Raw genomic sequence first — 54,967 nt, 5'->3', positions numbered from 1 at the left:
AGAGCAAGGTCCTGGAGTCGCTGTACGGGCTGGGGACCGACATGACGGTCACCAAGGCCGCCTCGCCGCCCGGGGAGGGGACCACCGTGCGGCGGCCGAGGTTCCAGTTCGACGCCCGGGAGGGCGGCGGCGAGCAGAGCCAGGACATCGTGATGGTCCAGGGGTTCGAGACGCTCGCCGCGTCGACCGTCGGCAAGGTCGCCGCGCAGGACGGTGTCGCCGAGGCCGTCGGCGGGCTGAACGCCCGGGTGATGAAGGTCGACGGGACGTTCGAGCGCGGCCAGGTGCAGCCCGCGGAGCCCGCGCGGCCCGGCGAGGGCGGCCAGGGCGGGGGCGGCGGGACGGTGCGCGGCGGCGGCGCGGACTTCGGCGTCGACTCGTACACCGTGTACGGGACCGACGTCGCCCATCAGGGGCTGGGGCCGCTGACCTCCTCGAAGATCACCGCCGGGCGTACGTTCACGGCCCGGGAGACCACCGCCAAGGTGGCCGTCGTCGACAGTGCCCACGCCAAGGAACAGGGCCTGACGGTCGGCGAGAAGCTCACCGTCTCCGGCACGGCGTACCGCGTCATCGGCATCGCGACCGCCGACAGCGGCGACGCCGCCGCCGACGTCTACCTGCCGCTCGCCGAGGCGCAGACCCTCGCCGACGCCAAGGGCAAGGTGACCACGGTCTATGTGCGGGCTACCGACTCGCAGCGGATCGACGAGGTCAAGGGCGCCGTCCAGAAGAACGTGCCGGGGACGAACGTCACCACCTCCGCCGACCTCGCTAAGACCGTCTCCGGCTCCCTGTCGACCGCCTCCGGCCTGGCGTCGGGCGTCGGGAAGTGGCTGTCGGTCGTCGTGCTGGGCGCGGCGTTCCTGGTGGCGGGGCTGCTGACGTCGTCCGCGGTGAGCCGGCGGGTGCGGGAGTTCGGCACGCTCAAGGCGCTGGGGTGGAAGAGCGGGCGCGTCACCCGGCAGGTGGCCGGTGAGGCGCTGGTGCACGGGCTGATCGGCGGGGCGCTGGGGATCGGCGTGGGCCTGGCCGGGGCGTGGGCCGTGACGGCGTTCGGCCCGACGCTCACCGCCGAACTGGGCGGCGGGGGCGGGCGGGTCGCCGGTCCGGGCGGTGGCGGCGGGCCGGTGCGGGAGGCGGCGGGCCGCGCGCTGGACGTCTCGCTCACCGCGCCCGTCTCGCTCACCACCATCGCGCTCGCCGTGGGCCTCGCCGTCGCGGGCGGCCTGGTCGCCGGCGGGTTCGGCGGCTGGCGCGCGGCGCGGCTGCGCCCGGCGGACGCACTGCGCCGCGTCGCGTAATCCTTCTTCGTACGACTGGAGTTGACAGCAGATGTACCAGCTCAGTGGCGTGACCAAGCGCTACCGGCGCGGCAAGGACACCGTGCGGGCCCTGGACGGTGTGGACCTGATCATCGAGGACGGCGGGCGGCTGGTCATCCAGGGCCCGACCGGTGGCGGCAAGTCGACGCTCCTCCAGATGCTCGGCGGCCTGGACCGGCCGTCGGAGGGGAGCGTGCTCCTGGACGGCACCAACCTGGCCACGCTGCCGGAGGCGCGGCTCACGCGCGTACGGGCGGAGAAGATCGGGTTCGTGTTCCAGGGGTTCAACCTGGTGCCGACGCTCACCGCCCAGGAGAACGTCGAGACCGCCCTCGTACCGCTGGGGCTGCGGGCGGCGGAGCGGCGCGAGCGGGCGGGTGAGGCGCTGGTGTCGGTGGGCCTGGGGGAGCGGCGGGGCCATCTGCCCGGCGAGTTGTCGGGCGGGCAGCAGCAGCGGGTGGCGATCGCGCGGGCGCTGGTGAAGCGGCCGGCGGTGCTGCTCGCCGACGAGCCGACGGGCAACCTGGACGAGTCCACGCGCGACGAGATCATGGACCTGCTGGAAGGGCTGTGGGAGGAGAACGGGCTGACGTTCGTCATGGTCACCCACGACACCTCCCTGGCCCGGCGGGCTCCCCGGCTCGCGGTGATACGCAAGGGCCGGGTGACGATCAAGGAGCAGGCGCCGCGGTGAGGGTGGCCTCGTCGAGACCGAACAGGTACGTGGCGGCGAAACCGGCCGCGTACCCGGTCAGCAGCCCGCCCGCGTAGACGGCGACGGTGGTGACGGCGAGGCCCTGCTCCCCGTCGAGCAGCGGGAACAGGGCCCAGCCGGAGGGGCCGATCGCCGTCGAGCCGACCGTGACGCCGAGCATGTGGAACAGCCCGACGAACCCGCCGCCGAACGCCCCGCCCACGCACGCGGTGACGAACGGCCGGCCGAGCGGCAGCGACACGCCGTAGATCAGCGGCTCGCCCACGCCGAGCAGCCCGGCGGGCAGCGCGGACTTGATGGTGCGCCGGAGGCCGGTGTGGTGGCGGAGGCGTACGTACACGGCGGCGGCCGCGCCGACCTGGCCCGCTCCGGCCATGGCGAGGATGGGCAGCAGGACGGTGTGGCCCTGCTGCTCGATCAGGGTGGTGTGGATCGGGATCAGGGCCTGGTGCAGGCCCAGCATGACGAGCGGCAGGAAGAGCCCGCCCAGGACGAACCCGGCGACGGCTCCGGCGTGTACGAGGAGCCAGTCGGCGGCCGTGCCGATGGCGCCGGACACCTCGCCGGCGGCGTACATCAGGCCGTAGACGGTGACCAGGCCGGCGACGAGCACGGTCACGGTGGGCGTGAGCAGGACGTCGAGGGCCTCGGGGACGTGGCGGCGGCACCACTTCTCCACGTGGACGGCGAGCACGGCGGCGGCCAGGGCGCCGAGGACGCCGCCCTGGCCGGGGGAGAGCTGCTGGCCGAACGCCTCGACCTTGGCGACGCCCGCGTACACGACGATCGCGGCGACCGCGCCGCCGAGGATCGGCGTACCGCCGAACTCCTTGGCCGTGTTGAGGCCGACGAACACGGCGATCAGCGCCATGAAGCCGGACGCGATGGCGGTGAGGGCGGGGGTGAGGGCGGGGAGCCAGTGGAGGTTGACCAGCAGTCCGTTGAGTCCCGCGATGACGCCGCAGCCGATGAGGGCGGGGATGAGGGGGACGAAGATGTTCGCGAGGCGGCGCAGGAGCAGCTTGCCGGGGGTGGCGTTCCGCTCCTTGCGGGCCGCCTTGATGGCTTCGCCCCGCGCGCTGAGGTCGTGCGGGCTCAGGTCCCCCGGGCTCAGGTCGCTCGGGTCTCCGGTACCCGGCTCTCCGGCGCTCGTCAGGAGGGCCTCGAACGCGGGCGTGACGCGGGCGACGGTGCCGGGGCCGAGGACGATCTGGTACGTCGTGTCGTCCTCGACGACCCCGAGGACGGCGGGGTGCGCCCGCAGCGCCTCGTCCTGGACGAGGGCGCGGTCGCGCAGGCCGAGGCGGAGGCGGGTCATGCAGTGGGCGACGGAGGTGACGTTCGCCGCGCCGCCGACCAGGGGGAGGAGGGCGGTGGCGGTCTCGTGGTGCGCGTCGGGTGCGGGTGCGGTCATGGCGCGGATGGTGCCAGGGGGCGGGCGCCGTGCGGGGGCCGCGCGCCGGTGGGCGGGCCGTGCCCCGTCTATTGGTCCAGTGCCGCCCGCAGATGGCCGTTCGTCTTCGCCAGGAGAGCCGTGGCCGTGTCGGGGTCCACGTCCGCCAGCAGGGTGAGGATCGCCGGCTTCACCTCGCCGTCCGTGGCGGTGAGGGCGGCCCCGACGGCGGCGTCGGAGGCGCCCGTGGCGAGGGCGACGATCCGGTGGGAGCGGGCGCGGAGCTTGTCGTTGGAGGCGCGGACGTCGACCATGAGGTTCCCGTACGTCTTGCCCAGCCGGATCATGGTGATCGTCGAGATCATGTTGAGGACCAGCTTCTGGGCGGTGCCGGCCTTGAGCCGGGTGGAGCCGGTGATCAGCTCGGGGCCGACGACGACCTCGATGCCGTGCTCGGCGGCGGCCGCGAGGGCGCTGCCCGCGTTGCAGGCCAGGCCGATCGTCAGGGCGCCCCGCGCGCGGGCGTGTTCGACCGCGCCGAGGGCGTAGGGGGTACGGCCGGAGGCGGAGACGCCGACGACGGTGTCGTCGGGCGTGAGGGACAGGGCGTCCAGGTCGGCGGCCGCCATGTCCCGGGAGTCCTCGGCGCCCTCGACCGCCTCCAGCAGCGCCGTGGGGCCGCCCGCGATGAGGCCGACGACCTGGCCGGGGGTGGTGTTGAAGGTGGGCGGGCACTCGCTGGCGTCCAGGACGCCGAGCCGCCCGGCCGTGCCCGCGCCCGCGTAGACGAGGCGCCCGCCGCGTGCCATCCGGTCGGCGGTGGCGTCGATCGCGGCGGCGATCCGGGGAAGCTGGCCGGCCACGGCGACGGGGACGGACTGGTCCTCGGCGTTCATGAGGCGGGCGATCTCGGCGGTGGGGAGGCGGTCGATGTCCGCGAGCTCGGGGCGGAACGCTTCCGTGGTCAGGGCGGACAGTTCGGAGGGGTTCATGCGGGCGTGCTCTTTCGGCCGGTCAGCGGGTGCGGGGTGAGTGTCGGTGCGCGAGGGCCTCGTACGACGCGGAGAGCGCGGGGGCGGCCGTCTCGTACGTGCGCTGGGTGACACCGGTGAACAGGCAGTCGACGACGAGGAGTTGGCTGGTGCGGGAGGACATGGCGGCGGGCCGCAGGTCGCTCTCGCGGGCCGTGGAGGTGGTCAGTATGTGGTCGGCGTACTGCGAGACGGGGCCGTCGGGGCGGCCGGTGATGGCGACGGTGGTCGCACCGTGGTCGAAGGCCACGCGGAGGGGTTCTATGACGTCGCCGGTGGAGCCCGAGTGGGTGATGGCGATGGCGACGTCGCCGGAGCGGAGCTGCACGGCGTTGGTGACGGCGAGGTGCGGGTCGCTGTGGGCGTGGGCGATCAGCCCGATGCGCAGCAGCTTCTGGGCGAGGTCCTGGGCGACGAGTCCGGAGGCGCCGACGCCGTAGATGTCGGTGCGGCGGGCGGTGGCCAGCGCGGTGACGGCGGCGCCGAGCTGGACGGTGTCGAGTCCGGCGGCGGTGTCGGCGAGGGTCTGCTGCTCGTCGTGGGCGAGCTTGGCGACGACGTCCGCGAGCGGGTCGTCGACCGCGATGTCGGCGGTGACGGAGGGCGCCCGGCCGGACTGCTGCTGGGCGGCGAGCCCGGCGAGGGCGAGCCGCAGGTCGCGATAGCCGGGGTAGCCGAGCAGGCGGGCGGTGCGGACGACGGTCGCCTCGCTGGTGCCGGTCAGTTCGGCGAGACCGGTGACCGTGAGGGCGGCGCAGCCGGCGGGGTCGGCGGCGACGGCTTCCGCGACGCGCTGCATGGAGCGGGTCATGGAGGGGGCGAGGGTGCGCACCTTGGCGGCGAGGGCGGCGGGCGCGGGGGCGGCCGTGGCGGGTGCGGGAGAGTTGGCGGGGTTGGCGGGGGCGGCTTCCCCGCCGGGTCTGCCGGTGCTGTTGCCGCCGCCGGTGCTGAAAATTTCCTTCACGTCATTGGTCACACCTGAAAGGTATTTTCAGCCCCAGGGGTCGTCAACCCCTCCCGGACCTGGGGCGACAATGGCTCCATGGACTCCGTCGACCCCCTCGAGCAGGCCCTGCACGCCGCCCGTGCCCTGGTTCTCGCCGACCTCATGGCGCGGAACGTCGCGGAGGCCGAGGTGGTCTCGCTCGTGGAGGACGCGGTGACGCACCGCCGCTGGTGGGTCGAGCAGTGGCCGGAAGGCATCGAGTACGTCGCCGGGCTCGTCGCGCAGGACGTCCAGGACGCGCTGCTGGAGCGGTACGGCCGCTGGCCGCTGTGCCCGGTGTGCCCCTCCGGCGACCCGCACGCGCTGGACGTGGAGCCGGAGCTCGGCCCCGACCCGCACTGGGTGTGCGGCAAGGCGGGCGTGGTCGTGGCGCGGGTCGGCGGCCTTACGTGACGGTCTACATCGACCCGCCCAACTGGCCGGGCCACGGCCGCATGTGGTCCCACATGGTGAGCGACACGTCCTACGACGAGCTCCACGCCTTCGCCGCCCTGATCGGTGCCCCGCCCCGCGCCTTCGACGGCGACCACTACGACGTTCCCTCCGAGCGGTACGCGGACGCGGTGGCGGCCGGTGCGGTGGAGGTCGGCTCCAAGGAACTGGTCCGCCGGCTCACCGAGGCGGGCCTCCGGCGCCCGAAGCGGCGCCCGGCCGGCTGAGGCGGGTTCCCGGCCGGAGGCGGGGGGCGGCCGGAAGCACGGGACGGCCGGAAGCACGTGACGGCCCGAAGCGGGGGACGGCCCGAAGCGGGGGTAACGGCCGTTGTTCGCGGCTCCGGGCGGGAGTTGCCTGGAGGGCATGACCGGACCGCTCGATGCCACTCCCGCACGCGGGGGGCGCGCTGCCGTCCTCGCCGTCGCGCTCGCCACCTTCACCGTCGTCACCTCCGAGATGCTGCCCGTCGGTCTGCTCACGCCCATCGGCGGCACGCTCGCCGTCACCGAGGGCACCGCCGGGCTGACGCTGGCCGTCACCGGGCTGGTGGCCGCCCTGGCGGCGCCGCTGGTCGCGCCGGGCCTGCGGGGGCTGGACAGGCGGCGGGCGCTGGTCGGCCTGATGGGCGTCCTCGCGGTGGGGAACCTGCTGTGCGCGGGGGCGGCCGGCTTCGCGGTGATGGCCGCCGGACGGGTGCTGGTCGGGATCGGCATGGGCGGGGTGTGGACCGTGGCGGCCGGACTGGCCGTGCGGTTCGTGGCGCCCGTCGCGGTGCCCGGTGCGACGGCGACGATCTTCAGCGGCATCGCGGTGGCGTCGCTGCTCGGGGTCCCGGCCGGGGCGTGGCTGGGCGAACTGGCGGGCTGGCGGGCCGCGTTCGCCGCCGGGGCGGTGCTGGCCGCGCTGGTGGCGGTGGTGCTCGGCGCGCTGCTGCCGCCGCTGCCGGCCGAGCGGGCGGTGCGCCCGGGCGGGGTGCTGCGGCTGTGGGGCAACCCCGCGCTGCGCTCCGCGCTGCTCGTCGTGGCCTTCCTGGTGACCGGGCACTTCGCCGCGTACACCTACGTCCGGCCCGTGCTGGAGCAGGTGCCGGGCGCCGGCCCGGGGCCGGTCGGCGCGCTGCTGCTGGCGTACGGCGTGGCCGGGGTGGCCGGGAACTTCGTGGCGGGCCGGGCGGCGGGGCGGTCGGCCCGCGCCACCCTGCTGGTACTGAGCGCGGTGCTGGCGGCGGCGGTGCTGCTGCTGCCGTCGCTGGGCGCCGCGCTGCTGGTGGTGTGGGGGCTGGCGTACGGGGGCGTGTCCGTCACCGCCCAGTCGTGGGTGATGGCCGCCGCGCCCGGGGAGCGGGAGGCGGGCTCCTCGCTCTACGCGGGCGTCTTCAACGGGGCCATCGCGCTGGGCGCCCTGCTGGGCGGGCGCGCGGCGGACAACTGGGGGGTGCGGGGCGCGCTGTGGCTGGGCGGCGGGCTCGCGGCGGTGGCCGTGGTGGCCGGGCTGCGGGGGCGGGGGTGAGTCAGACGTGGGAGGGCTCGTGGTCCGCAGGGGCGGCGGACCGGCTCACCACCCGGGACGGCGAGCGGTGCAGACGCAGGGCCACGGCGGCGGCCACCAGGCCGAGCACCGTCATGGCCGCGCCGGCCCAGGCCGTGGAGGGGAAGCCGAGGCCCGCGTCGATGACCGTGCCACCGAGCCACGGCCCGCCGGTGTTGCCCAGGTTGAACGCGGCCGTCGTCGTGGCGCCCGCCAGGGTGGGGGCCGCACCGGCGACGTTGAACATGCGGGCGTTCAGGGCCGGGGCGGTGTAGAAGGCGGAGACGCCGAGCAGGAAGGAGAGGATCACCGTGGCGACCGGGCTGTGGGCCAGGAGCGCGAGGGCCACCAGGAACACCGTCGACGCCGTGATGCCGCTCAGCAGCACCCCGAACAGGTGCGCGTCCGCGACCCGGCCGCCGATCGTGGTCCCGATCAGCGCGCCGATGCCGAAGAGGGCCAGCACGGTCGGCACCCAGTTGGCGTCGAGGCCCGAGACGTCGGTGAGCAGCGGCGCCAGGTACGAGAAGGCACAGAAGACGCCGCCCGCCGCGAGCGCGGTGACCGCGACGGCGAGCCAGACCTGCCGGTCGCGGTAGATCGTCAGCTCCCGCCGCAGCCGGGGCTTCTCGTCCGGCAGCGGAATGCGGGGTATCAGGGTCACCACGCCCACCAGGGCGATCGCCGACGCGGCGCCGACCGCCCAGAAGGCGGAGCGCCAGCCCAGGTGCTCGCCGAGGAACGCGCCGGCCGGGACGCCGAGGACGTTCGCGATCGACAGCCCGCCGATCATGACGGCCATCGCCCGGGCCCGGGCGCCGACCGGCACCATGGCGATGGCGACGGCCGCCCCGACCGCCCAGAACCCGGCGCACGCGAGGGCGCTGACCACACGGGAGGCGAAGAGGATTCCGTACGACGGTGCCAGCGCGCCCGCGAGCTGGCCGAGGCCGAACGTGCTGATCAGCACGGTGAGTGTCGTCTTGCGCGGCAGCCGCAGGGTGGCGACCGCGAGGAGCGGGGCGCCGATGACCATGCCGACCGCGAAGGCGGATATCAGCAGTCCGGCCCGCGGGATGGAGACGTTCATGTCGTCGGCGATCGGCGGGAGCAGACCGGACAGCATGAATTCGCTCGTACCGAGCGCGAAGACGGACAGGCCGAGGATGTAGACGGCCAGGGGCATGCGGGTGCGATCACGTTCGGCGGTTCGGGGCATGCCAGGGGTCAACGCCGGGTTGATCGCTTACATTCCCGGGCCGCCGCCTGTGGTGAGCAGCTTCAGTTCCACGGTCAGGTTCTGGCGGGCCCGCTCCTCCCACGCGCGGGCGCCGTGCGGGGTGCGGAACAGGCACGGCAGGCCCAGGAGCTGCCGCAGCACCGCCGCGCGGCCCTCCCGGAACGCGTCGTCCGGGACGAACCCGTACTCCTCCCGTACGGCTGCCGCGTAGGCGGCGTACGCGTCGGGCGCGGCGGCCAGGATCGCCAGGTCCGCGTCGCACAGCACCTCGCCGTTGCGGTCGCCGTCGGCCGGGTCGTGGGTGACGGTGAGGCGGACCAGGCGGGCGACCTCCGCGGTACGGGCCCCGTCGATGCCCAGCTCCGGCAGGGCGCGCTCGGCGAGCCGGGCGCTGCGCTCCTCGTTGGTGGAGCGCTCGGGGAGGTAGACGGCGTCGTGGAACCAGGCGGCGAGGCGTACGGCGGCGGGGTCGTCGGCGTGGCCGGCGAGCTCGTCGACGCGGTCCAGGACGGCGACGAGGTGGTCGGTGGTGTGGTAGCGGCGCTGCGGTTCGGCCCAGCGGGCGAGGAGCTCGTGGGCGTACCGGTCGGGCGCGATCACGCAGTCGTCCGTGTCGAGGGCCTGGATCACGGTCGTCGCCCAGCGGCGGCGGAGGTCGGCGTGCGCGGGGTGGGACGGGAGGGGCGCCATGGAGTCATTGTGCCGGGCGCGTCTCTCACCGTCGCCACCCCGTCGCCACCCCGTCGGCGGGCGGGCGCGGGCGCCCCTCGCGGGTCGCCATGCTCGGTCGGCGGCGGGCGCCCTCGCGGTCGCCGCGCTGCCGCCGGGCCGGTGGTGGGGGCGCCCCTCGCCGTCGGTTACGCGGGGGCGTCGATCGCCGTGCGCCAGGCGCGGACCGCCGTGGGGGACACCGGGGCGGTCCAGCCGGCGGGGCGGGCTGCGCCTCCGATGTGGAAGGCGGTGACGCCGCCCGCGAGGAGCCGGGGGACGTGGTCCAGCCTCAGGCCGCCGCCGACCAGGAGCCGCGGTTCGTAGCCCGGCTCGCCGCGCCGGGCGGCGGCGGCCTCGTCCAGCAGGGTGGGCAGGCCCTCGTCCACGCCGGCCGCCGACCCGGCCGTCAGGTAGGTGTCCAGGCCGGGCAGGTCGGCGAGCTGCTTGCGTGCCGCGTCGCGGTCGGCCGCCCGGTCGAGCGCCCGGTGGAACGTCCAGCGGCAGCCCTCCAGCTCGGCGACCAGCCGCTCGACGGCCACCAGGTCCACGTGGCCCTCCGCGTCGAGGAAGCCGAGGACGAACTCGTCGGCGCCCTCCTCGCGCAGCTCCCGCGCCGTCCGCACCAGAGCGTCGACGTCGCCCGCCGCGAAGCCGTCCGCCAGGCGCAGCATCACGCGCAGCGGGATGTCCACGGCGGCGCGGACGCGGCCGTAGGTCTCGCGGGACGGGGTCAGCCCGTCCGCGGCCATGTCCGTGACCAGTTCCAGGCGGTCCGCTCCTCCGGCCTGCGCGGCGATCGCGTCCTCCGCGTCGAGGGCGATCACCTCCAGCACTGCACGGTTGCTCACTGACGGCTCCATTCGCTACAGGTCTAGTCCATTGGCCAGCCTAGTGCGCGTGCACGGTGAAGGCAGCCGTACGCACCTTCCCCTCGTGCCGGAAGTCCAGGAACAGCCGGTACGCGCCCGCGCTCGGCGCCGTCGCGGTGAACGACACCTCCGGCCCGGCCGGGCCCTCGTGCGGGTGGACGTGCAGGTGGGCGAGGTCGCCGGCGCGCAGCGCCACGAGGTGGCCGTACGCCCCGAGGTACGGCTCCAGGTCGGTGACCGGCCTGCCGTTCCGGCTGATACGGACCGTCAGCGCGCCCGCCCGCCCCGGTTCGGGTGTCCCGGCGAGCTCGACGCGGTAGCCGTCCACCTCCGCGACCCGGCTCGGCGCGGGCAGGGCGGCCGGGCGGTACGCCCCCGCCACGGCGAGGTCCGCCCCGAGCGTCAGGGCCTGCCCGCCCGCGGGCGTGAAGCCGGCGAACGCCCGGTAGTCACCGGCCGCTGGCAGCTCGACCGGCGTGGACCAGGTGCCGTCGGTCCCCCGCACGGGGTGCAGGTGCCGGTACACGGTCAGGTCGCGCGAGGCGAGGACGAGGTGCAGCTCCTTGCCGTGCTCCCGCTCGTACGCCGTGACGGCGCGGCCGTGCGCGTCCGTGACGGTGAACCGCAGCAGGCCGGGCCGTCCCGCCGTGAGGGCCGACGGCCGGAGGGCGAGGGTGTGGCCGCCCGCGGAGACCTGGAGCCCCCCGGGCACGGTGGAGGCGCCGGGGGCGGCCGGTGCGGCCCGGTCGCGGTGGTCGCCGTGGGCCGGGGCCGGGCGCTCCTGCGCCGCGACGACGGGGCCGACGCCCCGGCCCACCCCGTACGCCGTGCCGAAGGTAGCCGCGAGGGCGGCGGCGAAAGCGGTGATCTTCAGGCCGGTGTTCATGCCGGTGTTCATGGCGGCTCCCTGGCAAGGCGTGTCCGATGTGCGTTCACCATACCCCCGGGGGGTATCAAGTCAAGAGGGGTGATCGCTTGCCTCGCGATACCCCTGGGGGGTATACATGACCCCATCGGAAGGGCATACCCTGTCGGGGTATCAATCGGCGAGGAGCAGTACGCATGAGCACCCCCACGACGACGACACCCGGCCCCACCGCCGAGGTCGAGCTCGCCATCGGCGGCATGACCTGCGCCTCGTGCGCGGCCCGGATCGAGAAGAAGCTCAACCGCATGGACGGCGTCACCGCGACCGTCAACTACGCCACCGAGAAGGCGAAGGTGGCGTACGCCGGCGGCGTGGCCGTGGCCGACCTCATCGCCACCGTCGAAGCGACCGGCTACACGGCCCGGGAGCCGGAGCCCCCCGCCCCCGAGGCCCCCGACGAGGAGGAGCGGACCGACGAGCTGCGGCCGCTGCGGCAGCGCCTGATCACCGCCGTCGTCCTCTCCGTACCCGTTGTCGCCATGGCCATGGTCCCGGCGCTCCAGATCGAGTACTGGCAGTGGCTCTCCCTCACCCTCGCCGCGCCGGTCGTCACCTACGCCGCCTGGCCCTTCCACCGCGCCGCCTGGACCAACGCGCGGCACGGCGCCGCGACGATGGACACGCTCATCTCGATCGGCACGTCGGCCGCGTTCCTGTGGTCGCTGTGGGCGCTGTTCTTCGGCTCGGCCGGCGAGCCCGGCATGACCCACCCCTTCGAGCTGACCATCGCCCGCAGCGACGGCGCCGGGAACATCTACCTGGAGGCCGCCGCCGGCGTCACCGCGTTCATCCTCGCCGGGCGCTACTTCGAGGCCCGCTCCAAGCGCAAGGCGGGCGCGGCCCTGAGGGCCCTGCTGGAACTGGGCGCGAAGGACGTCACCGTCCTGCGCGACGGCCGGGAGACCTCCGTCCCCGTGGCGGACCTGCGTGCCGGCGACCGCTTCCTGGTCCGGCCGGGCGAGAAGATCGCCACCGACGGCACGGTCGTCGAAGGCTCGTCCGCCGTGGACGCCTCCATGCTCACGGGCGAGTCCGTGCCGGTCGAGGTGGGCGTCGGCGACCCCGTCACGGGTGCCACCCTCAACGCCGGCGGCCGGCTGGTCGTCGAGGCCACCCGTGTCGGCGCCGACACCCAACTGGCCCGGATGGCCAGGCTCGTGGAGGACGCGCAGAACGGCAAGGCCGCCGCGCAGCGCCTGGCCGACCGGATCTCCGCCGTCTTCGTCCCCGTCGTCATCGGCCTGGCCCTCGCCACGCTCGGCTTCTGGCTCGGCAACGGTTCCGGCCTCACCGCCGCGTTCACCGCCGCCGTCGCCGTACTGATCATCGCCTGCCCGTGCGCCCTGGGCCTCGCCACCCCGACCGCCCTCATGGTCGGCACCGGACGCGGGGCGCAGCTCGGCATCCTCATCAAGGGCCCCGAGGTCCTGGAGAACACCCGCAGGGCCGACACCATCGTCCTCGACAAGACCGGCACCGTCACCACCGGCAGGATGACCCTGCTCGGCGTCCACACCGCCGACGGCACCGACGAGGCCGAGGTGCTGCGCCTGGCGGGCGCCCTGGAGCACGCCTCCGAGCACCCCATCGCCCGGGCGGTCGCCACCGGCGCCATGGAGAAGCTCGGCGCCCTGCCCACCCCCGAGGACTTCGCCAACGTCACGGGCCTCGGCGTCCAGGGCGTCGTCGAGGGCCACGCGGTACTGGTCGGCCGCGAGAAGCTGCTGGCCGACTGGGCCATCGCGCTGCCGGCCGGTCTGGAGCGCGCCAAGCACGAGGCGGAGGCGGCGGGCCGCACCGCCATCACCGTCGCCTGGGACGGCGAGGCCCGCGCGGTCCTGGAGGTCGCCGACGCGGTCAAGGACACCAGCGCCGAGGCGATCCGGCGCCTGCGTGCCCTGGGCCTCACGCCGATCCTGCTGACCGGCGACAACCGCGCCGTCGCCGACGCCGTCGCCGCCGAGGTCGGCATCGACCAGGTGTTCGCGGAGGTCATGCCCGAGGACAAGGTCGACGTCGTCAAGCGCCTCCAGGCCGAGGGCCGCTCGGTCGCCATGGTCGGCGACGGCGTCAACGACGCCGCCGCGCTCGCCCAGGCCGACCTCGGCCTGGCCATGGGCACCGGCACGGACGCCGCCATCGAGGCGGGCGACCTGACGCTCGTACGCGGTGACCTGCGGGCCGCCGCCGACGCCATCCGCCTCTCGCGCCGCACCCTGGCCACCATCAAGGGCAACCTCTTCTGGGCCTTCGCCTACAACGTCGCCGCCCTGCCGCTCGCCGCGGCCGGTCTGCTCAACCCGATGATCGCGGGCGCCGCGATGGCGTTCTCGTCGGTCTTCGTGGTCGGCAACAGCCTGCGCCTGCGCGGCTTCAAGCCGGCGGCGTAGGCGGCCCGGCGGCTGGCGAATCATTGCCAGCCGTGACGACGGCGGATTCCGCGCCGGTCGGACGACGCATAAGGCAAGAGGGGGCGGCACTGCACGCGAAATCGCCCGGCCCACCCTCTTGCCTTGCCGTTCTTCCTTTTCGGGGTGGACATGTTCGATGTGGCGATCGTGGGTGCCCGGTGCGCAGGAGCCACCACAGCCATGCTGCTGGCACGGCACGGATATCGCGTACTCATGCTGGAACGGGCCGAATTCCCTCGTGACACATTGTCCACGTTGCTCATTCATCTGCGTGGCATGGAATTGCTGGCGCGGTGGGGCCTGCTGAAGGACGTCCTGGCCACCGGCTGCCCGCCGCTGACGGAGCTGTCGTTCTCGGCTCCCGGGATACGGGTGGAAGGGTCCGTCCCGGCCGAAGGGGACGCGCGGATGGTCTGCGCACCGCGGCGGTACGCACTGGACGAGGTTCTGGCCCGGGCCGCGGTCCGGGCCGGTGCAGAATTCCGCCCGGGCGTCTCCGTCACCGGGCTCCACCGGGAGGACGGCGCGGTCGCCGGCGTGACCTGCCGGGCAGCCGGCGGGCGCATGACCGTCGAGCGGGCCCGCCTGGTCATCGGCGCGGACGGGCGCCATTCGACGGTGGCGCGCCTGGTCGGAGCCCCCTACACGCGGTGGGACGGCAGACTCACGCGGGCCTGGTACACGTACTGGAGCGGCGTGGAGGGCGCGTCGCTGAGGCTGTTCCTCGGCGCGGGCCTCGGCGGGGCCGCGATTCCGACGCACGACGGACTGACGCTGATCAACGTGCAGTTGCCCGTCGGCCACCCGACCGGGGAGCGCGCGGAGCGGGACCGGCTGTACCTGGACCTGCTCGCACGGGCTTCACCGGAGCTCCGCGACGCGGTGGCCGCCGGTGCGCGGCGGGAGGACCGCCTCTACTGCTGCGGGGACCTGCCCAACTTCTTCCGCAGACCGTACGGAGAGGGCTGGGCGCTGGTCGGTGACGCCGTGCTCCACAAGGACCCCATGGGCGCGCAGGGGATCGCCGACTCCTTCGAGCAGGCGGCACTTCTCGGCACGTGCCTCGGTGACGCCCTGGGGGACCGGGAGCGGTCGGCGGCGGCGCTGGGGCGGTACGCCGCCGCGCTGGAGAGCCGGTTCGCCGCCCCCTACGAGGAGAACCTGCTGCACGCACGGCTGGCCGAGTCCGAGCAGGTCATGGCCGGACTTCGGGCGGTGCAGGACGATCCTCGGTTCCGGGAGGCGTTTTTGCGCACGCTTTCGGGGGCCACCGAAAAGCAGAATGAGGTCCCCCGAATGGCGTAACCACGCCACGCCGTATTCAGGTGCTGGGCGGGGGGAATCGTCTGTCCGGCGGATGCGCGTCCCGGGCTCCGAGGCCCGGCGTGCACAACCTTCCACGAAGGAGGCATGGCGATGGAAGACATCAAGGACATGTTCGAGGAAATGGCCGTCCCGGAGCCCGAGGTCGCTCTCGCATGTCACTGCACCTGCAGTCACCCGGCGGTGCCGGACGGGGAAGAGAAGACCGACTAGTCGATCGACAGGTGCCCCGCCCCCCGGGGGCGGGGCACGTGCCACTCGCCGTCCCACCCTGCCGAAGGTGAGCCGCCATGAACGCCCAGTCGAGCCAGACGTCGTCCGGCTCCGCCGCTCCTCCCCTCGCCCCCAGGCCCGACGTCCGCCTCCTCGCGCGATCGGGCCTGTTGTACGTCTGTGCCAGCACCGGCACTCTGCGGCTGCGCGGGACCTCCCCGGGCCAAATCGTCGGTGCGGGCGGCCCCGTGGACCTGGAAGCCCTGCCTGAAGGGGCCGTGACGGGGCTGCGGCGGCGCGGGTTGCTCTCCGAGCGCGGCCCTACGCCGGCCCATCCGCTGTACGGAGTGGCCGACGGCACCGTGCTGCTCGCCGGGCACGGCCCTGTGCGGGATGCCGTCCGTGCGCTGCTCGTGGCCGCAGGGGTGCAGGCGCAGGACGGCACGGTCTGCGGCGCCACCGCCGCGCATGCCGCACTGGTGCCGCTGTCGTCCGACGAGGCCGAGCTCGCGGGCTGGGCCCACTGGTCGAGCGAGACCGGCAGCCCGGTGGTGGTGTATCTCAGCACCCCCGCCCGGCTGTTGCTCGCCAGGCTGGAGCCCCCGGCCACCGCGTGCCCCGTGTGCCTGGTGCGGCGCCTTCGCGCCAACCACACCTGGCAGGCGATCGCCGACCTGCCGCTGGACGTCCTCCTCGGCGCGGCGGACAGCGACACCTGGCCCACCACGGCCGTCGCCGCCGGCACGCTCGCCCACGAAGTCCTCAGGGCCCTGTCCGGCCCCTCCGCTCAGGACCCCCCGTGCCTGGTGGAGCTGGACCACGCGTCGCTGGAGCGTACGCGGCACCGGCTGCTGCACACGCCCCACTGCCCCGGCTGCCCCGCCGGTGTCCGCCCCGCGCCCCGCGGCGACGCACGCCCCGAAGCCGCGCCCGAGCGCGACAGCGGCACCGACTGGGAGCGCATGCGCCATGCCGTCGACCCGCTGACCGGGCTGGTGGCCGGGATGCTCGTGCGTGAGGCCGACCGGGCGGGCGCCACCACGAGCGCGTACACGACCGGAATGCCGACGACGACCTGGTTCTCTCCCGTCAAGGCCGAACCGCAGGGCGCCGCGAACAAGTGGGACCCCGACACCGCCCGGGTGTGCGCCCTGGGGGAGACCATGGAGCGCTACGCCGCCGGGGTCTACGACCCGGCGCGGCTGGTGCGCTCCACCCTAGCCGCGCTCGGTGGGGATGCCGTCGACCCCCGGACTCTGCCCCTCGGTTCGGCCGCGGAGTACGCGCGCCTGCCCCGCTACGGCCCGTTCGAACCGGACGCCGAGATCGACTGGGTCCGGGGCGTCTCGCTGACGACCGGGCGCCCGCGCTACGTACCCGCCTGCGCCGTCTATCTGCCCTACCGCTTCCCACGCGGCCACAAGCCCTGGTACGACGCCATCTCCAACGGCCTGGCCGCCGGACGCGACGCCGCCCACGCCGCCCTGGGCGCACTGCTGGAACTGGTGGAACGGGACGCGGCCGTCATCTTCTGGTCCAACCGGCTCACCCTCCCCACTCTGGACCTGTCCCTCCTTCCCGACGGCCCGGCCCGCGAGATGGCCGGGCGGCTGACCGCCACCGGCGCCCGCGTCCTGTGCAAAGACCTCACCACCGACCTGGGCATTCCCGTGGTCGGGGTGCAGGTGATCACGGGCACCACTGCCCGGCCGGTCGTCACCCACGCGGCCCGCGCCGCCCTCGACCCGCACGAAGCCGTTCAGGGCGCCCTGGAAGAGGCGTGTCTGTGCCTGGACTCGGTCGAGACGATGCTCCAGACGGAGGGCGTTCCCGAATGGGACCAGGACCTGCGTACCGTCATGGACTTCGGCCGCTACTACTGCGCCCCCGAACGCCTGGACCATCTGCGGTTCATGGAGGACGGCCCCCTGCGCCCACTGCCCACGCCCAGGGCCGGCGGACGGCCCGCACATGCCGACCTCACCGAAGCCGTCGAGCGGTTGACCGCCGCCGGCCACGAGGCCATCACCGTCGACATCACCCCCATCGACGTGCACGAATGCGGGGTGTCGGTCGTGCGGACGATCGTGCCGGGCCTGTGCCCCATCACGCTGCGCCGGGACTTCCACCGGCGCGGCGGCCCCCGTGTCTTCCAGGCGCCCGTCGCGATGGGGGCGCGCACCACCCCGCTCTCGGAGGAGGAGCTCAACACCATGCCGCACCCCTTTCTCTGAGGAGCCCGCCCATGAGCGATCGCCGGTACTACCGCCGCAATCCGGATCTGATCCCCGAATGGGGAGCCGACTCCGGCATGGTCCTGCGCGACTGCCGCCAGTGGCGGGTCTTCAGCGCCCGGCCGAGCCTCCTCGCCCTCCTCGCCCTCCTCGACCGGCCCCGCACGGCCGAGGACCTGCACGGCCTCTGGGACGAGTCACCCGGCCCCGGCCCCGTGGCCGCGCTGCTGGAGAAGCTGGCCGACGCCGGCATCGTCCGGCACTGCCCGCCCGACGACAAGGACGAGGCCGCCGACGGGTGGAGCCCGTACGAACTGGCCGTCCACCGGCAGGCGGGCAGCGCCGGCCTCACCGGGCGGGACCTCGGCGCCTCACCGCCCGCTCGCCTCCGTCACGGCGAGGCCACCGCCACCATTCCGCTGCCGGGAGCCGGTGGCGCGGACAGCCGCCCCCTGGCCACCGTGCTCGCCGAGCGCCGCACCATCCGCGGTTACGCCCCACACCCCGTACCCCTCAGCAGCCTGGCCGCGTTCCTCGAACGCGCCGCCCGGGTCCGCGGCCACCTGCCGCCGCTCGCGTACCAGCAGACCCAGCGACCCACCCCGTCGGGCGGCGCACGCCACAGCCTGGAGATCCACGTCCTGGCCCGGGACGTGGACGGCCTCGAACCGGGCGCCTACCACTACGACCCCTTCGGCCACGTACTCGACCGACTGGCGCCCTGGGACGACGGCCTGACCGCGCTTCAGCAACGGTTCGTCGTCGCGCCCACCGGGATGGACGCGCCGCCGCCCATCAGCCTCTACCTCACCTCGTGCGCGGAGCGCACCGCCTGGAAGTACTCCCGCCTGGTGCTCGCACTGATCTACCGCGACACCGGATGCCTCCTGCAGACGCTGTGCCTGACCGCCACCGACCTTGGGCTGGCCGCCTGCCCGGTGGGGGCCGTCGACGCCTCACTGAGCGCCCCGTTCCTCGCCCCGTACCGCGACCGTCTGATGCACGTCGGGGGACTGGCGCTCGGGTTGCCCGGCGCGGACCCGCCGCCCGCCGTGATCCCGCTCATGCCGGACCCATGAGGTCAGGTCAACTGGCGCGGCAGCGGCGCCGCGTGCACGACCGTCAGGCCCGACACCGCCCTCGTCAGGGCCACGTACAGCCGCCGCAGGCCGGTGCGCTCGTCGGGTTCGCCGTCCACGACGGCCGCCGGCTCGTCCAGCACCACGTAGTCGTACTCCAGGCCCTTCGCCAGCGAGGCGGGCACCAGGGTCAGGCGGGAGGCGGCCGTCGTCTCCTCGCCCGGCGACAGCCAGGGCAGGCCCGCCTCCCGCAGCGCCTCCTCCAGGACGGCGATGCGCGCGTCCGCCGCGATCAGGCCGATCGAGCCCTCGTGCCGCAGCGAGGCGCGGCACGCCGCCACCACCGACGCGGCCAGCTCCTTCGCCGGGCACGCCACGATCTCCAGCGAGCCCGGCGACTCCCGCACCGAGCGCACCTCCGCCAGCCCCGGCGACATGTGCGGCAGCAGCCGGGACGCGTACGCGATCACCTCGCGCGGCACGCGGAAACCGGCCGTCAGCTCCTCCACCACCGCGTCCGGCTTGCCCAGGTGCGCCAGCGCCTCCGCCCAGCTCGCCGTCGCCCACGGGGTGGTGCCCTGCGCCAGGTCGCCCAGCACGGTCGCCGAACCCGTCGAGCAGCGCCGCCCCACCGCCCGGTACTGCATGGGCGACAGGTCCTGCGCCTCGTCCAGGACCACATGGCCCAGCGACGGCGTGCGCTCCACCAGGTCGGCCGCCTCGTCGATCAGCACCGCGTCCGCCGCCGACCACTTCGCCGACCTCACCGAGCGCGGCGGCCTGGTCCACAGGATCGCCTTCCGCTCGTCCTCGTCGAGCAGCCCCCGCGCGTGCTCCGCCAGGAAGTCCGCGTCCGACAGCAGCCGCAGCACCAGCTTCGCCGGGTCGACGGCCGGCCACACCGCCCTGACCACCGCCTTGACCGCCGCGTTGCGGGCCACCGCGTCCTGCACCCGGTCGTCCGGCGCCTCACCCGCCTGCTCCATGCGGACCAGCACCGCGTGCGCGATCCGCTGCGGCAGGGCCTCGCGCGCCGCGCCGTACCGGATGTCCCGGTCGAGCAACTCGGCGACGATCTCCTCGAGTTCGTACGCGGGCACCCGCCAGCGCCGCGACCCGCGCACCACCATCAGCGGCTCCGTCGGCGGCGTCACGTGGGACCGCACCGCCCGCCGCAGCACCTCGGCCATCCGGGCGTCGCCCTTGACCACGGCCGCCGCCGCGTCGTCGGTGCCCCGCACCTCGACGTGCGCGACCAGGTCGTCGACCGTCGCCTGCTTCACCTCCAGCTCGCCCAGCGCGGGCAGCACCTGCTCGATGTAGTGGAGGAAGGACCGGTTCGGCCCGATGACCAGCGTCCCGGTGCGGGCCAGCCGCTCCCGGTGCGCGTACAGGAGGTACGCCACCCGGTGCAGGCCCACCGCCGTCTTGCCGGTGCCCGGGCCGCCCTGCACGCACACCGAGCCGGACAGGCCGCTGCGGACGATCTCGTCCTGCTCGGGCTGGATCGTCGCCACGATGTCCCGCATCGGGCCGACACGGGGCCGTTCGATCTCCGCCTGGAGCAGCCTGGACGCCTTCTCCGCCTCCGCCGGGTCGGACAGGTGCTCGTCCTCGTACGCCGTGAGCTCGCCGCCCGTGTACCCGAACCGGCGCCGCAGGGCGACGTCCTGGGGGTCCTTCTTCGACGCCCGGTAGAACGGCTGCGAGACGGGGGCGCGCCAGTCGACGACCATGGGGTCGCCGTCCGCGTCGTGGACGTGGCGCCGCCCGATGTAGAAGCTCTGCCCCTCCTGCGTGGTGTGCAGGTAATCCAGCCGCCCGAAGAACAGCGGCGTGTGGGAGAGGTCGGCGAGCGCCTTGATGCGCTCCTCGATCTGCGACGACAGCACGGCCGCGTTGACCCAGTTCGCGGTGACGTCGCGGATGTCGAGGGCCTGGACGTCCTCGCGCATGGCGCGCAGCGCGGCGCGCGAGGCGGCGAGGTGGGCGCGCTCGGACGAGAGCGGATCGGGCACGGCGAAGCCTCCGTGGGTCGTACGGGAGTGACGGCGGGGCCGACCGGTTACCGACCGGAGGGCGGCGCTCCACGACGGGAGGCGGGCAAGGCGGGCGATTCTAGCCAGGGCGTCTCCGGCAGGGCCACCGAATATCCGACCCGTAGGGGACGCCGTATGCCTGGAGTCGTACGCGGACGGCACCGGGGTTCGGTCTGCGGACCGATGTACCGCCCACATACGCCGATCCATCATGGAGACATGACCACAGCCACCCTCCACAACCCCTCGGGCGCCACCGCCCTCGGGACGACCCGGCACCCCGCCCACCGCCTCGGCAACGCCCTCAGGGCGATCAAGGTGTTCGCCGAAGCGGCGTTCGGCGTGGCCGTCCTCGGCGAGTACGGGGAGGAAGCCGGCGTCAGGCGCCGCTGAGGTCCGGGTCGGCGTCCCTGGACGAGAGCAGCTCGTCCGCGTCGACGATCCGGTACGCGTACCCCTGCTCGGCCAGGAACCGCTGGCGGTGCGCCGCGAAGTCCTGGTCGATCGTGTCCCGGGCGACCACCGAGTAGAAGTGCGCCTGGTGCCCGTCCGCCTTCGGGCGCAGGACCCGGCCGAGGCGCTGGGCCTCCTCCTGCCGCGAGCCGAAGGTGCCGGACACCTGGATGGCGACCGTCGCCTCGGGCAGGTCGATGGAGAAGTTCGCCACCTTGGAGACGACGAGGACGCTGATCTCCCCGTTGCGGAAGGCGTCGAAGAGCTTCTCCCGCTGCGCGTTGGGCGTCTCACCCTTGATCACCGGCGCGTCCAGGTGCTCGCCCAGCTCGTCGAGCTGGTCGATGTACTGCCCGATCACCAGGATCTGCTGGCCGGCGAACTTCCGTACCAGGGCCTCGGCGACCTTCTGCTTGGTCGCGGTCGTCGCGCAGAAGCGGTACTTCTCCTCGGTCTCGGCGGTCGCGTACGCGAGCCGCTCGGACTCGGTCAGATTGACGCGCACCTCGACGCAGTCGGCGGGCGCGATGTAGCCCTGCGCCTCGATCTCCTTCCACGGCGCGTCGCACCGCTTCGGCCCGATCAGCGAGAAGACGTCCGACTCGCGGCCGTCCTCGCGCACCAGCGTCGCGGTCAGGCCCAGGCGCCGCCGGGCCTGGAGGTCGGCGGTGAACTTGAACACGGGCGCCGGCAGCAGGTGCACCTCGTCGTAGACGATCAGCCCCCAGTCGCGGGAGTCGAACAGCTCCAGGTGCGGATAGACGCCCTTCCGCTTGGTCGTCAGCACCTGGTACGTGGCGATGGTGACCGGGCGGATCTCCTTCTTCGTCCCGCTGTACTCGCCGATCTCGTCCTCGGTGAGGGACGTCCGCTTCACCAGCTCGTGCTTCCACTGGCGGGCCGAGACGGTGTTGGTGACCAGGATCAGCGTGGTCGCCTTGGCCTGCGCCATGGCCCCGGCCCCGACGAGCGTCTTGCCCGCGCCGCAGGGCAGCACGACGACGCCCGAACCGCCGTGCCAGAAGCCCTCGACGGCCTGCTTCTGGTACGGGCGCAGCGCCCAGCCGTCCTCGGCCAGGTCGATCCGGTGGGCCTCGCCGTCGACGTACCCGGCGAGGTCCTCGGCCGGCCAGCCCAGCTTGAGCAGCGTCTGCTTGATCTGGCCGCGCTCGGAGGGGTGCACGACGACCGTGTCGGGGTCCACGCGGGCCCCGACGAGCGGCTGCACCTTCTTGGAGCGGAGGACCTCCTCCAGGACGGGCCGGTCGGTGGTCGTCAGGACCAGCCCGTGCGCGGGGTGCTTGCTGAGCGTGAGCCGCCCGTAGCGGGCCATCGTCTCGGCGACGTCCACCAGCAGCGCGTGCGGCACCGGGTAGCGGGAGAACTCGACGAGCGCGTCGACCACCTGCTCGGCGTCGTGCCCGGCCGCCCGGGCGTTCCACAGGCCCAGCGGGGTCACCCGGTAGGTGTGGATGTGCTCGGGCGCGCGCTCCAGCTCCGCGAAGGGAGCGATGGCGCGCCGGCAGGCGTCGGCCTGCTCGTGGTCGACTTCGAGCAGGAGTGTCTTGTCGCTCTGGACGATCAGCGGTCCGTTCACGCCTCACCCTTTCCTGGCGGCCTGGGACTGTGGCCAAACATCCAGTGTCGCGCATCGGCGGAGTAAGTAGCCGGGCCGCGGCGAATGAGTAGCAGCACAGTGGGGCCGGGAGGGGGCGGAGCGGTGGAGTGGGGGCATGCGGAACAGCACCACGCGGCGCAGCGGCACGCGGCAGAGCGGCACCCGGAACAGCGCCCTGCGGGGCGGCGCCCTGCGGAACGGCGGCAAGCGGAACCGGCCGGACCCGTTCCCGCCGCACCTGCTGCCTGCCCGTCCGCCGGTGCCGTCGCCGCCCTCCCCGTACGACGAGCGCTGGTGGGTGCCGCCGCTCGTCGCGACGGCGCTGGGGCTGGTCCTGCTGGTGGTCTGCTCCGCCCCGCTGCGCGAGGCGGGGGTGCCGCCGGTGTGGCTGGCCGGATACCTCGCGCCGCTCGCGATTCTCGCCCGGAGCTGGTTCGCCGACCGGCGGCACAGCGGGCGGGGGAGGCGCGTCGCCATGGGCGCGGCGGCCTGCCTGCTGATCCTGCTCTACGAGCGACTGCTGACGGCGGTGACGTGGGCCGTGGCGATCGTGATGGTGCTCACCGGCCACGTCCGTGCGTGACCGGTGAGGTCAGGAGCGGCCGACCCGCTCAGATCAGGGGGCTGGTGAACATCGGGCCCTCGACCTGGATGTCGGTCAGCGGCCCGCTGACCGGGCCGATCGGCGGCAGCACGGAGGCCGCGGCCGGGGTGGCGAGAGCGGTGAACAGCAGGGTGGCGCCGGTCAGCAGCAGGGCGATACGTCGGCTCATCTCGGTTCCTCTCGCGTGCGGCGGGGCGGGACGGGCCCGCACCGTCCGTGGCGGTGCGGGCCCCGTCACGGACGGTGCGGGCGGTCAGAAGGCGATGGCGCTCGCGAGGTCGATGCCGACGGCGGCCGCTTGTGTGGTGAGGGCGGACAGGACCGCGGCGGTGGTGAGGAGGACGGTGGCGACTCGGCGCATGGGACGACCTTTCGTGTGGTGCCGTTCGGGACGCCTCGTGGCTGCCCGCGCCACGCCGGGGGAATGCGGAAGGTCCCCCGGGGGTGGGGTTGTGGTCACTCACCGGCGGGAAATCCGCCGCCCGTACGCATGATCGGCCCCGGAACGGGTCAGGTCGGGTCGTCCGCCAGTTCCGCGACGCCCGTGATGCGGTGCAGCGGGTAGGTGCGGACCTCGTCCGCCGTGTGGTCGTACGCCGTGACGAAGCCGCCCTCCACCCGGACCGGCGCGATGACGCGCTGGCTGGCGGTGCCCTCGGCGTTGACGTAGCCGATCCACAGGACCGAGCCGGTCATGGCTGCGGCCTGGACGGTGGCGAGGGTCTCGGCGGCGGAGGTGCGGGGCGGCGCGCCGTCGGGCGCGCCCCCGGCCGGCTCCTCCTTGCGGACGACCGTGGAGGCCAGGTCCCCGGCGCGGATCGCCTTCACGGCGGCGCCCAGCAGGGTGGCGTCCGGCTCGGGCGGGCCCTCCGGCACCGGCGCGGGCGCCGTGCGCGCCGGGGTGCGGTAGGCGTGCGCCCTGGTGATCAGTACGTCCCCCTCCGCCGACTCGGCCGCCGGGGCGAAGCCCATGGACCGCAGGCCCTCCAGCAGCGCGGCCGGGTCCGCCTGGGCGGCCAGCACGGTGGGCGCGAGGCGGCGCAGCCGCAGGGCGGCCGACCGCTTGTCGGCGAGGATCTCGCCCAGCACGGAGTCGTCGTCGCAGCGTACGTAGGCGGAGGCGGCGCCCACCCGGAGGTGGCCGTGCTTCCGGGCGACGTCGTCGATGAGGTACGCGAGCGGCTGCGGAACGGGCGTGCGGGAGTGGGCCGCCAGGAAGGCGTGCAGGTCCGCCGCCGCCTGCCCGGCGTCCAGGGCGCGGCGCACCGAGGCGGGCGTGAAGCGGTACACGGTGGCGCCGCCCTTGGACTCGACGTCCGCCAGCACGGCCAGCGTGTCGGCGAGCGGCCGCTGGAGGGGGCCGGGGGCGACGGCCGTGAGGTCCGCCTGGAGCAGCACGTGGTCGACCGGCTCGGGCAGCAGCGGCGCGAGGAGCGCGGCGGCGCCCCCGTGGGCGGCGACGGCGGCGTGGGCCGGGCGGCGCCCGTTGAACGCGTCGGCGTCCGGGACGGCGCCGGGGGCGTGGGCCGGCTCCGGGCGGGGCGCGCCGTGCCCCGCCGCGCCGTGCAGGTCCGCGCCGTGCGGGTCCGTGCCGTGCGGGGCGGCGCCGTGCGGGTCGTGACCGTGCCGGTCCTGCCCGTGCGCGGTGCGGACGTGCGCGGTGTGCCCGTCCGCCGGGACCGGGTGGTCGGTGCCGGGCGCGGGCGCGCCGGGCAGCAGCGCCCGGCCGTGGGCCGCCAGGGCGCCGCGCCCCGTCACGCCCAGCAGCTCCGCCTCCGTCAGCGTCCAGCTCGCCAGCCTGGCCCGCAGGTCGGCGCCCTGCTCCTTCGCGGTGCCCCGCAGCGGGCGCTCCCAGCGCAGCCGCGCCAGCAGCGTCTCCGGGTCCGGGGCCGCCCCGGCCGGGAGCCCCGCCAGCAGCGCCAGCACCCGGTGACGCACCTCCGGCGCGGCGCCCCGGTCCAGGCCGGGCCCGAGCACGGCGAGGGTGCGCCCCTTGGTGTCCTGGGTGCCGGCCAGGCCCGGCGTCCTGGTCCCCGCCAGCCACGTCCCGGCCAGCACCGCCCACCGCTCGGCGGCCGGCAGGCCGATCCACTCGTCGTACGCGGGCGTCGGCGCGTACCGCTCGTCCGCCTCCCCGTCCGACGCGATCAGCCCCGCCCCGTACGCCAGCTCCAGCCAGAACGCCGCGACCTGCTCGGGCACCTCCAGCGCCACGGCCGTCCGCTTCAGGTCGCGCACGGACAGCCCGCCCGCGCGCAGCACCGCCGGGCCGCCCTCGTTCCACTCCTTGGCCAGCTCCTCCACGGTCGCGAGCGCGGTGTACGCCTGGCCCGCCGCCGTACTGTCCACAACCTGTGGACGGTACTCGTGGGCTGCCACCACGGCGGGCGGCACCGGCTCGGGCGCCCGGTGCGCACGCCCGGCGCGCAGGTGCAGCGCCACCTCGCGCGGCAGCACCACCGTGCGCGCCGTCGCCGGGAGCAGCAGGCCCCGGTCGCGCAGCCAGCGCACCGGCGGCGCCGGGTCGGGCGTCACCTCCCCGTACGGCGGCCCCCACACCAGCCGGTCCAGCACCCCCAGCGCCTCCACGGGCGCCGTGTCCAGCAGCGCGCCCATCCGGTCACGGTCGGTGAACAGGTCCGTCAGCGCGGCCACCGCCGACACCGGATCGTGTGTCGTGGCCAGCCCGGCCGCCGCGATGATCTCCTGGAGCCGGGTGGGCGACATGCCCGCCGTCGCCTCCGCGACCGTGGGGCCGAGCCCGGTGGGGGAGGGGTGCTGCGGCGAGGGGGCCAGCAGTTCGCGGGCGGTCCGCACGAGCCGCAGCCGGTCGTCGTCGCCCCACACCAGGGCCTGCTCGCGCAGGGCGCCGACCGCCCGGGGCAGCGCCGCCTCGACGTCCGCGTCGCCCTCGTCACCGGCCATCAGCCCGAGCAGCACCGGATACGGGGCCGGGTCCGGCGCCACCGCGAGCGCCTCGGCGGTCTGGAGCGCGAACCGGTCGAGCCGCTCCAGGGCGCGGACGACGGAGGCGCGGGTCCCGGCGCGGGTCGCGAGCTGGGTGAGGTCGCTCGGCACGGGAACCAGCAGGTCGGGGCGGGCGCGCAGCAGTGCGGCCAGGCCCTCGTCGCCGCGGGCCCGCAGGGCCTCCGCGAGGGTGCGCGGAGCCGCCGTACCGCCATTGCCTTCGGTTCCTGCGGCCACGTGCGCCTCCCGATCGAGCTCACCGGTCCCCATCCGGACCACGTTAGCCCCTGCGCAGGCGCTAACGTCGTGACGGTGGGGATCGAGAGCGACCAGCTTGTCTTCGACTATCTGAGCCGGGTCGGTGACCTGGCCCAGCAACGGCACCTGTCCTCGCAGACGCGGATGCGGCTCGTGTCGTCGCTGCGCAGCGAGATCGACAGCCGGCGCGGCAAGGACGACAGCCCGGCGGCGGTACGCGGCATTCTCAGCGCCCTCGGCACGCCCGACGAGGTGGTCGGCGCGGCGGCGGGCGACGGCGGGACGCGTGAGGGCCCCTCCGGCCCCGCGGCCCCGGCGCCCCCGGCGGCTCCCGCGCATCCCGCCGTACCGGTGCAGCGCACGCCGCGCACGCGGTTCCGCCGCCGCCCGGAGCCCCGGGAGGAGGAGGGCGCCCCCGACGTCCTGGCGGCGCAGAGCCCGCACCTGGCCGGGATGGACGACCTGGGCGCGGCGGACGGCCGGCCCGAGTGGTGGCGCGTCGAGGACGACGCCCTGCCGCCCGGCTTCCGTGGCGGGGTGGAGATTCCCGACATGCTGAAACCGCCGCCGAAGCCGGGGGAGGCGGAGCGGGAGGGCGCCGGTGCCCAGACCGCCGAGCCCCCGGCGGAGGTTCCGGCCGCGCCCCCGTCCGCGGCACCGGCCCGCCGCCGGCCGGCCCTGCCCGCACTCCGGCTCGGACACCCGATGCTGGTGGCCGCCGCCGTGCTGCTCGTCGTCGGCGTCGTGCTCGGCGCGTGGCTCCCGCTGCTCGGCGGCTGGCTCCTCGCGTACGCCTCGCGCCGCCTGAGCCGCACGGAGGCGAAGCTCGCGGTGTTCGGCCTGCCGGGCGCCGTCGCGGCGGGCGCCGCGGTGTGGCTGTGGGGCCGCCTCGACGGCCGCTGGGGCGACCCGATCCCTCCGGGCGGCGACGCCCTGGCCACCGCCCTCGGCGCCACCTGGCCCTGGACGCTGCGCACGGCCGCCCTGGCCTCGGCCCTCTACCTCCTGTGGCGCGCCCGCCGCGCCTGACGCCCGGCTCCGTCGGCAACAATGCCCCCATGGTCCCCACGGTGACGGTCGGCTTCGACCTCGACATGACCCTGATCGACTCGCGCCCCGGCATCCACGCCACCTATCGGGCGCTCTCCGCCGAGACGGGTGTCCGGATCGATGCCGACCTGGCCGTCACGCGCCTGGGACCACCCCTCGAACAGGAGCTCGCGCACTGGTTCCCGGCCGACCGGATCGCGGAGGCCGCCGACCGCTACCGCGCGATATACCCGGCGTACGCCATCGAACCGACGCTCGCGATGCCGGGGGCGAAGGGTGCGATTCAAGCCGTTCGCGCGGCGGGCGGCCGGGCGGTCGTCGTCACCGCCAAACACGAGCCGAACGCCAAGCTCCACCTCGACCACCTGGGGATCGAACCGGACGCGGTGATCGGCTGGCTGTGGGCCGAGGCGAAGGCGGTGGCGCTGCGCGAACAGGGCGCGAGCGTGTACGTCGGCGACCACACCGGCGACGTGCGCGGCGCCCGCGCGGCCGGCGCACTCGCCGTGTCCCTCCCGACCGGGCCGTGCGGCGCGGACGAACTGCGGGCGGCCGGCGCGGACGTGGTCCTGCCCGACCTGACGGCCTTTCCGGCCTGGTGGGACGCCTACAGTGCGGGCTTGGCCGCCGACCTGGCCTGACGGCGCTGGGCGGCGATCGACCGCAGCACCCCGGCGCCGGCGATCAGGAAACCGACGCCCATCAGCATGCACACCGCGTACGCGACCGGCGGGAACGGATCGGTGCCGAGGAACAGCGGCGCCACGGTGATCAGGGTCGCCACCGCGCCGACGATGAAGACGATCCCACCCGCCCGGACGAGACCGTCACCGGGGGCGCTGCCGCCCGCAGGGGTTTCACTATGCATTCGGCCAGGGTAGTTCCCTGGCCGGAGGAACAGACCGGCGACGTCTTGTCACCGGCCCCTGGACCATTAGCCTTGGTCATGGCGGGCTGCCCGAGCGGCCCGCTGTAGTGCTATCCAGAGCCAGTTTTTTTATCGAGTACGAGGACGAGGACAGACGTGCCTACCGGCAAGGTCAAGTGGTTCAACAGCGAGAAGGGCTTCGGCTTTCTCTCCCGCGACGACGGCGGCGACGTCTTCGTGCACTCGTCGGTGCTCCCTGCCGGGGTCGACGCCCTCAAGCCCGGCCAGCGCGTCGAGTTCGGCGTGGTCGCGGGCCAGCGCGGTGACCAGGCGCTTTCGGTGACGGTCCTCGACCCGACGCCGTCGGTCGCGGCGGCACAGCGGCGCAAGCCGGACGAACTGGCATCGATCGTCCAGGACCTGACGACGCTGCTGGAGAACATCACCCCCATGCTGGAGCGCGGCCGCTACCCCGACAAGGCCCACGGCAAGAAGATCGCGGGCCTGCTGCGCGCGGTGGCGGACCAGCTCGACGTCTAGCCCCACCGACTACGGGAACGACAGCGCGTCCGGGCCGAGGGGCGGCACCAGCCCCTCGGCCGCCGCGCGGGTGAGGAGCGCCCGCACCGCGGCGTAGCCGTCCTCGCCGAGGTCGGCGGTGAAGTCGTTGACGTACAGCCCGATGTGCCGGTCGGCCACGGCCGGGTCCATCTCCTGGGCGTGGGCGCGTACGTAGGCGCGCGACGCCCCGGGGTCGTCCCAGGCCATCCGGACCGACGCGCGCGCCGACTCGGCGAGCAGCTTCAGCGTGTCCGCGCCCAGCGACCGCCTGGCGATGATCGCGCCCAGCGGGATCGGCAGGCCCGTGGTGGCCTCCCAGTGCTCGCCCAAGTCGGCGAGCCGGTGCAGTCCGTACTGCCCGTAGGTGAAGCGCGCCTCGTGGATGACCAGGCCCGCGTCGACCTTCCCGTCCCGCACCGCCGGCATGATCTCGTGGAACGGCATCACCACGACCTCGCCCACCCCGCCGGGGACGACGTCCGCCGCCCACAGCCGGAACAGCAGGTAGGCGGTGGAGCGCTCGCTCGGCACGGCGACCGTGCGCCCCGCAAGTCCCCCGAGCAGGGAGATACCCCCATGGCCCGGCTCCCGGGTGAGCACCAGCGGGCCGCAGCCCCGGCCCAGGGCGCCGCCGCAGGGCAGCAGGGCGTAGTCGTCCAGCACCCAGGGCAGGGCGGCGTACGACACCTTCAGCACGTCCAGCTCGCCGCGCTCGGCCATCCCGTTGGTGACGTCGATGTCCGCGAACGTCACGTCGAGCGGGGGCGCGCCGGGGACGAGGCCGTGCGCCCAGGCGTGGAAGACGAACGTGTCGTTCGGGCACGGGGAGTACGCGATCCTCACAGGTCCTCCAGGAAGACGGTGGCGCCGAGCAGCCCGCAGGCGTGCCGCAGCGAGTCCAGGGCCTGGCCGATGCGCCAGGCGGCGCGGTCGCGCGGGCCGACGGTGTTGGAGACGGCGCGGATCTCGACGACGGGGACGCCGTGGGCGGTGGCCGCCTCGGCGACGCCGAACCCCTCCATGGCCTCCGCGCCGGCCCGGGGGTGACGGGCGATCAGCTCGGCGGTGCGGGCGGCGGTTCCGGTGACCGTGGACACGGTCAGGACCGGCGCGACGACGTGCGGCCGGCCGCCCTCGTGCAGGGCCCGGGCGATCCGGGCGGGCAGGCCGGGCGGCGGCAGGTGGACGGAACGGCCGAAGCCCAGCTCCTCGACGGCGACGTAACCGTCGGGCGTGTCGGCCCCCAGGTCGGCCGCGACGACGGCGTCGGACACGACGACCGCCCCGAGGGGCGCGTGCGGCGGGAAGCCGCCGCCGATGCCGGCCGAGACGACGAGGTCGTACGCGTACGGGGCGGCCGCGAGGGCGCCGGTGGCCGCGACGGCCGCCGCGGCGGGGCCCACGCCCCCGGCGACCACGTCCACGACGGGGCCGCCCGGCGCGGCCAGGCACGTCACGGTGTGGCCCGACGGCAGGACGCGCGGGGCGGCCGCCTCGTAGCCGTGGAGGCCCGTGACGACGGAGTCCGACTCCGCCGCCACCGCCGTCACGACCAGGACGCGGAGCGTCAGGATTCCTTCTTCAGCTCGAAGTGCCAGATGCCGGTCAGCTTCTTGCCGCTCGTCTCGACGATGCTGATCTGCGCCGTGTTGGACGTCTCACCGGTCTGGCTGGAGAGGAACGCGCTGGCCGGGATCGACCGGTACGTCTTCTTGTAGGGCTCCTGCTCGGCCTGCTGGCCACCGATGAACAGCGTCCAGCCGTTCTCGGCGATCTCCGGGTCGACGCCGAAGCGGACGCGGTCGTCGGCCGAGACCGTGATGGTCTTCTCCGCCTTCTTGTTCAGGCACGACTGGATCTGCGACTCCTTGATCGCCTTCCCGTCGTTGTAGCAGGTCGCTTCGGCGTTGACCGAGTCGGACCCGACCGTCACGGTCGCGAGCGGCGTCGGCTTGTCGCAGGCGGAGAGTACGAGGAGTCCGGCGGAGACGGCACCCAGAGCGACGCCGGCCCGGCGGGCCTTACCGGAAAAGAACGCAACGGTCATGGCTCGAAGGCTATACGCCGCCCCGCATCACGCCACGCGGGGGTGCGGCGTGCCGCGGCGCGCCGCCGACAGCAGCCCCCGGACCGTGACCGCCACACCCAGTGCCAGGATCGCCGCCGCGACCGACATGCCGAGGGGCCCGTTCAGCGGCAGGGCGATGCCGATCGCCCCGCCGACCACCCACGACATCTGGAGCAGCGTCTCGGAGCGGGCGAACGCGGACGTCCGCACCACCTCCGGTACGTCCCGCTGGATCATCGCGTCCAGCGACAGCTTCGACAGCGCCTGCGACAGCCCCGCCACCGCGCCCAGCGCCGCCACGGCCACCCCGCTGAAGAACACCGCCGCCACGATCGCCGCCGACATCGCGAGCGTCACCATCGCGGCCACGATCAGCTCCGGCGCCCGGGAGCGCAGCAGTGCGCCGAGCGCCGTACCGCAGGCGTTGCCCACGCCCGCCGCCACGCCGACGATGCCGAGCGACACCGCCGCGCTCTGTCCCGACAGCGGGTGCTCGCGCAGCAGGAAGGCGAGGAAGAAGATCAGGAATCCGGAGAGCACCCGGTGCGCGGCGTTCGCCTGGAGGCCGTGCAGGACGGAGGGGCCGACCGTGCGGAGGCTGGGCTTGCGCTCCCCGTGGGTCAGCATGTGGGCCTTGCGCTCGCCCTTCGCCGAGTCGACCTTGTGGGGCATCGACAGCGCCAGGAACGTTCCTCCGGTGAACAGCACGCACGCCCCGTACAGCGGCCACTGCGGCCCGATCTGCTGCAGCCCCACCCCGACGGGCGCGGCGATGCCCGTCGCCAGCAGACCGGCGAGGGTCACCCGCGAGTTCGCCTTCACCAGCGAGAAGCCGTGCGGCAGGAGTCTCGGGACGACGGCACTGCGCACCACGCCGTACGCCTTGGACGCGACGAGGACGCCGAGCGCCGCCGGATACAGCTCCAGATCGCCGGTGACGACCGCGCCCGACAGGGCGATCGCGAGCACCACCCGGGCGGCCATCGCGCCCGCCATCGCCGCGCGCCGGCCGTGCGGCAGCCGGTCCAGCAGCGGGCCGATCACCGGGGCGAGGAGCGTGAACGGGGCCATCGTCACGGCCAGGTACAGCGCCACCCGGCCACGGGCCTCGTCGGTCGGGACGGAGAAGAAGACGGTGGAGGCGAGCGCGACGGTGATCATGACGTCCCCGGCGCCGTTCACGGCGTGCAGCTCGATCAGTTTGCCGAGACCGGATTCACCCGCGCCGTGGGCGTGGGTCGCTTTCCGGATACCGCGCGCCGTGCCGGTGAACGGCAGGTGCAGGGCACGGCCCACCCGCCGGCCCGCCCTCCGGAGCGGCCCGGCCTCGTCGGACGACCTCACGGCTGCCACCTCGTCATAGTGCCCCAGCAGCCTCTTCAGTGAACCGTGATGAGGGCTACTTGGGGCGGGCAGGTGGGCGGCGGGCTGCGGAGGGGGTAGCGTGCGTAGCGCGCCACCGGCGGAAGTTCTCGGCCGCGCGCCTCTTCGGCATCCCGCAGAATGGATGACGATAGGTGTGCCCGAGACACGTCGGGCGCGGACGTCGATGCGGCCCCCTGGTCCGCTCCGCCCGCCGCCCGTACTTCGCGAATCGGCCGGCGCACCTGTGAGACGGCGTAGGAGATGAGCGAGACCTGTGAGTGCTGCGACGACGCGAAGCCGTACTGCGCGTACCCCCGCCCCCGACCGCCTGTGCGCCGAGGCGGTGGACCTGGCCAGGGAGGCGGCCGCGGAGGTGGCCGCGCCGGGGGAGGTGGGCGAGCACACCGGTGTCGTCGCGGAGGGCGACCGGGTCGTCACGCACTTCTTCGAGTGCCGTGAGCCCGGCTACCGGGGCTGGCGCTGGGCCGTGACGGTCGCCCGGGCGTCCCGCGCCAAGGTCGTCACCCTCGACGAGACGGTCCTGCTGCCGGGACCCGACGCCCTCCTGGCACCGGAGTGGGTGCCCTGGAGCGAGCGGCTGCGCCCCGGCGACCTCGGCCCCGGGGACCTGCTGCCCACCGAGCAGGACGACCTCCGCCTGGAGCCCGGCTACACCGGCGAGGACGTGCCGCCGCCGAACTCCCCGGTGTCGGAGGAGATGGCCGAGCTGGTCGACTCCGAGGACGCCGACCTCGTCACCCGTACGCCCTCGCGCGGCACCATCGCGGCCGTCGCGGAGGAGCTGGGCATGCGGCGGGCGCGGGTCCTGTCGCGGTACGGGCTGCACGTCGCGGCCGACCGGTGGGAGGAGAACTTCGGGGCGAAGACCCCGATGGCGCAGGCCGCCCCGGCGGCGTGCGTGTCGTGCGGGTTCCTGATGCCGCTGGGCGGCTCCCTGAAGCAGGCGTTCGGCGTGTGCGCCAACGAGTTCTCGCCCGCCGACGGGCACGTCGTGTCGCTGACGTACGGCTGCGGCGGGCACTCCGAGGCGGCCGTCATGCCCAAGCCCCCGCGCCCGGCGCCGCCGGTCCTGGACTCGATGGGCGCCGACGCGTTCCCCCTCCGCCCGGCCCGCGACAGCGGCTCGGTCCCCCCGGTCTCCCCGGACGCCGCCTCCGAGGACCTGGGCCACAGCTAGCCCTCCCGCCGGGCGCGTCCCCTCGCGGGGCGGGCCCCGGACCCGGCGTCCCGTCGACGCGGTACCTTCGGGCCCCGTAACGACGCGCAGGGCGAGAGAGCGGAGCGACACGTGAGCGTGAGGGCGACGGCGACCGAGGGGGCCGACCCGTTCGGGACCGCGCGGCTGCGACGCGGGGTGCTCGACGCGTGGGGCGCGGGGCCCGCGCGGTTCCGGGAGGACGCCAACGCCGAGGAGGACCTGGCGCTCGGCGGGTACCGGGACCGGCTGGTGGTGGAGCTGGCGCAGAACGCCGCCGACGCCGCCGCCCGGGCCAAGGTGCCCGGACGGCTCCGGCTCACGCTGCACCCCGGCGGGGCGGACGGCCCCGCCGTGCTCGCGGCCGCCAACACGGGCGCGCCCCTGGACGCGACCGGGGTCGAGTCGCTCAGCACCCTGCGCGCGTCCGCCAAGCGGGAGGGGCACGAGGGCGCGGTCGGCCGCTTCGGCGTCGGGTTCGCCGCGGTGCTGGCGGTGAGCGACGAGCCGGCGGTCGTGGGCCGCCACGGGGGCGTGCGGTGGTCGCTGCGCGAGGCCCGCGAGCTGGCCGCCGGGGCCGCGCAGGCCAGCCCCGGCCTGGGCGACGAACTGCGCCGCCGCGACGGCCACGTACCGCTGCTGCGGCTCCCGCTGCCCGCCGAGGGCACCGCCCCGGACGGCTACGACACGGTGGTGATCCTGCCGCTGCGGGACGCCGCCGCCGTGGACCTGGCCGAGCGGCTGCTCGCCGGGGTCGACGACGCCCTGCTGCTGACCCTGCCGGGGCTCACCGAGGTCGTCGTGGAGACCCCGGCCGGGACGCGGACCCTCACGCGCCGGGAGCACGAGGGGTACGTCCACGTCGACGACACCGACGGCGGCACGCGCCGCTGGCGGACCGTCAGCCACCAGGGCGCCATCGACGCCGAGCTGCTGAAGGACCGGCCCGTCGAGGAGCGGCTGCGCCCGCACTGGGCGGTCACCTGGGCCGTGCCCGTGGACGACGAGGGCGCGCCCGCCCGCCCCCGTACCGCCCCCGTCGTGCACGCCCCGACGCCCACCGACGAGCCGCTCGGCATCCCCGCCCTGCTGATCGCGACGTTCCCGCTGGACACCACCCGCCGCCACCCGGCGCCCGGTCCGCTCACCGACTTCCTGGTGCGCCGGGCCGCCGACGCGTACGCCGAGCTGCTGGCCGACTGGCGGCCCGTGTCGACCGGCACGATCGACCTCGTGCCCGGACCGCTCGGCAAGGGCGTGCTGGACGGGGCGATCCGGGGCGCCGTCCTGGAACTGCTGCCCCGCGTGGCGTTCCTCGCGCCCGCCGCCCCGTCGGAGGAGCTGCACGCGCTGCGCCCGTTCGAGGCGGAGGTCGTCGAGGGCGCGGGCGCCGACACCGTACGCGTCCTGGCGGAGGTCCTGCCGACGCTGCTGCCCGCCGGCCTGGAACGCCGTACCGAACTGCGCGCCCTCGGCGTGGCCCGGCTGCCCCTCGGCGACGCCATCGACCGGCTGGCGGGCACCGAGCGCACCCCCGAGTGGTGGCACCGGCTGTACGAGTCGCTCGCGGGCGTCGACCCCGACCGGCTCACCGGCCTGCCCGTGCCGCTGGTCGGCGGCCGTACCGCGACCGGCCCCCGGCACGTGCTGCTGCCGCTTCCGGACACGCCCACCGACCTGACCCGGCTGGGCCTGAAGGTCGCCCACCCGGACGCCGCCCACCCCATCCTGGAGAAGCTGGGCGCCCTGCCCGCCACCCCGCGCGCCGTGCTCACCACGCCGCAGGTGCGGGCCGCCGTGGCCGCCTCCCTCGACGGTGCGGACGTCTGGGACGAGGAGGCCCCGGACCCGGAGGAACTGGCCGAGACGGTCCTCACCCTCGTGCGCGACGCCGGTCTGGAGCCGGGCGACGAGCCGTGGCTGGGCGCGCTGGCGCTGCCCGACGAGGAGGGCGAGCTCGCCCCCGCCGGTGAACTGGTGCTGCCCGGCAGCCCGTTCGCCTCCGTGATGCGGGAGGACGAACTCGCGCTGGTGGACGCCGAACTGGCCGAGCGGTGGGGCGAGCAGCCGCTCGCGGCGTGCGGGGTGCTGGCGAACTTCGCGCTGGTGCGGGCCACCGACGTGGTCCTGGACCCGGACGAACTGGAGCCCCGCGACGGCGACTTCGCCGAGCCCGACGACGCCGGGCTGCTGGACGCGGTCGACGTGTGGTGCGAGGACGTGCTGGACCGGCTGCCGGAGACTCCCGTCCCGCCGGTGGCGACCGAGATCGTCGCCGTCCGGGACCTGGACCTGGTGGACGACGACGCCTGGCCCGAGGCGCTGGCGCTGCTGGCCCGGCCGCCGCTGCGCGACGCGCTGACCCAGTTGGTGCGGGTGCTGCTGCCGGACGGCACGACCGAGACGGTCCGCCCGTACACCGCCTGGTGGCTGCGCGACCACCCCGTGCTGGACGGGCGCCGGCCGGCCGGGCTGCGCGCCGCCGGGGCGGACCCGCTGCTGGAGGGGCTGTACGACGCCGTCGACATCGCGACCGGGTTCAGCGACCCGCAGGTGCTGCACGCCCTGGGCGTCCGGACCACCGTCGCCGCCCTGCTGGACGAGCCGGGCGGCGCGGCGGAGCTGCTGGCGCGGCTGGCCGATCCGGAGCGTGCGGTGGGCGCCGCCCAGTTGCACGGGCTCTACACCCTGCTCGCCGACCTCGACCCCGAGGAGGTCACCCTCCCCGACCACCTGCGCGCCGTGGTGGACGGCGAGGTACGGGTGGTGGACGCGGCCGACGCGCTGGTCGCCGACGCGCCCGACCTGCTGCCGCTCTCGGCGGGCCGCCCGCTGCTGCCGGTCGCCCCGGGGCGGGTCGCGGACCTGGCGGAGCTGTTCCAGGTGCGGCGGCTGAGCGAGGAGGTCGAGGCGGAGGTCTCGACGGAGGGCGAGGAGCACGACGTACCCGAGTCGGTGCACGCCCTGCTCGGGCCGGGCACGCCCGCGACGTACGTCGAGCACGAGGAGTTGCGGGCCGGCGGTGTCGAGCTGGACTGGCGGCGCACCGCGGACGGTGTCCTGCACGCCGCCACCCTGGAGGGCGTCGCGGCGGGCCTCGCCTGGGCGGCGGGCCAGTGGCCGCGGCGCTTCGAGGTGGCGGCGCTGCTGGAGGACCCCTCCCGCACGGCGGAGCTGGCCCGCGACCGCTGGTTCGACTAGCCCCGGCCGGTCCCGGGCCCGTCCGGCGCGGTCCCGTCGGTCCGGGTCCGGGTCCGGGTCCGGTCCGGGGCCGTCCCGTCGGTCCGGGGCCCGTCCGCCGCCGTGCCGTCGGTCCCGGGCCCGTCCGGCGCGGGTCCGTCCTGTCGCTCCTCCCGGCCGTCCGCCGGGAAGCGCCGGCCCACCCAGCGCCACGCGAGCTCCAGGACCACCCCGCCCAGCGCCGCGACGGCCGCCGCCGCCCACGGCAGGGTGGTCCCGACCAGTCGCAGGGCGAAGAAGTCCTGCAGCCAGGGCACCACGAGGACCAGCAGGAAGCCCGCGCCCATCGTCGCGACCAGCCCGATCCGCCACCAGGTGTACGGCCGGGCGATGATGGCCAGCACCCACAGCGACACCAGGAACAGGGTGAGCGTCGCCGCGCTGGTCTCGGCCGAGAGCGCCCCCGCCCCGCTGTAGTGGGTGCGGGCCAGCAGGTAGGTGGCGAAGGTCGTGGTGGCGGCGGTGAGGCCGGCCGGGACGGCGTACCGCATGACGCGGCGGACGAAGTGCGGCTTGGCGCGCTCCTTGTTCGGCGCGAGCGCCAGGAAGAAGGCCGGCACGCCGATGGTCAGCGTGGACAGCAGCGTCAGGTGCCGGGGCAGGAAGGGGTACTCCACCTGGAAGCACACCACCAGGATCGCCAGCAGCACCGAGTAGACGGTCTTGGTGAGGAAGAGCGTGGCGACGCGGGTGATGTTGCCGATGACCCGCCGTCCCTCCGCGACGACCGACGGCAGCGTGGCGAAGCTGTTGTTCAGCAGCACGATCTGGGCGACGGCCTTGGTCGCCTCCGAGCCGGAGCCCATGGAGACGCCGATGTCGGCGTCCTTCAGGGCGAGGACGTCGTTGACGCCGTCGCCGGTCATCGCGACCGTGTGCCCGTGCGACTGGAGCGCGCCGACCATGTCGCGCTTCTGCTGCGGGGTGACGCGCCCGAAGACCGCGCCCTCGCCCAGGGCGCTCGCCATCTCGTCCCGCTCGGCGGGCAGGCGGCGGGCGTCGACGGTCCGCTCGGCGCCCGGCAGGCCGAGCTTTCCGGCGACCGCGCCGACGGAGACGGCGTTGTCGCCGGAGAGGACCTTGGCGTCGACGTTCTGGTCGGCGAAGTAGGCGAGGGTGTCGGCGGCGTCGGGCCGCAGCCGCTGCTCCAGGACGACGAGCGCGGCCGCCTCGGCGGTGCCGGCCACGCCGGGGTCGTCCAGTTCGCCGCCCGCCCGGGCGAGCAGCAGGACGCGCAGCCCCTGCTGGTTGAGGTCCTCGATCTCGTCCAGCACCGGGTCGCCGTCGGGCAGCAGCACGTCGGGCGCGCCCAGCAGCCAGGTGCTGCTCTGTCCGTCGCCCTCGCTGAAGGCCGCGCCGCTGTACTTGCGGGCCGACGAGAACGGCAGCGCCTGGGTGCACCGCCAGTCGTCGCTGTCGGGGTAGGTGTCGATGATCGCCTGGAGGGAGGCGTTCGGGCGGGGGTCGGACTCGCCGAGCGCGCCGAGGACCTTGCGTACGTACGCCTCGTCCGTCCCGCCCAGGGTGCGCAGCTCGGTGACGTCCATGCCGCCCTCGGTGAGGGTGCCGGTCTTGTCGAGGCACACCACGTCGACCCGGGCGAGGCCCTCGATGGCGGGCAGCTCCTGGACGAGGCACTGCTTGCGGCCGAGCCGGATCACGCCGATGGCGAAGGCGACGGAGGTGAGCAGGACGAGCCCCTCGGGGATCATCGGCACGATGCCGCCGACCGTCCGGGCGACCGACTCCTTGAAGTCGGTGTCCTTGACGACGAGCTGGCTGATGATGAGCCCGATCGCGGTCGGGACCATCATCCAGGTCACGTACTTGAGGATCGTGGAGATGCCGTTGCGCAGCTCGGAGTTGACGAGCGTGAAGCGGGACGCCTCCTCGGCGAGCTGCGCCGCGTAGGCGTCGCGTCCCACCTTGGTGGCGGTGAACGCCCCGCCGCCCGCGACGACGAAGCTGCCGGACATGACCTGGTCGCCGCGTTTCTTCAGGACGGCGTCGGCCTCGCCGGTGAGGAGCGACTCGTCGATCTCCAGGCCGTCCGCCTCGGCGACCTCGCCGTCGACGACCACCTTGTCGCCCGGTCCGAGTTCGATGCAGTCCCCGAGGACGATCTCCGACGTGGGCACCTCGGCCGACTCGCCGTCGCGCCGGACGGTCGGCCTGACCTCGCCGATCAGGGCGAGGGAGTCGAGGGTCTTCTTGGCGCGCAGCTCCTGGACGATGCCGATGCCGGTGTTGGCGAGGATGACGAACCCGAACAGGCTGTCCTGGATCGGGGCGACGATCAGCATGATCACCCACAGCACGCCGATGATCGCGTTGAAGCGGGTGAAGACGTTGCCGCGGACGATGTCGACGGTGGAGCGGGAGCTGCGGACGGGTACGTCGTTGACCTCGCCGCGGGCGACCCGCTCGGCCACCTCGGCGGCGGTCAGCCCGCGGGGCCGGTGCAGGACGGGCGGGGTGACCGGGTGCACGGGGTCGAGTTCCGCCCCCGCGTCGATGGTGCGCCCGCCCACGCCGGTGCCGCCGGAGCCGGGTTCGGAGCCGTCGGTCTCGATCTTCGCCCGCTGCGTCATGGTTCCGACGGTACGACCGTCCTCGCGCCCGCACACCGCGAGCGGCGGGAAGATCCGCCCCCGGTACGACGGGAATGGTCCCGTGGCGGTACGTCAGTCCTCGTCGGCGGCCTCGGCGGCCGCCCGCTTGAGCGCCGCGTCCCGCCGGCGCACGTACCAGATGCCGAGCAGTCCGAGCCCGCCGCCCGCGAGGCAGGTCCACACCCACCAGGTGAGGTCGCGGTCGGCGAACCAGCCGTAGAAGGGGACCTGCGCCAGGAAGAGGACGAACCAGATGATCGTGCCGCCGGTGATCGTGGCGACGACCGGACCCTCCAGGGGTTCGGGTGCCTCGTGCTTGGGGGTCCACTTCGCCATGCGCACAGTGTAGGTGCGGGGCCCGGAGCGGTCCGGCGGCCCTCGGGGGCCCTTGCGCGCGCCCGCTCTACGCGCGGAGATACCGATCTTCGACTGATGCGTTCATACTGAAACGTCTTGTGTCTGACCGGTTTCTTTCGTGTGAATGACCAAACGCGACCGGTCCTGACCGGTTCCCCCGCCCCCGCACCATGAGGTTTCGCATGCCCTCCTCGGCCACCACGCTGACGGACGCCGGCGCCCAGCCGCCGTCCCCCCAGCAGCCGACCAGCGGCCGCCTGGACCGCTTCTTCAAGATCTCGGAGCGTGGCTCCACGGTCGCCCGAGAGGTACGCGGCGGATTCGCGACCTTCTTCGCGATGGCCTACATCATCGTGCTGAACCCGATCATCCTCGGCAGCGCCAAGGACATGTACGGGCACCAGCTCGACGGTGGCCAGCTCGTCACCGCCACCGTGCTGACCGCCGCCTTCTCGACGCTGCTCATGGGCGTCATCGGCAATGTGCCGATCGCCCTGGCGGCCGGTCTCGGCGTCAACACGGTCGTCGCCCTCCAGCTCGCGCCCCGCATGTCCTGGGCGGACGCCATGGGCATGGTCGTGCTGGCCGGCTTCGTGGTGATGCTGCTGGTCGCCACCGGGCTGCGGGAACGGGTGATGAACGCCGTACCGCTCGGCCTGCGCAAGGGCATCGCCATCGGCATCGGCCTGTTCATCATGCTGATCGGCCTGGTCGACTCCGGGTTCGTCTCGCGCATCCCGGACGCCGCCCACACCACCGTCCCGCTCCAGCTCGGCGCGGGCGGTCACCTCACGGGCTGGCCCGTCCTGGTCTTCGTCCTGGGCACGCTGCTCACCCTGGCGCTGATCATCCGCAAGGTGCCGGGCGCGATCCTCATCTCGATCGTGGTCATGACGATCCTCGCGATGGTCATCAACGCGGTCGCGACCGTCCCGTCCTGGGGCCTGACGACCCCGACGTGGCCGGGCAACCCGGTCGCCACGCCCGACTTCGGGCTCGTGGGCGAGGTGAGCCTGTTCGGCGGCTTCGAGAAGGTCGGCCTGCTCACCGGGTGCCTCTTCGTCTTCACGGTCCTGCTGTCCTGCTTCTTCGACGCGATGGGCACGATCCTCGGCGTCGGCGACGAGGCGAAGCTGATCGACAAGGACGGCAACTTCCCGGGCATCAACAAGGTGCTCCTGGTGGACGGCCTGGCCGTCGCCTCCGGCGGCGCGACCTCCTCGTCGGCCACCACCTGCTTCGTGGAGTCCACGGCGGGCGTCGGCGAGGGCGCGCGCACCGGTCTGGCGTCCGTCGTCACGGGCGGCCTGTTCTCGGTGGCCCTCTTCCTCACCCCGCTCGCCACGATGGTCCCCTCGCAGGCGGCCACCCCCGCCCTGCTGGCGGTCGGCTTCCTCATCCTGGCGGGCTCGGTCAAGGACATCGACTGGAGCGACTTCACCATCGCGGTGCCGGCCTTCCTGGCGATGGTGATGATGCCGTTCACGTACTCGATCACCAACGGCATCGGCATCGGCTTCATCGCCTTCACGGTGCTCCGCCTCGCCGCGGGACGCGGCCGCGAGGTGCCGGTCGCGATGTACGCGGTCTCGGCGGTCTTCGCCTTCTACTACGCGATGCCGTCGCTGGGCCTCACGTAAGAGGCGCCGTCCCAGGTGGCCACCGGGCGCGGGCACACCGCCCCGGTGGCCTTCGCGTGCCGCCGGGGGACCTCCCGGCGGCTTTCGCGTGCCGCCGGGGGACACCCCCGGGTGCTCACCGCCGTGGCGCACCGCCCGTCAGGCGCCGCGCGTGTCGTAGAAGCGGTTCGTCTCGTCGACCGCCGCCTCGAAACGTTCGTCGAAGTCGTCCCGGACCAGCGTCCGGACCACGTAGTCCTGGACGCTCATGCCGCTGCGGGCGGCGTGGCGCCGGACCCGGTCGAGCAGCTCTCCGTCTATCCGCAGGCTGAGCACTGTCGATCCCATGCCGCACAGAGTCGCCGCCCCGCCGCTCCCCCCGCGTCACTTTTCGGCCTCCTCTCACTCATACGGGTGACGCCTCTCACCGCACCCTTCCCGGGTGGTATTTAGCCAGGGTAATGAGTTACGCTAAATACATGCCTGACCTTTCCCACGGTGACCCCGCTGACGCAGCCGCCGTGAACGCCCTGCGCTCCGCCGTCATGCGGCTGGGCAGACGCCTGAAGCACCAGCGCGTCGACGAGTCGCTGAGCCCCACCGAGATGTCGGTGCTCGGCACCCTCGCCCGCTGCGGTTCCGCCACCCCCGGTGAGCTGGCCCGCAAGGAGCACGTCCAGCCGCCCTCGATGACCCGCATCGTGGCGCTGCTCGAGGCCAAGGGACTGGTCCGGCTGGAGCCGCACCCCGACGACCGCCGCCAGAAGGTCGTCACCCAGACCGAGACGGCCGAGACCATGCTCGAGGAGTCCCGCCGCAAGCGGAACGCCTGGCTGGCGACGCTCGCCGAGGGCCTGGACGAGGACGAGTGGGCGAAGCTGCGCGACGCGGCTCCCGTGCTGGAGAAGCTCGCGCACCTGTAGGACGTACGACACGAGGAGGCGAACCCTTTTGAGTACGGGACACGGAGCAGACTCCGCACCCGCACACAAGCCCGACGACACCATCACCCGCACCGGGACCTTCTCCTCCCTCAAGGTCCGCAATTACCGGCTCTTCTTCACCGGGGCCATCGTCTCCAACACCGGCACCTGGATGGCCCGCATCACCCAGGACTGGCTGGTCCTCAGCCTCACCGGTTCCGCCGCCGCCGTCGGCATCACCACCGCGCTCCAGTTCCTGCCGATGCTGCTCTTCGGCCTGTACGGCGGTGTCATCGCCGACCGCTACCCCAAGCGGCGCCTGCTGCTGCTCAGCCAGGGCGCCCTCGGCCTGTGCGGCCTGGCCCTCGCCGTGCTGACCCTGTCCGGGCACGTCCAGGTCTGGCACGTGTACCTGATCGCGTCCCTGCTCGGCATGGTCACCGTCGTCGACACCCCGGCCCGCCAGTCCTTCGTCTCCGAGCTGGTCGGACCGGCCCAGCTCCGCAACGCCGTCAGCCTGAACTCCGCCAACTTCCAGTCGGCGCGGCTCGTCGGCCCCGCCGTCGCGGGCGGCCTGATCGCCTCCATCGGCAGCGGCTGGGCCTTCCTCGTCAACGGCCTGTCCTTCCTCGCCCCGCTGACCGCCCTGCTGCTGATGCGCACCGGCGAGCTGCACAGGGTGGAGCGCGCCCCGCGCGGCAAGGGCCAGTTGCGCGAGGGCCTGCGGTACGTGGCCGGGCGCCCCGAGCTGATCTGGCCGATCGCGCTCGTGGGCTTCATCGGCACGTTCGGCTTCAACTTCCCCATCTGGCTGACCGCCTTCGCCGACGGCGTGTTCCACGTCGGACCGGGTACGTACGGCTTCCTCAACACCCTGATGGCCGTCGGCTCCCTCGTCGGGGCCCTGCTCTCGGCCCGGCGCGGCACCTCGCGGCTGCGGCTGCTGATCGGCGCGGCGATGGCCTTCGGCGCCCTGGAGGTCGCCGCCGCGTTCTCCCCGGCGTTCTGGCTCTTCGCGCTGCTGCTGGTCCCGATCGGGATGCTCGGCCTGACGGTGAACGTCACCGCCAACTCCTCGGTCCAGATGGCGACCGACCCCATGATGCGGGGCCGGGTGATGAGCCTCTACATGATGGTCTTCGTCGGCGGTACGCCGCTGGGGGCGCCCCTGCTGGGGTGGATCACCGACACGTACGGCGCCCGCGTCGGCTTCGCCACGGGCGGTGCCGTCTCGCTGGCGGCCGCCGTGGTGATCGGCCTGGTGCTGGCCCGGGTGGGCGGCCTGCGGCTCAAGGTCGACCTGCGCCGGGGCCACCCCCACGTGCGGTTCGTCCCGCGCGAGCGGCTCACGACGGCCGCGTGACGGCGCGGAGGGGGGCGGGTCACACCCGCATGGCCAGCACCTGCCCCTTCCAGCCGTCGACCTCGTAGGTCTCCGTGGGCGTGAAGCCGTTGCGCGCGTAGTAGTCCACGAGACGCCCGCCGCTGCCCGCGAAACAGTCCACCCGCAGCAGCGGGACACCCTGCCGCCTCGCCTCCCCGACCGCGTGCGCCAGCAGGGCGCTGCCCACCCCCCGCCCGTGGAAGCGGGCGTCGGTGACCAGGAAGCGCACGTACAGCTCCGGCTCGCCGGCGGGCGCCACGTCCGGCCCCGGGTACGGCGTCAGCGTCAGCGACCCGGCCGGTACGCCGTCCACCTCCGCGATCCACGGCATGCCGTCCGTGACGGTCGCGCGCACGCGCCGCACGGCCCGGGGCCTGGCCGACCAGGGCTCGGTGCCCCACTGGTCGGTGATCCCCCGCGCGTTCAGCCAGACCACGGCGCTGTCCAGCATGCCGAGTATCACGGGGACGTCGTCCGCCCCGCCCTTACGGATCTCCACCTTGTCCATCGGCCGAGGATACGGCTCGCCGATCATGCCAGACTCGCGTCATGAGGCTTTTCGCTGCCGTGCTGCCCGCCCGGGCGGCCGTCGATGAACTCGCCGCCGAGGTCGACCTGTTGCGCTCCCTTCCGGGCGCCGGCGCCCTGCGCTGGACCGGACGTGAGGGCTGGCACTTCACGCTGGCGTTCATGGGGGAGGTGGACGACGAGCTGGTGCCGGAGCTGCGCACCCGGCTCGCCCGGGCCGCCCACCGCACCGAGCCGTTCCCGCTGCGGCTCCACGGGGGCGGGCGGTTCGGCCGGCGCGTGCTGTGGACGGGGGCGGCCGGCGGGCTGGACGAGATGCGGCTGCTGGCCGAACGCGCGGACGCGGCCGCCCGGCGCTCCGGCGTCCCGATGGAGGAGCACCGCCGCTACCAGGCCCACCTGACGATCGCCCGCGGCCGCACGGACGCCGCCGACCTGCGGCCGTTCGTCGAGCGGCTCCAGGAGTTCGAGGGCACCCGCTGGGAGGTGGCCGAGCTGGCCCTCGTCCGCAGCAACCTGCCCGGGGGCGGTGAGGCGGGCCGGGGGCCGCGCTACGAGACGGTCGGGTCCTGGCCGCTGGGGAGGGCCAGCTAGTCTCGAAGGGTGGACCCGAAGACCCGTAACCGGATCATGGCCGGTGTGCTCGTGCTGATGTTCGTGATCATCGCCGTGGCGGCCGCGCTCGGCTGACCGAGCCGCGGCCGCCCGACGGCGCCCGTCACCAGGCGAAGGCCTCCGGCGACGGCCCCGGGCCCGGGAAGATCGCGTCCAGCTCCGTCAGGACCTCGTCCGACAGCTCCAGCTCGACGGCCCGCAGCGCGGAGTCGAGCTGCTCGGCGGTGCGCGGACCGACGATCGGCCCCGTCACCCCCGGCCGGGACAGCAGCCAGGCCAGGGCCACCTCGCCCGGCTTGAGCCCGTGCTTGTCCAGGAGGTCCTCGTACGCCTGGACCTGGAGGCGTACGTCGGTGTTGGCCAGCGCGTCGGCCGACCGGCCGCTGGTGCGGCGCGCCCCTTCGGTCTCCTTCCTGATCACTCCGCCGAGCAGTCCGCCGTGCAGCGGCGACCAGGGGATGATCCCGACGCCGTAGTCCTGGGCGGCCGGGATGACCTCCATCTCGGCGCGGCGCTCGGCCAGGTTGTACAGGCACTGCTCACTGACGAGCCCGAGCATGCCCCGCCGGGCGGCCAGCTCGTTGGCCTGGGCGATCTTGTAGCCGGGGAAGTTGGACGACCCCGCGTACAGGATCTTGCCCTGCTGGATCAGGACGTCGATGGCCTGCCAGATCTCCTCGAAGGGAGTGCGGCGGTCGATGTGGTGGAACTGGTACAGATCGATGTAGTCGGTGTTGAGGCGCTTGAGACTGGCCTCGACGGCCCGCCGGATGTTCACGGCCGACAGCCGGTCGTGGTTGGGCCAGACGCGCCCGTCGGCCTCCATGTTCCCGTACACCTTGGTGGCGAGCACGACCTTGTCCCGGTCGCCGCCACGGGCGAACCAGGAGCCGATGATCTCCTCCGTACGGCCCTTGTTCTCGCCCCAGCCGTACACATTGGCGGTGTCGAAGAAGTTGATGCCCGCCTCGATGGCGGCGTTCATGATCGCGTGACTGCCGGCCTCGTCGGTCTGGGGCCCGAAGTTCATCGTGCCGAGGACGAGTCGGCTGACCTTGAGTCCGGTGCGTCCGAGCTGCGTGTACTTCATGGTCGTACAGCCAACGCCTTGGAGCGCGCTCGAAGCAAGGGGGCCGAGGGGCGTCCGCTGCCGCGTGATCGCGTGCAGCCGCGCAGGACAACGATACGCACGGCGGCCAGGGTCATGACGACGGCGAGAACTGCCACACGGGTGGGCGTCACGCCCCGCCCAGCCACCCGGCCGCGTCGAGCCGGAAGGCGTCCGCCGGGACGACCGTCCGCAGGGCGGCCTCCAGGTCACGGACGCGATCCGCCCCCAGGGTGTGCGCCCAGTCCGCGCGCAGCTCGTCGAAGATCGCCGCCGAGCGGGCGAGGGCGTCCAGGCCGTGCGGGGTGAGGCGGACCAGCTTGCGGCGGGCGTCGGCGGGGTCGTCGGCGCGCTCGGCGTACCCGAGGGCGACGAGCCGGTCGACGGTCTTGCCGGCCGCCTGCTTGGACACGCCCAGCCGCCGCCCCACCTCGCTGGCGGTAGCGCCGCCGGGCCCGATGGCCTGCATGGCGAACCCGTGCGCGGGGCGCACGTCGGGGTGTCCCTGGCGGGCGAGTTCGGCGTGGAGGCGGTCGATGAGGGTGCGGAAACCCGCGAAGAGCAGCAGGGGCAGCTCATAACCCTTGCCAGAATCGACAACCTGGTTTACCTTCTTTTCGTCAACCATGTTGTCCATCTTAGGAGCGGCCTTGTTCGTCGACCACACCCTGGAGTCCGCCCCGGTCGCCTCCCGCCCCGTGATGGAGGCCGTCGCCCACCGCATGGGCGGCCACCTGCCGCCCGCCGTCGCCCGCATGGCGGCCTCACCGGAGCTGCTGGAGGGGTTCATGACCCTCACCGCCATGTTCGACCGCACCACCCTGGAACCGGTCGCCCGCGAAACGGTCATCATGGCCGTCGCCACCCGCAACGGCTGCCAGGTCTGCGTCGACCTGCACACCCGCAAGCTCCGTGCCCTGGGCGCCGGTACCGCCGTGATCGCCGCCCTCCGCGACGGCACCCCGCTGCCCGACGAACGCCTCGAAGCGGTACGGCGGTTCGTCGACGCCGTGTACGCCACGACGGGCGAGGTGTCCGACGAGGACCTGGCCGCCTTCCTGTCCCACGGCTACACCGAACGCAACGCCCTGGAGGTGGTCATGGGCATCGGTACGTACACGATGTCGACGTTCGCCAACCGGCTCACGCGCGCGTAGCCGCCTCCACGGCGTCGGCGACACGCACGCATCCCCTGCACGCGGACAGGCGTGCGACCTCCGCACCTGCGGAAACGGTGGCCGGAGGGCACTACGTGTCCGCCTCTGTGCGTTCCGTTCCGGGAATGGCCACGGCGCCTCCATACTGCACCCGGGTGATGACGGACTCGCGGGCGGGGAGGCTGTGCATGCATCAACCGGGGGAGACGATCGACGGGCGCTACGAGCTGATACGTGGCCTCGGACGCGGCGGCATGGGTGAGGTCTGGTCGGCGGCGGACCTCAAGCTCGGCCGGTCGGTCGCCATCAAGCTCCTCTTCATGCCCCAGGAGGCCGACCACGCCAGCCGTGCGGTGAAGCGGCTGGGCGCGGAGGCACGCGCGCTCGCCCTCGTGGGCCACGAGCACGCCGTCACCGTGTACGACTGGGGCGGCGCGGGCGGCGACTTCTACATCACGATGGAGCTGCTGGACGGGCATACGCTCCAGGCGCTGTTGGACAGGGCGCGGCGGGAGCGGGCGGACGGGAAGCCGCTCGACGCGGCCCTCCCCGAGCTCGACAAGGTCGTCGAGTGGGCGGACCGGATCTGCGAGGTACTGGAGACCGCGCACGCGAGCGGCATCGTGCACCGCGACATCAAACCGTCCAACGTGATGGTGACGCAGCGCGGTGCCGTCCGGGTGCTGGACTTCGGCATCGCGAAGCTGCTGGAGGAGAGCGGCCAGACGCGGCCGGGGACGGTCCTCGGCACCCCGGCGTACATGGCCCCCGAACAGGAACGGGGATCGGCCGGCCGGCGGTCCGACCTCTACTCGCTCGGATGCCTGCTGTACGCGCTGGTGACCGGTTGGCCCCCGGCACGCGGGGAGGGCGTGGTGGCACCCGCGCCCGGGAGCCTGCGCCCCGGACTGCCCGCCGGGCTCGACCGTTTGATCCTTCGCCTGCTGAAGGAGGACCCCGCCGCACGGCCGCAGACCGCGGGTGAGGTGAGGCGGCTCCTGGGGACGGCGCTGATGCGGCAACCGGACGCACCGGCGCCGGTGTTACCCGGGCCTCCCGTGCTCGAGCCGGTGATCTGGTACGACCGCGAGCCCGAACCGACGGACCCGTACGACCCCGAGGGCGAACCGGTGGCCGACAAGGAGTCGGAATGGTGGGACGCGCTCTACCCGCCGGAGCCGGACCCGGAGCCGGAGCCGAAGCCCCGCCCTGCCGCGCCACGGCCGCAGCCCGCGGCGCCCACGCGCCTGTACTCGGCGGCCGACGGCCTCGTCCCCGTCCCGCGGGCCCGTCCGGCCCGGCCGATGGCCCCGAAGCCGGGGGCGCGGGTGCGGGAGCGGGCGCGTGAACGGGAAAGGGAGGCCCGACGGCAGCAGGCCCGGGTCAAGAGGCGGGAAATCGCCGAGACGATCGGCACCGTGCTCCTCACCTGGGCAGGCACCACGGGTCTGGTGTTCACCACGACGGACCTGTCCTTCGTTCTCTCCGCCCTGTGCGGGGTGAGCGCCGCGGGGCTCGCGTATGGAGCCGAACTCGTCGTCCGCCGCTTCCAGATCTATCCCCGCAGGTTCCGCACCGGTCGCTTCCGCACGGCCGGCGTGGAGGACGGCGTCGTGGTCGCGTCGTTGGCCGTGTTCCTCATCGTCCTCGGCGGCTGCATCTGGCTCATGGCCTCCCAGACCGACCAACCGTGGTGGGCCGACGCACTGTCCGGCGCCGGTGAGGCAGTGGGCATGGCCATCGGCGCCGGCAGTGCGTCCGCGTTCCTCCTGGACGACGGGTGGAAGAACGTGGGGCAGGTCCTCATCAACGGCATCCTGCTCGGCGCGATCGCCTTCGGGCTCTTCTTCGCGGCGCTGGACATGGCCTGGTGGACGGCCATGATCAGCGCCTTGGCCGTCTGGGCGGCCGGCTCCTTCCTGAGCGCGATCCTCGACCTGATCGCCGAGGACATAGGGGCCTGAGGAATGCTCGAGACCGCGGCGGAGAGGTTTTACCCAACGGTCGACCAGCGGCGCGCCGCCGTGTCGTAGCGTCGCAGCATCCCTTGATCACGAGCACGGACGTCTCCGGCGGCTCCTTCAGCCGTCGGCCGAGGCGACCCGTCAGGAGGCATGCCATGAACCTCGTCGACATACGGAACACGGCCACGGAACTGCCGGACGCCTGGAGTTCGCTGCTGCTGGCGCAGGTCGGCCGCACCGGGGTGAAGGTGCTGCGGATGGACGGACATCCCCTGGCGCCGGAATCCCATGACACGGCCGAAGCGCTGCTGGTGATCGACGGGACACTGCGGCTGGTGGCCGACGGGACCGAGGTCGACGTGCGCGCGGGGGAGATGTACGTCGTCGAGGCGGGCGTGGAGCATGCCGTCCGCCCCGGCAGTCGGGGCACGCTCGTCATCGTCGAGCACATCGCGACCGCGTCCTAGGACACCTCCTTGAGCGCCGCCACGTTGGCGGCCATCCGGCGCAGCACCTTCAGCGCGGCGACGTACTCGTCGTCGCCGATGCCGTCGTGGATCTCCGCGCGGATGCGGGTCACCAGCTCCTTGATGCGGGCCTTGGCCGCGCGGCCCTCCTCGGTGAGGTGCAGGTGCCGGTCGTCGTCCTGACGCAGCCAGCCCCGGTGGAGCAGGTGGTCGACGGCGCGGGAGGCGTCGTGCGGGGTGTCCGCGACGTCCGCCAGCCCGGCGGCGATGACCTCGCGGGTGACGTCGCCGCCGGCGTCGACCCGGTTGAGCGTCCACCACTGCGGCTGGGTGACGTCCACGCGGGCCATGGCGTCGCGGATGTGGGTGATGACCGCCCGGTGCACGACACCGCTCCAGTAGCCGATGGGCTGGGAGGCGAGGTCCTCGTCGGCGGCGGCGGGGTCGGCGGGGGCGGGGGAGGTCGTTGTCGTCGTCATGCGGACGACCGTAGGACCTCAACCGTGCTTGAGGTCAACGCCTTTGGGATCAGCCGACGGCGTCGAGCAGCAGTCTCGCGGCCACCATCGCCCCGTCGGTGCGGACCGTGCCCGCCACGGCCTTCGCCCGGGCGCCGGTTCCGGGGTCCAGGGCCGTCCTGAGCGCGGCCGACAGGGACTCGACCGTCGGAACCGGACCGTCGTGGGCCGCGCCGATGCCCAGCTCGGCCACCCGGCCGGCCCAGTACGGCTGGTCCGCCAACTGGGGCACCACCACCTGGGGAGCACCGGCCCCGGCGGCCGTCGTCGTCGTACCCGCGCCACCGTGGTGCACGACGGCAGCCACCCGTCCGAACAACTGCTGGTGGTTGGCCTCGCCGACGGCGAAGCAGTCGTCCCTGTCGTCGATCGGGCCCATGTCCGCCCAGCCCCGCCCGACGAGCACCCGGCGGCCCTGCGCGCGAACCGCCTCGATGGCCACCCGGGCCGCATCCTCCCCGCCGCGCACCGCCATGCTGCCGAAGCCCACGTACACGGGCGGTGCGTCGGCGTCCAGGAAGGCCACCAGCTCCGCCGGGAGCGGTCGCTCGTCGGGCAGTACCCATGCGCCGGTCTGCACGACGTCGAGGTCGGGCGTCTCCAGCCACGGGTCCAGCGCCGGGTCCGTCGCCAGCCACGGCCGGTCGCCGAAGGCGTAGTCGCGGACGTTGTCCACCGGGGGCAGGCCGATCGATGCCCGGCTGGAGTTGAGCGCCTCACCGAACAGCGCGTCGATGCTCTGGGCGTCCTGGTCCCACAATGCCCGGTTGTCGGTCACCTCCGGCGGGAACGGCCGCCCCGGGTACGCCAGCGGCGGACGGTGCGGCGAGGGCAGGGTGAGCTGCTGGAAGACCGCGGACACGTAGCCGATGCCCAGCTTCTCGGCCACCGACCGCGCCCCGGCGATGGCCGGCATCGCGCCCGTCGCCACCAGCACGTCGCACCCCTCGGCCGCCGCGGGCATCACCTGGAACTGGCTGGTTATCAAGTCGGCCGCACGCTGCGGCAGATTGCCCTTGGACGGCGGCGGCGCCCCGGTCGTCAGCGCGCGCGCCGACTGTCCGACGCCCACCATCGACACGCCGACCCCAGCCAGCCGTGCCGCGAAGTCCTCGTCCGGCGGCGCGCACACCCGCACCTCCGCGCCGAGTTCCCGCAACCGCACCGCGAGCCCCACCAGGGGTTCGACATCCCCGCGCGACCCATACGTCGACAACAACACACGCACGTCGTGAATCTCCTGTTCCGTGGCCCTTCGGCCAGGCCGGCATCCCGAGGTGCGGCCCGCGTCCTGGCTTGATCCAACCACCTCGGAGATCATTGAGTAAGGAGTTCCCGGGGGAGTGATCGGTCCACGGTCGGAGACCGCCGTACCTCTGGGGTGCCACGCGGTTCAGGCCGTGGGTGGACGCCGAGCCGTGATCCCGCTGCCTAGCCTCGGCGGCATGCATCGTCTTCCTCGCGGCACCGCCGCCGCCTTACTCGGCCTGTCCCTCGCTCTGCTCGGCACGGGCGTCGCCCACGCGGCCCCCGCCGCCCCGGTGGCACCCGCCTCCGAGACCGCCCGCGTACGCCTCGAACTGCCCGCGCCCACCGGGGCGTACGCCGTGGGACGCGACACCCTGCACCTCGTCGACACCAGCCGCCCCGACCCCTGGGTGCCCGAAGCCGGGCCACGGGAGCTGATGGTGTCGATGTACTACCCGGCCCGGCCCGGGGGCGGCCGCACGGCCCCCTACATGACCAGGGCGGAGGCCCAGGCCTTCATCGACGACCGTGAACTGACCGACAAGGTGCCCGCCCAGACCCTCAGCGGCACCCGCACCAACGCCCGCCCCGGCGCCGCGCCCGTGCGCGGGAAGCATCCGCTCGTGGTGCTGTCGCCCGGCTTCACCGTCAACCGTTCCACCTTGACCCTGCTCGCCGAGGAACTGGCGAGCCAGGGGTACGTCGTCGCCGCGGTCGACCACGCCTACGAAACGGTCGGCACCGCCTTCCCCGGCGGCCGGCTCCTCACCTGCGTCGCCTGCGAGAAGATCCAGCCGGGCGGGTACGGCGTGGTGCCCCAGGGCCGGGCCAAGGACGTGTCCTTCCTCCTCGACCGGCTCCTCGCCGACCACCGCCCCGCCTGGCGGCACGCCCGCATGATCGACGAGACCCGGATCGGCATGGCGGGCCACTCCATCGGCGGCGCCTCGGCCATGTCCACCATGGTGCGCGACCGGCGGGTCCTGGCCGGGGCCAACATGGACGGCTCCTTCATGGAACCGGTACCCGCCGAGGGCCTGGGCGGACGCCCCTTCATGATGCTCGGCACCGGCGACGACGACCGCTCCTGGGTACGCGACTGGCCCCTCCTGGACGGCTGGAAGCGCTGGCTCAACGTCAAGGGATCGGACCACTTCACCTTCACCGACACCCCGGTCCTCGCCGACCAACTGGGCCTGCTGCCCCCGGAGGAGGAGCTGTCGGGCAAGCGGTCGCAGGAGATCACCCGCGCCTACATGACCGCCTTCTTCGACCTGCACCTCAAGGGCGTGGACCGGAAACTGCTGGACGGCCCCTCCCCCCAGCACCCGGAGGTGGTCTTCCACGCGACGGGCTGACACCGGCCGGCCTGACAAATGTCATACGTTCCTGTGACATCAATCGCCCCCAGGCATGAGGCAGTTGACGAGCCGGGTCGATGAGGATGGTCGACGGCGCACACACCGGTGCGCCGTCGACCGTGCAGGAAGGCCCATGGACCCCACCACTCGCCGTGCTCCCTCCCCGCTCCGCCACACCCTCCACCGCGCCGCGCTCGCCTCCAGCGCCGCCCTGCTCGCCCTGGCCGCCGGTACGCTCCCGGCCCACGCCGCACCCACGGCACCCACGGGCACCACGGCGGTCACCGCGTCCAGCGGGCACCACGGCCAGCGTCTCGACCGCAAGGCCCTGCACGCGTCGCTCGAAGCGATCCAGCAGGCCGGCATGTACGGCACCTTCTCCGCCGTACGGGACGGCTCGTCCACGTGGCGGGGCGCCGCCGGGACCGCCGACCTCGCCACCAAGCGCCCGGTACGGGCCGACTACGAGCACCGCGTCGGCTCCATCACCAAGACCTTCACCGCCGTCGCCGTCCTCCAACAGGTCGCCAAGGGCCGCATCGACCTCGACGCGCCCATCGCCCGCTACCTGCCCGAGCTGATACCGGGCGAGCGCGGACAGGCCATCACCGTCCGCATGCTCCTCAACCACACCAGTGGCCTCGGCGACCACATACTGGGCGCCTTCCCCGGCCTCCTGGAGGACCCGGGCAAGGCTCTCGACGCCCGCCAGTTTCACCGCTTCGACCCCGAGGAACTCGTACGCCTCGGACTCGCCGCCCCGGCACCGGCACCGCGCGGCAAGCACGCGTACTCCAACACCAACTACGTGATCGCCGGGCTGCTGCTGCGCAAGGTCACGGGCCAGGAGCCCGAGCAGTACATCGCCCGCAACGTCATCCGCAAGGCCGGGCTGCGCCACACCTACTTTCCGCGCACGCCCTACATGACCGGCCCGCACGCCAAGATGTACGAGTCGATGTACGGGCTGATCGAGCCCGCCCGCGACTACAGCGTCTACGACATGTCCTGGTGCGGCCCGGCCGGGTCCCTGGTGTCGACCACCGAGGACCTCAACTCCTTCTACCGGCAGCTCCTCAGCGGCAAGCTGCTCGGCCCCGCCGAACTGAGCGCCATGAAGACCACGGTGCCCGCGCACGATCCGCAGCCCGGCCAGGAGGTGACGTTCCGGTATGGGCTCGGCCTCTACACGCTGAAGATGCCCGACGGCCGCTGGTACTGGGGCCACGACGGAGGCGTCTTCGGCGCCGGAACCTGGGCGCTGTCCACCGAGGACGGCCGCCGTCAGGTCGTGCTTGCCTGGAACCTCATGAAGTACCAGCGCTTCGACGACCAGGGCCAGATGAAGCCCCACCCCATCGACGCGGCGATGCTCCGGCACATGACGCTCGCCCTCGGCGGCACCCCGACCGACGCGCGGCCCGCTGCCCGGACGGCCGGGACCGTGGCGGCGCCGCTCGCTACGGCGGCGGCCGACACGCTGCGGCGCTAGCGCCCTGAGGGGATCTCCGGTCCTACCGGAGGTCCCCCAGGAACACCGCCCAGGCGGCGGGGGAGAGGGCCAGGGCGGGGCGGGTGATGTCCTTGGAGTCCCGGACGTGGATGGTGCGGGGGTGGAGGGCGACCTCGACGCACTCGCCCTGTTGGCTGCCGCTGTAGGACGACTTGGTCCAGGCGAAGGCGACCTCGACGCAGTTGCCCTGCTGGTCACTGCTGTAACTGCTCTTGAACCAATCGAGGCCGGTACTCATAGCTCTCGTGCCACCTCTTCGATGTACTTCGCGGAATCGTCCGGGCTGAGGGCCTGTGCTCGCAGAATGCCATAACGGGCGAACACGTCTCCCAACTCCGGCTGCTCACTGAGAAAGTAGCGACCACTCTGCCCCTCGACGTAGACGAGTTGCCCGCGACGCTTGGCCGTCTCGATCAGGGTGAACGATCCGCTCAGCCCGGCATGGGTCTGTCGGTCTTCCGGCATGACCTGCACCTCCACGTTGAGCAAGCGGGAGACGTCCAGAATGTGCAGCAGATTCGCCTTGAGTACGGCTGGCCCGCCGATCGGCCGGTTCAGGGCGACCTTTTCCAAGACGAAGCTGACGAGTGGCGTGGGCTTCCTGTTGAAGAGCTTCTGGCGGGCGAGTCGAGCCGTGATTGATGCCTCAAGCTCTTCCTCGTCCCATGGCGGGCAGGCGCAGGCATATACGGCTCGGACGTAGCCCTCCGTCTGCAACAGGCCAGGAATCAGGTGGTTCTCGTACATGTGGATGCCCGCCGCCTTCGCCTCCTCCACGAGGTAGTCCTCGAACCACGCCGCCACACCGCTCGCCCTCACCTCCTCCGCGACCTCCACCAGTGCACC

Annotated in this window: 51 protein-coding genes and 1 pseudogene (2 of these 52 cut by a window edge); 26 read left to right on the top strand and 26 right to left on the bottom strand. The window is 73.8% G+C overall.

Annotated elements, in window-relative coordinates; translation table 11 throughout:
- Together E2B92_RS09675 and E2B92_RS09670 are read left to right on the top strand one after the other, a co-directional pair.
- Window positions 1–1,304, top strand: the 3' portion of a protein-coding gene (locus E2B92_RS09675; RefSeq protein WP_133087468.1) for an ABC transporter permease. 133 nt of this gene lie to the left of the window's left edge; 1,304 of the gene's 1,437 nt are visible here — the last part of the coding sequence; its start codon lies beyond the left edge, outside the window; the stop codon is at window positions 1,302–1,304.
- A 31-nt stretch (window positions 1,305–1,335) separates the two neighbouring features.
- A complete protein-coding gene (locus E2B92_RS09670) occupies window positions 1,336–2,019 on the top strand; it encodes an ABC transporter ATP-binding protein (protein ID WP_126887297.1) in 684 nt (227 codons plus the stop codon).
- On the opposite strand, the gene E2B92_RS09665 is transcribed toward E2B92_RS09670, so the two are convergent.
- The 3 genes from E2B92_RS09665 to E2B92_RS09655 all read right to left on the bottom strand — a co-directional run bounded on the left by E2B92_RS09665 (window position 1,997) and on the right by E2B92_RS09655 (window position 5,440).
- On the bottom strand, window positions 1,997–3,454 hold the full coding sequence (locus E2B92_RS09665; protein WP_126887296.1) for a PTS transporter subunit EIIC: 1,458 nt from the start codon (window positions 3,452–3,454) through the stop codon (window positions 1,997–1,999). The genes E2B92_RS09670 and E2B92_RS09665 overlap by 23 nt on opposite strands.
- A 68-nt stretch (window positions 3,455–3,522) precedes the next feature.
- Entirely contained in the window at window positions 3,523–4,425 is a 903-nt protein-coding gene (gene murQ, locus E2B92_RS09660) for an N-acetylmuramic acid 6-phosphate etherase (RefSeq protein ID WP_126887295.1), read from the bottom strand.
- Between the two features lie 22 nt (window positions 4,426–4,447).
- Window positions 4,448–5,440 (bottom strand): MurR/RpiR family transcriptional regulator, encoded by a 993-nt coding sequence (locus E2B92_RS09655; RefSeq protein ID WP_133087467.1) that lies wholly within the window; start codon window positions 5,438–5,440, stop codon window positions 4,448–4,450.
- A 66-nt stretch (window positions 5,441–5,506) separates the two neighbouring features.
- On the opposite strand from E2B92_RS09655, the gene E2B92_RS09650 reads away from it, so the two are divergent.
- From E2B92_RS09650 to E2B92_RS09640, 3 genes are all read left to right on the top strand, one after another.
- A complete protein-coding gene (locus tag E2B92_RS09650; protein WP_126889578.1) occupies window positions 5,507–5,863 on the top strand; it encodes a hypothetical protein in 357 nt (118 codons plus the stop codon).
- Window positions 5,860–6,129, top strand: coding sequence for a DUF4031 domain-containing protein (locus tag E2B92_RS09645; protein WP_126889577.1), 270 nt, complete (start codon window positions 5,860–5,862; stop codon window positions 6,127–6,129). The genes E2B92_RS09650 and E2B92_RS09645 overlap by 4 nt, the downstream gene beginning before the upstream one ends.
- A 139-nt stretch (window positions 6,130–6,268) precedes the next feature.
- Window positions 6,269–7,414, top strand: a complete 1,146-nt coding sequence (locus E2B92_RS09640; protein WP_133087466.1) for an MFS transporter — start codon at window positions 6,269–6,271, stop codon at window positions 7,412–7,414.
- 1 nt (window position 7,415) lies between these two features.
- Here E2B92_RS09640 and E2B92_RS09635 read toward each other — a convergent pair whose 3' ends face one another.
- From E2B92_RS09635 to E2B92_RS32640, 4 genes are all read right to left on the bottom strand, one after another.
- Entirely contained in the window at window positions 7,416–8,618 is a 1,203-nt protein-coding gene (locus E2B92_RS09635; RefSeq protein WP_126889595.1) for a Cmx/CmrA family chloramphenicol efflux MFS transporter, read from the bottom strand.
- Window positions 8,619–8,678: 60 nt separating this feature from the next.
- Entirely contained in the window at window positions 8,679–9,362 is a 684-nt protein-coding gene (locus tag E2B92_RS09630; RefSeq protein WP_133087465.1) for an HD domain-containing protein, read from the bottom strand.
- Between the two features lie 167 nt (window positions 9,363–9,529).
- Window positions 9,530–10,231 (bottom strand): copper homeostasis protein CutC, encoded by a 702-nt coding sequence (locus tag E2B92_RS09625; RefSeq protein ID WP_126886720.1) that lies wholly within the window; start codon window positions 10,229–10,231, stop codon window positions 9,530–9,532.
- A gap of 40 nt (window positions 10,232–10,271) precedes the next feature.
- The gene (locus E2B92_RS32640) at window positions 10,272–11,138 is read right to left on the bottom strand and encodes a hypothetical protein (protein WP_185923634.1); all 867 of its coding nucleotides are present in this window, start codon (window positions 11,136–11,138) and stop codon (window positions 10,272–10,274) included.
- Window positions 11,139–11,314: 176 nt separating this feature from the next.
- Here E2B92_RS32640 and E2B92_RS09615 point away from each other — a divergent pair, with 176 nt between their 5' ends.
- The 5 genes from E2B92_RS09615 (at window position 11,315) to E2B92_RS09600 (ending at window position 18,440) form a co-directional block, all read left to right on the top strand.
- A complete protein-coding gene (locus tag E2B92_RS09615) occupies window positions 11,315–13,570 on the top strand; it encodes a heavy metal translocating P-type ATPase (protein WP_126886719.1) in 2,256 nt (751 codons plus the stop codon).
- A 150-nt stretch (window positions 13,571–13,720) separates the two neighbouring features.
- Entirely contained in the window at window positions 13,721–14,896 is a 1,176-nt protein-coding gene (locus E2B92_RS09610) for an NAD(P)/FAD-dependent oxidoreductase (protein WP_268825487.1), read from the top strand.
- Between the two features lie 105 nt (window positions 14,897–15,001).
- Window positions 15,002–15,127 carry a hypothetical protein gene (locus E2B92_RS33765; RefSeq protein ID WP_260604367.1) on the top strand — a complete coding sequence of 42 codons (126 nt, stop codon included), beginning with the start codon at window positions 15,002–15,004 and terminating at the stop codon, window positions 15,125–15,127.
- Between the two features lie 77 nt (window positions 15,128–15,204).
- Window positions 15,205–17,361, top strand: coding sequence for a TOMM precursor leader peptide-binding protein (locus E2B92_RS09605; protein ID WP_126886717.1), 2,157 nt, complete (start codon window positions 15,205–15,207; stop codon window positions 17,359–17,361).
- An 11-nt stretch (window positions 17,362–17,372) separates the two neighbouring features.
- Complete coding sequence (locus E2B92_RS09600) at window positions 17,373–18,440, top strand: SagB family peptide dehydrogenase (protein WP_126886716.1); 1,068 nt, start codon at window positions 17,373–17,375, stop codon at window positions 18,438–18,440.
- A 2-nt stretch (window positions 18,441–18,442) separates the two neighbouring features.
- Here the strand turns inward: E2B92_RS09600 and E2B92_RS09595 are convergent, their stop codons facing one another.
- Window positions 18,443–20,395 (bottom strand): HelD family protein, encoded by a 1,953-nt coding sequence (locus tag E2B92_RS09595; protein WP_126886722.1) that lies wholly within the window; start codon window positions 20,393–20,395, stop codon window positions 18,443–18,445.
- Window positions 20,396–20,698: 303 nt separating this feature from the next.
- Here E2B92_RS09595 and E2B92_RS09590 point away from each other — a divergent pair, with 303 nt between their 5' ends.
- Entirely contained in the window at window positions 20,699–20,872 is a 174-nt protein-coding gene (locus tag E2B92_RS09590) for a hypothetical protein (RefSeq protein WP_185923633.1), read from the top strand.
- On the opposite strand, the gene E2B92_RS09585 is transcribed toward E2B92_RS09590, so the two are convergent.
- Window positions 20,859–22,529 carry a DNA repair helicase XPB gene (locus E2B92_RS09585; RefSeq protein WP_126886714.1) on the bottom strand — a complete coding sequence of 557 codons (1,671 nt, stop codon included), beginning with the start codon at window positions 22,527–22,529 and terminating at the stop codon, window positions 20,859–20,861. The two genes, E2B92_RS09590 and E2B92_RS09585, sit on opposite strands and share 14 nt — an antisense overlap.
- A gap of 136 nt (window positions 22,530–22,665) precedes the next feature.
- Here E2B92_RS09585 and E2B92_RS09580 point away from each other — a divergent pair, with 136 nt between their 5' ends.
- A complete protein-coding gene (locus E2B92_RS09580; protein WP_126886713.1) occupies window positions 22,666–23,133 on the top strand; it encodes a hypothetical protein in 468 nt (155 codons plus the stop codon).
- Window positions 23,134–23,161: 28 nt separating this feature from the next.
- On the opposite strand, the gene E2B92_RS32635 is transcribed toward E2B92_RS09580, so the two are convergent.
- Together E2B92_RS32635 and E2B92_RS09575 are read right to left on the bottom strand one after the other, a co-directional pair.
- Window positions 23,162–23,323, bottom strand: coding sequence for a hypothetical protein (locus tag E2B92_RS32635; protein ID WP_160159743.1), 162 nt, complete (start codon window positions 23,321–23,323; stop codon window positions 23,162–23,164).
- Window positions 23,324–23,664: 341 nt separating this feature from the next.
- Window positions 23,665–26,391 (bottom strand): helicase C-terminal domain-containing protein, encoded by a 2,727-nt coding sequence (locus E2B92_RS09575; RefSeq protein WP_126886712.1) that lies wholly within the window; start codon window positions 26,389–26,391, stop codon window positions 23,665–23,667.
- 42 nt (window positions 26,392–26,433) lie between these two features.
- Here E2B92_RS09575 and E2B92_RS09570 point away from each other — a divergent pair, with 42 nt between their 5' ends.
- Window positions 26,434–27,408 carry a hypothetical protein gene (locus E2B92_RS09570; RefSeq protein WP_126886711.1) on the top strand — a complete coding sequence of 325 codons (975 nt, stop codon included), beginning with the start codon at window positions 26,434–26,436 and terminating at the stop codon, window positions 27,406–27,408.
- Window positions 27,409–27,437: 29 nt separating this feature from the next.
- Window positions 27,438–28,070, top strand: coding sequence for an HAD family hydrolase (locus tag E2B92_RS09565; RefSeq protein ID WP_126886710.1), 633 nt, complete (start codon window positions 27,438–27,440; stop codon window positions 28,068–28,070).
- Here the strand turns inward: E2B92_RS09565 and E2B92_RS09560 are convergent.
- The gene (locus tag E2B92_RS09560) at window positions 28,037–28,297 is read right to left on the bottom strand and encodes a hypothetical protein (protein ID WP_126886709.1); all 261 of its coding nucleotides are present in this window, start codon (window positions 28,295–28,297) and stop codon (window positions 28,037–28,039) included. The genes E2B92_RS09565 and E2B92_RS09560 overlap by 34 nt on opposite strands.
- A gap of 156 nt (window positions 28,298–28,453) precedes the next feature.
- Here E2B92_RS09560 and E2B92_RS33965 point away from each other — a divergent pair, with 156 nt between their 5' ends.
- Window positions 28,454–28,837: a cold-shock protein gene (locus tag E2B92_RS33965; RefSeq protein ID WP_126886708.1), complete on the top strand. Its 384-nt coding sequence runs from the start codon at window positions 28,454–28,456 to the stop codon at window positions 28,835–28,837.
- A gap of 9 nt (window positions 28,838–28,846) precedes the next feature.
- Here the strand turns inward: E2B92_RS33965 and E2B92_RS09550 are convergent, their stop codons facing one another.
- From E2B92_RS09550 to E2B92_RS09535, 4 genes are read right to left on the bottom strand one after another with little or no spacing between them, the layout of a single operon-like run.
- Complete coding sequence (locus tag E2B92_RS09550; protein WP_235023745.1) at window positions 28,847–29,701, bottom strand: 1,4-dihydroxy-6-naphthoate synthase; 855 nt, start codon at window positions 29,699–29,701, stop codon at window positions 28,847–28,849.
- Complete coding sequence (locus tag E2B92_RS09545; RefSeq protein WP_399431859.1) at window positions 29,698–30,399, bottom strand: futalosine hydrolase; 702 nt, start codon at window positions 30,397–30,399, stop codon at window positions 29,698–29,700. Before E2B92_RS09545 ends, E2B92_RS09550 begins: the two co-directional genes overlap by 4 nt.
- Window positions 30,400–30,425: 26 nt before the next feature.
- Window positions 30,426–30,905, bottom strand: coding sequence for a DUF2771 domain-containing protein (locus tag E2B92_RS09540; protein WP_126886706.1), 480 nt, complete (start codon window positions 30,903–30,905; stop codon window positions 30,426–30,428).
- A gap of 27 nt (window positions 30,906–30,932) precedes the next feature.
- The gene (locus E2B92_RS09535; protein WP_126886705.1) at window positions 30,933–32,279 is read right to left on the bottom strand and encodes an MFS transporter; all 1,347 of its coding nucleotides are present in this window, start codon (window positions 32,277–32,279) and stop codon (window positions 30,933–30,935) included.
- A gap of 286 nt (window positions 32,280–32,565) precedes the next feature.
- Between E2B92_RS09535 and E2B92_RS09525 the strand changes: the two genes are divergently transcribed.
- A complete protein-coding gene (locus E2B92_RS09525; RefSeq protein ID WP_126886704.1) occupies window positions 32,566–33,489 on the top strand; it encodes a DUF3027 domain-containing protein in 924 nt (307 codons plus the stop codon).
- A 117-nt stretch (window positions 33,490–33,606) separates the two neighbouring features.
- The gene (locus E2B92_RS09520) at window positions 33,607–36,708 is read left to right on the top strand and encodes a sacsin N-terminal ATP-binding-like domain-containing protein (RefSeq protein WP_133087484.1); all 3,102 of its coding nucleotides are present in this window, start codon (window positions 33,607–33,609) and stop codon (window positions 36,706–36,708) included.
- Between the two features lie 161 nt (window positions 36,709–36,869).
- On the opposite strand, the pseudogene E2B92_RS09515 reads toward E2B92_RS09520, so the two are convergent.
- Window positions 36,870–39,338 (bottom strand): annotated as a pseudogene (locus tag E2B92_RS09515) (HAD-IC family P-type ATPase); the annotation flags it as partial.
- A 93-nt stretch (window positions 39,339–39,431) separates the two neighbouring features.
- Window positions 39,432–39,695, bottom strand: coding sequence for a DUF2530 domain-containing protein (locus E2B92_RS09510; RefSeq protein ID WP_126887279.1), 264 nt, complete (start codon window positions 39,693–39,695; stop codon window positions 39,432–39,434).
- Between the two features lie 203 nt (window positions 39,696–39,898).
- On the opposite strand from E2B92_RS09510, the gene E2B92_RS09505 reads away from it, so the two are divergent.
- The gene (locus E2B92_RS09505; protein ID WP_126887280.1) at window positions 39,899–41,356 is read left to right on the top strand and encodes an NCS2 family permease; all 1,458 of its coding nucleotides are present in this window, start codon (window positions 39,899–39,901) and stop codon (window positions 41,354–41,356) included.
- Window positions 41,357–41,494: 138 nt separating this feature from the next.
- Here the strand turns inward: E2B92_RS09505 and E2B92_RS09500 are convergent, their stop codons facing one another.
- Complete coding sequence (locus tag E2B92_RS09500) at window positions 41,495–41,683, bottom strand: ribbon-helix-helix protein, CopG family (RefSeq protein ID WP_126887281.1); 189 nt, start codon at window positions 41,681–41,683, stop codon at window positions 41,495–41,497.
- Window positions 41,684–41,814: 131 nt separating this feature from the next.
- Between E2B92_RS09500 and E2B92_RS09495 the strand changes: the two genes are divergently transcribed.
- Window positions 41,815–42,258, top strand: a complete 444-nt coding sequence (locus tag E2B92_RS09495; protein ID WP_126887282.1) for a MarR family winged helix-turn-helix transcriptional regulator — start codon at window positions 41,815–41,817, stop codon at window positions 42,256–42,258.
- Window positions 42,259–42,286: 28 nt separating this feature from the next.
- On the top strand, window positions 42,287–43,621 hold the full coding sequence (locus tag E2B92_RS09490; protein ID WP_126887283.1) for an MFS transporter: 1,335 nt from the start codon (window positions 42,287–42,289) through the stop codon (window positions 43,619–43,621).
- Window positions 43,622–43,640: 19 nt separating this feature from the next.
- Here E2B92_RS09490 and E2B92_RS09485 read toward each other — a convergent pair whose 3' ends face one another.
- Window positions 43,641–44,150 carry a GNAT family N-acetyltransferase gene (locus E2B92_RS09485; protein WP_126887284.1) on the bottom strand — a complete coding sequence of 170 codons (510 nt, stop codon included), beginning with the start codon at window positions 44,148–44,150 and terminating at the stop codon, window positions 43,641–43,643.
- 41 nt (window positions 44,151–44,191) lie between these two features.
- Here E2B92_RS09485 and thpR point away from each other — a divergent pair, with 41 nt between their 5' ends.
- Window positions 44,192–44,764 carry an RNA 2',3'-cyclic phosphodiesterase gene (gene thpR / locus E2B92_RS09480; RefSeq protein WP_126887285.1) on the top strand — a complete coding sequence of 191 codons (573 nt, stop codon included), beginning with the start codon at window positions 44,192–44,194 and terminating at the stop codon, window positions 44,762–44,764.
- Window positions 44,765–44,888: 124 nt separating this feature from the next.
- Here thpR and E2B92_RS09475 read toward each other — a convergent pair whose 3' ends face one another.
- Window positions 44,889–45,875, bottom strand: a complete 987-nt coding sequence (locus E2B92_RS09475; RefSeq protein WP_126887286.1) for an aldo/keto reductase — start codon at window positions 45,873–45,875, stop codon at window positions 44,889–44,891.
- Between the two features lie 148 nt (window positions 45,876–46,023).
- Entirely contained in the window at window positions 46,024–46,530 is a 507-nt protein-coding gene (locus tag E2B92_RS09470; protein ID WP_126887287.1) for a MarR family winged helix-turn-helix transcriptional regulator, read from the bottom strand.
- Between E2B92_RS09470 and E2B92_RS09465 the strand changes: the two genes are divergently transcribed.
- From E2B92_RS09465 to E2B92_RS09455, 3 genes are all read left to right on the top strand, one after another.
- The gene (locus E2B92_RS09465) at window positions 46,520–47,050 is read left to right on the top strand and encodes a carboxymuconolactone decarboxylase family protein (protein ID WP_200836921.1); all 531 of its coding nucleotides are present in this window, start codon (window positions 46,520–46,522) and stop codon (window positions 47,048–47,050) included. The two genes, E2B92_RS09470 and E2B92_RS09465, sit on opposite strands and share 11 nt — an antisense overlap.
- A 188-nt stretch (window positions 47,051–47,238) precedes the next feature.
- Window positions 47,239–49,014, top strand: coding sequence for a serine/threonine-protein kinase (locus tag E2B92_RS09460; RefSeq protein WP_160159742.1), 1,776 nt, complete (start codon window positions 47,239–47,241; stop codon window positions 49,012–49,014).
- Window positions 49,015–49,169: 155 nt separating this feature from the next.
- Window positions 49,170–49,481, top strand: coding sequence for a cupin domain-containing protein (locus E2B92_RS09455; protein WP_126887290.1), 312 nt, complete (start codon window positions 49,170–49,172; stop codon window positions 49,479–49,481).
- Here E2B92_RS09455 and E2B92_RS09450 read toward each other — a convergent pair.
- Together E2B92_RS09450 and E2B92_RS09445 are read right to left on the bottom strand one after the other, a co-directional pair.
- Complete coding sequence (locus tag E2B92_RS09450; RefSeq protein ID WP_126887291.1) at window positions 49,478–49,960, bottom strand: MarR family winged helix-turn-helix transcriptional regulator; 483 nt, start codon at window positions 49,958–49,960, stop codon at window positions 49,478–49,480. The genes E2B92_RS09455 and E2B92_RS09450 overlap by 4 nt on opposite strands.
- Window positions 49,961–50,009: 49 nt before the next feature.
- Window positions 50,010–51,227: a glycosyltransferase gene (locus tag E2B92_RS09445; protein WP_126887292.1), complete on the bottom strand. Its 1,218-nt coding sequence runs from the start codon at window positions 51,225–51,227 to the stop codon at window positions 50,010–50,012.
- A gap of 217 nt (window positions 51,228–51,444) precedes the next feature.
- On the opposite strand from E2B92_RS09445, the gene E2B92_RS09440 reads away from it, so the two are divergent.
- Window positions 51,445–52,605 (top strand): alpha/beta hydrolase family protein, encoded by a 1,161-nt coding sequence (locus E2B92_RS09440; protein WP_126887293.1) that lies wholly within the window; start codon window positions 51,445–51,447, stop codon window positions 52,603–52,605.
- A gap of 136 nt (window positions 52,606–52,741) precedes the next feature.
- Window positions 52,742–54,100, top strand: a complete 1,359-nt coding sequence (locus E2B92_RS09435; protein ID WP_126887294.1) for a serine hydrolase domain-containing protein — start codon at window positions 52,742–52,744, stop codon at window positions 54,098–54,100.
- A gap of 22 nt (window positions 54,101–54,122) precedes the next feature.
- Here E2B92_RS09435 and E2B92_RS09430 read toward each other — a convergent pair whose 3' ends face one another.
- Together E2B92_RS09430 and E2B92_RS09425 are read right to left on the bottom strand one after the other, a co-directional pair.
- Complete coding sequence (locus tag E2B92_RS09430; RefSeq protein ID WP_133087464.1) at window positions 54,123–54,359, bottom strand: DUF397 domain-containing protein; 237 nt, start codon at window positions 54,357–54,359, stop codon at window positions 54,123–54,125.
- Window positions 54,356–54,967, bottom strand: partial view of a helix-turn-helix domain-containing protein gene (locus E2B92_RS09425; RefSeq protein ID WP_235023744.1) — the 3' portion only. 207 nt of this gene lie beyond the right edge of the window; the window shows 612 of its 819 coding nt (coding positions 208–819); its start codon lies off the right edge, out of view; the stop codon is at window positions 54,356–54,358. Before E2B92_RS09425 ends, E2B92_RS09430 begins: the two co-directional genes overlap by 4 nt.

The sequence above is a fragment of the Streptomyces sp. WAC05374 genome (assembly GCF_004353505.1).
Taxonomy (GTDB): domain Bacteria; phylum Actinomycetota; class Actinomycetes; order Streptomycetales; family Streptomycetaceae; genus Streptomyces.
The sequence above is the reverse complement of the archived record's forward strand: the minus strand, read 5'-3'. Positions and strand labels throughout refer to the sequence as shown.

Excerpts from the sequence above, each read along its gene's own strand:
- E2B92_RS09670 (WP_126887297.1), top strand. The coding sequence starts at position 1,336 with ATGTACCAGCTCAGTGGCGTGACCAAGCGCTACCGGCGCGGCAAGGAC.
- E2B92_RS09665 (WP_126887296.1), bottom strand. The coding sequence starts at position 3,454 with ATGACCGCACCCGCACCCGACGCGCACCACGAGACCGCCACCGCCCTC.
- murQ (WP_126887295.1), bottom strand. The coding sequence starts at position 4,425 with ATGAACCCCTCCGAACTGTCCGCCCTGACCACGGAAGCGTTCCGCCCC.
- E2B92_RS09650 (WP_126889578.1), top strand. The coding sequence starts at position 5,507 with ATGGACTCCGTCGACCCCCTCGAGCAGGCCCTGCACGCCGCCCGTGCC.
- E2B92_RS09640 (WP_133087466.1), top strand. The coding sequence starts at position 6,269 with ATGACCGGACCGCTCGATGCCACTCCCGCACGCGGGGGGCGCGCTGCC.
- E2B92_RS09635 (WP_126889595.1), bottom strand. The coding sequence starts at position 8,618 with ATGCCCCTGGCCGTCTACATCCTCGGCCTGTCCGTCTTCGCGCTCGGT.
- E2B92_RS09630 (WP_133087465.1), bottom strand. The coding sequence starts at position 9,362 with ATGGCGCCCCTCCCGTCCCACCCCGCGCACGCCGACCTCCGCCGCCGC.
- E2B92_RS32640 (WP_185923634.1), bottom strand. The coding sequence starts at position 11,138 with ATGAACACCGGCCTGAAGATCACCGCTTTCGCCGCCGCCCTCGCGGCT.
- E2B92_RS09615 (WP_126886719.1), top strand. The coding sequence starts at position 11,315 with ATGAGCACCCCCACGACGACGACACCCGGCCCCACCGCCGAGGTCGAG.
- E2B92_RS09610 (WP_268825487.1), top strand. The coding sequence starts at position 13,721 with ATGTTCGATGTGGCGATCGTGGGTGCCCGGTGCGCAGGAGCCACCACA.
- E2B92_RS33765 (WP_260604367.1), top strand. The coding sequence starts at position 15,002 with ATGGCGATGGAAGACATCAAGGACATGTTCGAGGAAATGGCCGTCCCG.
- E2B92_RS09605 (WP_126886717.1), top strand. The coding sequence starts at position 15,205 with ATGAACGCCCAGTCGAGCCAGACGTCGTCCGGCTCCGCCGCTCCTCCC.
- E2B92_RS09600 (WP_126886716.1), top strand. The coding sequence starts at position 17,373 with ATGAGCGATCGCCGGTACTACCGCCGCAATCCGGATCTGATCCCCGAA.
- E2B92_RS09595 (WP_126886722.1), bottom strand. The coding sequence starts at position 20,395 with ATGCGCGAGGACGTCCAGGCCCTCGACATCCGCGACGTCACCGCGAAC.
- E2B92_RS09590 (WP_185923633.1), top strand. The coding sequence starts at position 20,699 with ATGACCACAGCCACCCTCCACAACCCCTCGGGCGCCACCGCCCTCGGG.
- E2B92_RS09580 (WP_126886713.1), top strand. The coding sequence starts at position 22,666 with ATGCGGAACAGCACCACGCGGCGCAGCGGCACGCGGCAGAGCGGCACC.
- E2B92_RS32635 (WP_160159743.1), bottom strand. The coding sequence starts at position 23,323 with ATGAGCCGACGTATCGCCCTGCTGCTGACCGGCGCCACCCTGCTGTTC.
- E2B92_RS09575 (WP_126886712.1), bottom strand. The coding sequence starts at position 26,391 with ATGGGGACCGGTGAGCTCGATCGGGAGGCGCACGTGGCCGCAGGAACC.
- E2B92_RS09565 (WP_126886710.1), top strand. The coding sequence starts at position 27,438 with ATGGTCCCCACGGTGACGGTCGGCTTCGACCTCGACATGACCCTGATC.
- E2B92_RS09560 (WP_126886709.1), bottom strand. The coding sequence starts at position 28,297 with ATGCATAGTGAAACCCCTGCGGGCGGCAGCGCCCCCGGTGACGGTCTC.
- E2B92_RS09540 (WP_126886706.1), bottom strand. The coding sequence starts at position 30,905 with ATGACCGTTGCGTTCTTTTCCGGTAAGGCCCGCCGGGCCGGCGTCGCT.
- E2B92_RS09510 (WP_126887279.1), bottom strand. The coding sequence starts at position 39,695 with ATGGCGAAGTGGACCCCCAAGCACGAGGCACCCGAACCCCTGGAGGGT.
- E2B92_RS09505 (WP_126887280.1), top strand. The coding sequence starts at position 39,899 with ATGCCCTCCTCGGCCACCACGCTGACGGACGCCGGCGCCCAGCCGCCG.
- E2B92_RS09500 (WP_126887281.1), bottom strand. The coding sequence starts at position 41,683 with ATGGGATCGACAGTGCTCAGCCTGCGGATAGACGGAGAGCTGCTCGAC.
- E2B92_RS09495 (WP_126887282.1), top strand. The coding sequence starts at position 41,815 with ATGCCTGACCTTTCCCACGGTGACCCCGCTGACGCAGCCGCCGTGAAC.
- E2B92_RS09485 (WP_126887284.1), bottom strand. The coding sequence starts at position 44,150 with ATGGACAAGGTGGAGATCCGTAAGGGCGGGGCGGACGACGTCCCCGTG.
- thpR (WP_126887285.1), top strand. The coding sequence starts at position 44,192 with ATGAGGCTTTTCGCTGCCGTGCTGCCCGCCCGGGCGGCCGTCGATGAA.
- E2B92_RS09475 (WP_126887286.1), bottom strand. The coding sequence starts at position 45,875 with ATGAAGTACACGCAGCTCGGACGCACCGGACTCAAGGTCAGCCGACTC.
- E2B92_RS09465 (WP_200836921.1), top strand. The coding sequence starts at position 46,520 with ATGTTGTCCATCTTAGGAGCGGCCTTGTTCGTCGACCACACCCTGGAG.
- E2B92_RS09470 (WP_126887287.1), bottom strand. The coding sequence starts at position 46,530 with ATGGACAACATGGTTGACGAAAAGAAGGTAAACCAGGTTGTCGATTCT.
- E2B92_RS09460 (WP_160159742.1), top strand. The coding sequence starts at position 47,239 with ATGCATCAACCGGGGGAGACGATCGACGGGCGCTACGAGCTGATACGT.
- E2B92_RS09455 (WP_126887290.1), top strand. The coding sequence starts at position 49,170 with ATGAACCTCGTCGACATACGGAACACGGCCACGGAACTGCCGGACGCC.
- E2B92_RS09450 (WP_126887291.1), bottom strand. The coding sequence starts at position 49,960 with ATGACGACGACAACGACCTCCCCCGCCCCCGCCGACCCCGCCGCCGCC.
- E2B92_RS09440 (WP_126887293.1), top strand. The coding sequence starts at position 51,445 with ATGCATCGTCTTCCTCGCGGCACCGCCGCCGCCTTACTCGGCCTGTCC.
- E2B92_RS09435 (WP_126887294.1), top strand. The coding sequence starts at position 52,742 with ATGGACCCCACCACTCGCCGTGCTCCCTCCCCGCTCCGCCACACCCTC.
- E2B92_RS09430 (WP_133087464.1), bottom strand. The coding sequence starts at position 54,359 with ATGAGTACCGGCCTCGATTGGTTCAAGAGCAGTTACAGCAGTGACCAG.